The sequence below is a fragment of the Paenarthrobacter aromaticivorans genome (assembly GCF_019038615.1).
GTDB lineage: Bacteria > Actinomycetota > Actinomycetes > Actinomycetales > Micrococcaceae > Arthrobacter > Arthrobacter aromaticivorans.
Genome location: NZ_JAHOPC010000005.1, coordinates 112,100 through 169,770 on the forward strand (window position 1 = coordinate 112,100; position 57,671 = coordinate 169,770).

53 protein-coding genes and 1 riboswitch (2 of these 54 running past the window's edge) are annotated in these 57,671 nt (G+C 62.3%); of the genes, 33 read left to right on the top strand and 20 right to left on the bottom strand.

Features of this window, described 5'->3' with window-relative positions; genetic code table 11:
- A protein-coding gene (locus KSW38_RS10335) for an NADP-dependent isocitrate dehydrogenase (RefSeq protein WP_216924846.1) crosses the window boundary here: on the top strand, positions 1-990 show its final stretch. The gene continues 1,230 nt to the left of window position 1, outside the view; 990 of the gene's 2,220 nt are visible here — the last part of the coding sequence; the start codon falls outside the window, past its left edge; the stop codon is at positions 988-990.
- Between the two features lie 69 nt (positions 991-1,059).
- On the opposite strand, the gene KSW38_RS10340 is transcribed toward KSW38_RS10335, so the two are convergent.
- The gene (locus KSW38_RS10340; RefSeq protein WP_216924847.1) at positions 1,060-2,163 is read right to left on the bottom strand and encodes an FAD-dependent oxidoreductase; all 1,104 of its coding nucleotides are present in this window, start codon (positions 2,161-2,163) and stop codon (positions 1,060-1,062) included.
- Positions 2,164-2,319: 156 nt separating this feature from the next.
- Here KSW38_RS10340 and KSW38_RS10345 point away from each other — a divergent pair, with 156 nt between their 5' ends.
- Entirely contained in the window at positions 2,320-2,760 is a 441-nt protein-coding gene (locus KSW38_RS10345) for a DoxX family protein (protein WP_216924848.1), read from the top strand.
- A gap of 64 nt (positions 2,761-2,824) precedes the next feature.
- Here KSW38_RS10345 and KSW38_RS10350 read toward each other — a convergent pair whose 3' ends face one another.
- Positions 2,825-3,895, bottom strand: a complete 1,071-nt coding sequence (locus KSW38_RS10350) for a Gfo/Idh/MocA family protein (protein WP_216924849.1) — start codon at positions 3,893-3,895, stop codon at positions 2,825-2,827.
- Between the two features lie 49 nt (positions 3,896-3,944).
- Positions 3,945-4,526, bottom strand: coding sequence for a hypothetical protein (locus tag KSW38_RS10355; RefSeq protein ID WP_216924850.1), 582 nt, complete (start codon positions 4,524-4,526; stop codon positions 3,945-3,947).
- Positions 4,527-4,815: 289 nt separating this feature from the next.
- Between KSW38_RS10355 and KSW38_RS10360 the strand changes: the two genes are divergently transcribed.
- The 3 genes from KSW38_RS10360 to KSW38_RS10370 are packed head-to-tail and all read left to right on the top strand — an operon-like array spanning position 4,816 to position 7,828.
- Entirely contained in the window at positions 4,816-5,916 is a 1,101-nt protein-coding gene (locus KSW38_RS10360) for an efflux RND transporter periplasmic adaptor subunit (RefSeq protein ID WP_216924851.1), read from the top strand.
- A 32-nt stretch (positions 5,917-5,948) separates the two neighbouring features.
- Positions 5,949-6,650 (top strand): ABC transporter ATP-binding protein, encoded by a 702-nt coding sequence (locus KSW38_RS10365; protein WP_308169334.1) that lies wholly within the window; start codon positions 5,949-5,951, stop codon positions 6,648-6,650.
- Positions 6,647-7,828, top strand: coding sequence for an ABC transporter permease (locus KSW38_RS10370; RefSeq protein WP_216924853.1), 1,182 nt, complete (start codon positions 6,647-6,649; stop codon positions 7,826-7,828). The genes KSW38_RS10365 and KSW38_RS10370 overlap by 4 nt, the downstream gene beginning before the upstream one ends.
- Here KSW38_RS10370 and KSW38_RS10375 read toward each other — a convergent pair.
- Both KSW38_RS10375 and KSW38_RS10380 read right to left on the bottom strand, forming a co-directional pair.
- Positions 7,806-8,498 carry an ABC transporter ATP-binding protein gene (locus tag KSW38_RS10375; RefSeq protein WP_216924854.1) on the bottom strand — a complete coding sequence of 231 codons (693 nt, stop codon included), beginning with the start codon at positions 8,496-8,498 and terminating at the stop codon, positions 7,806-7,808. The two genes, KSW38_RS10370 and KSW38_RS10375, sit on opposite strands and share 23 nt — an antisense overlap.
- Positions 8,499-8,500: 2 nt before the next feature.
- The gene (locus tag KSW38_RS10380; protein WP_216924855.1) at positions 8,501-9,925 is read right to left on the bottom strand and encodes an ABC transporter permease; all 1,425 of its coding nucleotides are present in this window, start codon (positions 9,923-9,925) and stop codon (positions 8,501-8,503) included.
- 378 nt (positions 9,926-10,303) lie between these two features.
- Here KSW38_RS10380 and KSW38_RS10385 point away from each other — a divergent pair, with 378 nt between their 5' ends.
- Positions 10,304-11,755, top strand: coding sequence for a pectate lyase family protein (locus KSW38_RS10385; RefSeq protein WP_308169335.1), 1,452 nt, complete (start codon positions 10,304-10,306; stop codon positions 11,753-11,755).
- A 96-nt stretch (positions 11,756-11,851) separates the two neighbouring features.
- On the opposite strand, the gene KSW38_RS10390 is transcribed toward KSW38_RS10385, so the two are convergent.
- The 4 genes from KSW38_RS10390 to KSW38_RS10405 form a co-directional block, all read right to left on the bottom strand.
- Entirely contained in the window at positions 11,852-12,949 is a 1,098-nt protein-coding gene (locus KSW38_RS10390) for a substrate-binding domain-containing protein (RefSeq protein WP_216924857.1), read from the bottom strand.
- Between the two features lie 52 nt (positions 12,950-13,001).
- Complete coding sequence (gene mmsB / locus KSW38_RS10395; protein WP_216924858.1) at positions 13,002-14,270, bottom strand: multiple monosaccharide ABC transporter permease; 1,269 nt, start codon at positions 14,268-14,270, stop codon at positions 13,002-13,004.
- A 44-nt stretch (positions 14,271-14,314) separates the two neighbouring features.
- A complete protein-coding gene (mmsA, locus tag KSW38_RS10400) occupies positions 14,315-15,871 on the bottom strand; it encodes a multiple monosaccharide ABC transporter ATP-binding protein (RefSeq protein WP_216924859.1) in 1,557 nt (518 codons plus the stop codon).
- Positions 15,872-16,000: 129 nt separating this feature from the next.
- Positions 16,001-17,191: an ROK family transcriptional regulator gene (locus tag KSW38_RS10405; protein ID WP_216924860.1), complete on the bottom strand. Its 1,191-nt coding sequence runs from the start codon at positions 17,189-17,191 to the stop codon at positions 16,001-16,003.
- Between the two features lie 378 nt (positions 17,192-17,569).
- Between KSW38_RS10405 and KSW38_RS10410 the strand changes: the two genes are divergently transcribed.
- A complete protein-coding gene (locus tag KSW38_RS10410) occupies positions 17,570-18,376 on the top strand; it encodes a carbon-nitrogen hydrolase family protein (RefSeq protein WP_216924861.1) in 807 nt (268 codons plus the stop codon).
- Here KSW38_RS10410 and KSW38_RS10415 read toward each other — a convergent pair.
- Together KSW38_RS10415 and alr are read right to left on the bottom strand one after the other, a co-directional pair.
- Complete coding sequence (locus KSW38_RS10415; RefSeq protein ID WP_216924862.1) at positions 18,373-19,986, bottom strand: PucR family transcriptional regulator; 1,614 nt, start codon at positions 19,984-19,986, stop codon at positions 18,373-18,375. The two genes, KSW38_RS10410 and KSW38_RS10415, sit on opposite strands and share 4 nt — an antisense overlap.
- Positions 19,976-21,244: an alanine racemase gene (gene alr / locus KSW38_RS10420; protein ID WP_254186326.1), complete on the bottom strand. Its 1,269-nt coding sequence runs from the start codon at positions 21,242-21,244 to the stop codon at positions 19,976-19,978. The genes KSW38_RS10415 and alr overlap by 11 nt, the downstream gene beginning before the upstream one ends.
- Positions 21,245-21,384: 140 nt before the next feature.
- Between alr and KSW38_RS10425 the strand changes: the two genes are divergently transcribed.
- Both KSW38_RS10425 and KSW38_RS10430 read left to right on the top strand, forming a co-directional pair.
- Positions 21,385-22,866, top strand: a complete 1,482-nt coding sequence (locus KSW38_RS10425; protein ID WP_216924973.1) for an amino acid permease — start codon at positions 21,385-21,387, stop codon at positions 22,864-22,866.
- Complete coding sequence (locus KSW38_RS10430; protein WP_216924863.1) at positions 22,866-24,572, top strand: flavin monoamine oxidase family protein; 1,707 nt, start codon at positions 22,866-22,868, stop codon at positions 24,570-24,572. Before KSW38_RS10425 ends, KSW38_RS10430 begins: the two co-directional genes overlap by 1 nt.
- Positions 24,573-24,699: 127 nt before the next feature.
- On the opposite strand, the gene KSW38_RS10435 is transcribed toward KSW38_RS10430, so the two are convergent.
- From KSW38_RS10435 to purU, 3 genes are all read right to left on the bottom strand, one after another.
- Positions 24,700-25,221, bottom strand: a complete 522-nt coding sequence (locus KSW38_RS10435) for a gamma carbonic anhydrase family protein (RefSeq protein WP_216924864.1) — start codon at positions 25,219-25,221, stop codon at positions 24,700-24,702.
- Positions 25,222-25,293: 72 nt separating this feature from the next.
- The gene (locus KSW38_RS10440; RefSeq protein WP_216924865.1) at positions 25,294-25,944 is read right to left on the bottom strand and encodes a class I SAM-dependent methyltransferase; all 651 of its coding nucleotides are present in this window, start codon (positions 25,942-25,944) and stop codon (positions 25,294-25,296) included.
- Positions 25,945-26,018: 74 nt separating this feature from the next.
- Positions 26,019-26,870, bottom strand: a complete 852-nt coding sequence (gene purU / locus KSW38_RS10445; RefSeq protein WP_216924866.1) for a formyltetrahydrofolate deformylase — start codon at positions 26,868-26,870, stop codon at positions 26,019-26,021.
- A gap of 35 nt (positions 26,871-26,905) precedes the next feature.
- A riboswitch (ZMP/ZTP riboswitch) is annotated at positions 26,906-26,991 on the top strand.
- Between the two features lie 115 nt (positions 26,992-27,106).
- Between purU and glyA the strand changes: the two genes are divergently transcribed.
- The 14 genes from glyA to KSW38_RS10515 all read left to right on the top strand — a co-directional run bounded on the left by glyA (position 27,107) and on the right by KSW38_RS10515 (position 39,107).
- Positions 27,107-28,399, top strand: coding sequence for a serine hydroxymethyltransferase (glyA, locus tag KSW38_RS10450; RefSeq protein WP_216924867.1), 1,293 nt, complete (start codon positions 27,107-27,109; stop codon positions 28,397-28,399).
- A gap of 141 nt (positions 28,400-28,540) precedes the next feature.
- The gene (locus KSW38_RS10455; protein ID WP_216924868.1) at positions 28,541-29,434 is read left to right on the top strand and encodes a bifunctional methylenetetrahydrofolate dehydrogenase/methenyltetrahydrofolate cyclohydrolase; all 894 of its coding nucleotides are present in this window, start codon (positions 28,541-28,543) and stop codon (positions 29,432-29,434) included.
- A gap of 105 nt (positions 29,435-29,539) precedes the next feature.
- On the top strand, positions 29,540-30,688 hold the full coding sequence (locus tag KSW38_RS10460; RefSeq protein ID WP_216924869.1) for a sensor histidine kinase: 1,149 nt from the start codon (positions 29,540-29,542) through the stop codon (positions 30,686-30,688).
- Positions 30,685-31,350 carry a response regulator transcription factor gene (locus KSW38_RS10465; protein ID WP_216924870.1) on the top strand — a complete coding sequence of 222 codons (666 nt, stop codon included), beginning with the start codon at positions 30,685-30,687 and terminating at the stop codon, positions 31,348-31,350. Before KSW38_RS10460 ends, KSW38_RS10465 begins: the two co-directional genes overlap by 4 nt.
- A 150-nt stretch (positions 31,351-31,500) precedes the next feature.
- Entirely contained in the window at positions 31,501-31,821 is a 321-nt protein-coding gene (locus KSW38_RS10470) for an SHOCT domain-containing protein (RefSeq protein WP_216924871.1), read from the top strand.
- Between the two features lie 149 nt (positions 31,822-31,970).
- Entirely contained in the window at positions 31,971-32,900 is a 930-nt protein-coding gene (locus KSW38_RS10475) for an ABC transporter ATP-binding protein (protein WP_216924974.1), read from the top strand.
- Between the two features lie 46 nt (positions 32,901-32,946).
- Positions 32,947-33,786 carry an ABC transporter permease gene (locus KSW38_RS10480; RefSeq protein WP_216924975.1) on the top strand — a complete coding sequence of 280 codons (840 nt, stop codon included), beginning with the start codon at positions 32,947-32,949 and terminating at the stop codon, positions 33,784-33,786.
- Positions 33,783-34,616 (top strand): ABC transporter permease, encoded by an 834-nt coding sequence (locus KSW38_RS10485; protein ID WP_216924872.1) that lies wholly within the window; start codon positions 33,783-33,785, stop codon positions 34,614-34,616. Before KSW38_RS10480 ends, KSW38_RS10485 begins: the two co-directional genes overlap by 4 nt.
- 62 nt (positions 34,617-34,678) lie before the next feature.
- A complete protein-coding gene (locus tag KSW38_RS10490) occupies positions 34,679-35,245 on the top strand; it encodes a hypothetical protein (protein WP_216924873.1) in 567 nt (188 codons plus the stop codon).
- A 10-nt stretch (positions 35,246-35,255) separates the two neighbouring features.
- Complete coding sequence (locus KSW38_RS10495; protein ID WP_216924874.1) at positions 35,256-36,089, top strand: exodeoxyribonuclease III; 834 nt, start codon at positions 35,256-35,258, stop codon at positions 36,087-36,089.
- A gap of 21 nt (positions 36,090-36,110) precedes the next feature.
- A complete protein-coding gene (gene trpS, locus KSW38_RS10500; RefSeq protein ID WP_216924875.1) occupies positions 36,111-37,235 on the top strand; it encodes a tryptophan--tRNA ligase in 1,125 nt (374 codons plus the stop codon).
- Positions 37,236-37,239: 4 nt separating this feature from the next.
- Positions 37,240-37,917, top strand: coding sequence for a 2'-5' RNA ligase family protein (locus KSW38_RS10505; RefSeq protein WP_216924876.1), 678 nt, complete (start codon positions 37,240-37,242; stop codon positions 37,915-37,917).
- Entirely contained in the window at positions 37,844-38,929 is a 1,086-nt protein-coding gene (locus tag KSW38_RS10510; RefSeq protein ID WP_216924877.1) for a YihY/virulence factor BrkB family protein, read from the top strand. Before KSW38_RS10505 ends, KSW38_RS10510 begins: the two co-directional genes overlap by 74 nt.
- 25 nt (positions 38,930-38,954) lie before the next feature.
- Complete coding sequence (locus tag KSW38_RS10515; protein ID WP_216924878.1) at positions 38,955-39,107, top strand: hypothetical protein; 153 nt, start codon at positions 38,955-38,957, stop codon at positions 39,105-39,107.
- A 76-nt stretch (positions 39,108-39,183) separates the two neighbouring features.
- On the opposite strand, the gene KSW38_RS10520 is transcribed toward KSW38_RS10515, so the two are convergent.
- A complete protein-coding gene (locus KSW38_RS10520; protein WP_254186355.1) occupies positions 39,184-41,274 on the bottom strand; it encodes a hypothetical protein in 2,091 nt (696 codons plus the stop codon).
- Positions 41,275-41,568: 294 nt separating this feature from the next.
- On the opposite strand from KSW38_RS10520, the gene KSW38_RS10525 reads away from it, so the two are divergent.
- Positions 41,569-42,870 carry an ABC transporter substrate-binding protein gene (locus KSW38_RS10525; protein ID WP_216924879.1) on the top strand — a complete coding sequence of 434 codons (1,302 nt, stop codon included), beginning with the start codon at positions 41,569-41,571 and terminating at the stop codon, positions 42,868-42,870.
- Between the two features lie 77 nt (positions 42,871-42,947).
- Here the strand turns inward: KSW38_RS10525 and KSW38_RS10530 are convergent, their stop codons facing one another.
- From KSW38_RS10530 to sdhC, 5 genes are all read right to left on the bottom strand, one after another.
- A complete protein-coding gene (locus tag KSW38_RS10530) occupies positions 42,948-43,724 on the bottom strand; it encodes an alpha/beta hydrolase (RefSeq protein ID WP_216924880.1) in 777 nt (258 codons plus the stop codon).
- Positions 43,725-43,859: 135 nt separating this feature from the next.
- Positions 43,860-44,642 carry a succinate dehydrogenase iron-sulfur subunit gene (locus tag KSW38_RS10535; protein ID WP_011773975.1) on the bottom strand — a complete coding sequence of 261 codons (783 nt, stop codon included), beginning with the start codon at positions 44,640-44,642 and terminating at the stop codon, positions 43,860-43,862.
- Positions 44,642-46,441, bottom strand: coding sequence for a succinate dehydrogenase flavoprotein subunit (sdhA, locus tag KSW38_RS10540; RefSeq protein ID WP_216924881.1), 1,800 nt, complete (start codon positions 46,439-46,441; stop codon positions 44,642-44,644). Before sdhA ends, KSW38_RS10535 begins: the two co-directional genes overlap by 1 nt.
- A gap of 106 nt (positions 46,442-46,547) precedes the next feature.
- Positions 46,548-47,024, bottom strand: coding sequence for a succinate dehydrogenase hydrophobic membrane anchor subunit (locus KSW38_RS10545; protein ID WP_216924882.1), 477 nt, complete (start codon positions 47,022-47,024; stop codon positions 46,548-46,550).
- 3 nt (positions 47,025-47,027) lie between these two features.
- A complete protein-coding gene (gene sdhC, locus KSW38_RS10550) occupies positions 47,028-47,408 on the bottom strand; it encodes a succinate dehydrogenase, cytochrome b556 subunit (protein ID WP_089594138.1) in 381 nt (126 codons plus the stop codon).
- A 264-nt stretch (positions 47,409-47,672) separates the two neighbouring features.
- Between sdhC and KSW38_RS10555 the strand changes: the two genes are divergently transcribed.
- From KSW38_RS10555 to KSW38_RS10595, 9 genes are all read left to right on the top strand, one after another.
- Positions 47,673-48,806: a mannose-1-phosphate guanylyltransferase gene (locus tag KSW38_RS10555; protein WP_216924883.1), complete on the top strand. Its 1,134-nt coding sequence runs from the start codon at positions 47,673-47,675 to the stop codon at positions 48,804-48,806.
- A gap of 108 nt (positions 48,807-48,914) precedes the next feature.
- Entirely contained in the window at positions 48,915-50,120 is a 1,206-nt protein-coding gene (locus KSW38_RS10560; RefSeq protein ID WP_216924884.1) for an amidohydrolase, read from the top strand.
- Between the two features lie 123 nt (positions 50,121-50,243).
- Positions 50,244-50,678, top strand: a complete 435-nt coding sequence (locus KSW38_RS10565; RefSeq protein ID WP_216924885.1) for a MarR family winged helix-turn-helix transcriptional regulator — start codon at positions 50,244-50,246, stop codon at positions 50,676-50,678.
- 55 nt (positions 50,679-50,733) lie between these two features.
- On the top strand, positions 50,734-51,165 hold the full coding sequence (locus KSW38_RS10570; protein WP_216924886.1) for an organic hydroperoxide resistance protein: 432 nt from the start codon (positions 50,734-50,736) through the stop codon (positions 51,163-51,165).
- Complete coding sequence (locus KSW38_RS10575; protein WP_216924887.1) at positions 51,162-52,187, top strand: NADP-dependent oxidoreductase; 1,026 nt, start codon at positions 51,162-51,164, stop codon at positions 52,185-52,187. The genes KSW38_RS10570 and KSW38_RS10575 overlap by 4 nt, the downstream gene beginning before the upstream one ends.
- Positions 52,188-52,434: 247 nt before the next feature.
- Positions 52,435-53,541 carry a BMP family lipoprotein gene (locus KSW38_RS10580; protein WP_428982380.1) on the top strand — a complete coding sequence of 369 codons (1,107 nt, stop codon included), beginning with the start codon at positions 52,435-52,437 and terminating at the stop codon, positions 53,539-53,541.
- A gap of 165 nt (positions 53,542-53,706) precedes the next feature.
- The gene (locus tag KSW38_RS10585; protein WP_216924888.1) at positions 53,707-55,227 is read left to right on the top strand and encodes an ABC transporter ATP-binding protein; all 1,521 of its coding nucleotides are present in this window, start codon (positions 53,707-53,709) and stop codon (positions 55,225-55,227) included.
- On the top strand, positions 55,217-56,578 hold the full coding sequence (locus tag KSW38_RS10590; protein WP_216924889.1) for an ABC transporter permease: 1,362 nt from the start codon (positions 55,217-55,219) through the stop codon (positions 56,576-56,578). Before KSW38_RS10585 ends, KSW38_RS10590 begins: the two co-directional genes overlap by 11 nt.
- Positions 56,575-57,671, top strand: the 5' portion of a protein-coding gene (locus KSW38_RS10595; protein ID WP_216924890.1) for an ABC transporter permease. 193 nt of this gene lie beyond the right edge of the window; the window shows 1,097 of its 1,290 coding nt (coding positions 1-1,097); its start codon is at positions 56,575-56,577; the stop codon falls past the right edge of the window. Before KSW38_RS10590 ends, KSW38_RS10595 begins: the two co-directional genes overlap by 4 nt.

The window sequence follows — 57,671 nt, forward strand, 5'->3', positions numbered from 1 at the left end:
ATGGCACAGGCAGCCGAAGAATACGGAAGCCACGACAAAACCTTCGAAGTCCCGGCAGCCGGCACCATGCAGCTGGTGGACAGCCAGGGCAACGTCCTCGTCGAGCACCAGGTATCCCCGGGTGACATCTGGCGCGCATGCCAGACCAAGGATGTCCCGATCCGCGACTGGGTCAAGCTTGCCGTTACCCGCGCCCGCGCTTCCCAGACCCCGGCCGTTTTCTGGCTGGACAAGGGCCGTGCGCACGACGCCAACCTCATCGCCAAGGTCAACGAGTACCTTAAGGACCACGACACCGAGGGCCTTCAGATCGAGATCATGTCCCCGGAGGAGGCAACGGCCTTCACCCTGGAACGCATCCGTAAGGGCGAGGACACCATCTCCGTCACCGGTAACGTCCTCCGCGATTACCTCACGGACCTGTTCCCGATCCTTGAGCTCGGCACCAGCGCCAAGATGCTTTCCGTCGTTCCGTTGATCAACGGTGGTGGCCTCTTCGAGACCGGCGCCGGCGGATCTGCCCCCAAGCACGTGCAGCAGCTGGTCAAGGAAAACCACCTTCGCTGGGACAGCTTGGGTGAATTCCTCGCTTTGGCTGTCAGCTTCGAGCACCTCGCCACCACCACGGGCAACGCCCGCGCGCAGGTCCTGGCCGACACTCTGGACCGCGCCACGGGTACGTTCCTGCTGGAAAACAAGTCCCCGCGCCGCAGCGTTGGCGAGCTGGACAACCGCGGAAGCCACTTCTACTTGTCCATGTACTGGGCACAGGAACTGGCCAAGCAGACTGAGGATGCAGAGCTGGCGAAGGACTTCGCTGCCATCGCCGAGGCCCTGACCTCCAACGAGGAAGTCATCGTTGGCGAGCTGAACGCAGTCCAGGGTCCCGGCGTCGATCTGGGCGGCTACTACCGTCCGGACGCTGCCAAGGCTGCTGAGATCATGCGTCCGTCGGCTACCTTCAACAAGGTCCTCGCGACGCTTCGTTAATTCCCAACTGACTCGCAGTTGTGGTTGCTTAGAGAGCTCATGGCAACCACAACTGCGAGTCAGTTGCCGTTAACGGTCGGCCAGGAAGCGTTGAGGTGCCACACCGCCGTCGACGATGTCCTTCAACACCCGGCCAATGGCTGGCGTGAACTTGAAACCGTGCCCTGAGAACCCGGCGCCCACCACCAACGGTCCAAAGCGGTCCAGCACAAAGTCCTCAGTGGGCGTGGTGGTGTAGGTGCAGCTGATGGGAACCGCTGTGGAAGGGTCGACGCCGGGAAGCCACTCCTGCGCGTAACGCACCAAGGCGTCGAGCTGCTCGGGGATCGGCTGGAACGTGCGCTCGTCGGGGTCCATGACGGGGCCCACGCCGTGCCAACCGGCTTTGACGCCTTCACCGGGTGTGAGCATCCCGTAGACAGGGCTGTACCAGTACTCGTACGCAGGATCGTCCATATCTGGGGTGTGGTTGAAGCTCGGCCATACCAGCGTGTTGTCCACCGGCGTGAAGTGGGCGGGCTGCTCCTGGGTAACGACCAGCGGCGGCAGCTTGGCGTGCTCGCCGAGGACCTTGTTCGTCCAAGCGCCGGCGGTGACTACCACGCGACTGGCAGTGTATTCGGTCTCGTCTGTCACCACCACCACGGTTTCGGCACCGTCTACACGGATGCCGCGGACCGGCGTCGAGAATTTGAAGATCGCTCCACGGGACTCAGCTACCTTCCGAAGCGCCTCGAGTGCGTTGGCCGAACGGATCCTTCCGGACCCCGGTACGAAGAGTACGTCGGTGACAAAGTTCATTCCTTGCCACCGGTCCATGGCCTCGTCTGCGGAGATGAAGTAGCTTTCGATGCCACGTTCCTGATGGGCCTCCTGGATGGTCCGGAGACGCTCCACGTTGCCGTGGTTCGCAAGACCCACCAGGTCCAGTAGCGGCGCCCCGGTTTCTGCAGCGAGTTCGTCCCACAGGGTCTTGGCCTCGGCGAGGAGGTCCAGGTAGTCGGCTTCGGCGTAGGCGGTGTTGAAGTTGCGGGTGGCGCCGTGCGAGGCGCCGATGTGGTGACCGGCCTCGAATTGCTCAAGGAGAATCACGGACTTCCCGCTGCGGGAAAGCTGCCAGGCGGCCGCCGATCCCATTGCTCCTCCGCCAACAACTACGACGTCAACCTGCATGCCAGCTCCATCCACCCTTGACCCACTATCAGGTTCCATTCTGCCCCCACCCGCCCAACTAGGTCGCAGCTGATGCCCTTTTGAGCGCTCAAAAGGGCATCTGCTGCTACTTACTTGGGTTGGCGCTCGTCCCAAAGGCATGGAAGATTGGAACCCGTGAAATTCCTTCACCCCTCTCCCAAGTCCTCTGCCCGCGGCGTCACTGTCCTGCGTGTGGTGTTCGGCGCACTGGTCATGGTGCACGGCATCCAGAAGCTCATGGCCGGGCACGCCGCCTTCGCCGCGTCGGTTGCTGCCATGGGGGTGCAGAAGCCCGAGATAGTAGCCTGGCTGGTCATTGCCGGTGAGCTTGGTTTGGGCTTGCTCCTGGTACTCGGAGCGCTAACCAGGGTGGCTGGCTTCCTCGCAGCGATTCTGTTCGCCGGTATCTGGTTCGTGACGGAAGCGGGCAAGCCCCTGCTCACGGACAAGGCGGGCGTAACTGCCGAGCTCCTGATCATCTATTTCGCCATTTCGGTAGCCTTTGTGTTCCTCGGTCCTGGTGCATTCTCGCTGGACCGGAAACTGGCAAGGCAGCCAGCACGCCAAGGGCGTTAATACAGCTGGGTTAACTCCCGACGCCGGCACCCACCACGCGCGGTCGGCTCACCAAAAACGGCAGTCACCGAGCGTCGTTCGGGTACCTGATCCCCAACTGGGACCGGACGCCATCGAACAAGCGCATGACGTTGATGGAGTCTTCCAGCGGCATCACCGGGCTCTCCAGCAGTCCCTGTTGAATGCACCGTGTCACTTCACGGAGTTCGTAGGTGTACCCGACGCCCACCACGTCGAAGCGTTCGTGCCGTGGCTCGTCCCAGCCAACCCGGATCAGAATCTCGCGCGGATTGTTGACCGAGCCCACCGTCTGCAGGTACCCAAGTCCGCCAGCCACGGTGGCCGTTCGCGGTCCGTGGGCCGTCAGGGACGACGTCAATTGTGCCTGGGCCCCGCTGGCATAACCGAGCGTCAGCGCATTCTGGGTGTCCACGCCGTCGTCGTTTAGGGTGCCGATCGCGGTAACGGACTGTGGGAAGCCCAATGTTCCCAGGGCCCAGAGCAACGGGTAGACGGTAATGTCCAGCAGTGCACCGCCACCGTCATTGAGTGCCCAGATGCGGGCGGAGGGATCGTACGGTGCAGGGAAGCCGAGGTCTGCGCTGACCCACTGGGTGTGCCCGATTTCCCCCGATGCGGCAATGGAAAAGGCACGCTGCATGCTCGGTAGGAACCGGCTCCACACGGCCTCCATGAAGAACACGTTGTTCTCCCGGGCCAGCTTCACCAGCTCGGTGGCCTCACGGGCGTTGATGGTGAGGGCCTTCTCGCACAGGACATGCTTGCCGGCGCGCAGGGCGGCGGCGGCGATCTGGAAATGCTGTGCGTGGGGTGTGGCCACATACACCACATCGACGGCGGGATCCTCGAACAGCCGCTGGTAGCCGGGGACACCGCCGTCGTTCCCGTAGGCCTTGGCGAAACCGAGCGTGTGCGCAAACGCGTCCGCGGCTGCCTGGGTCCTGGAGCTCACGGCGTAGAGTTCTGCATCCTCCAGGAGGGAAAGGTCCTGGGAAACACTATTGGCGATGTTGCCCGTGGATACGACTCCCCAGCGCAAGCGGCGGCCGGTGGCAGCCCGGGGATCCTGATTGGTCTGGCTAGAAAGCCACGGTCTGGCGATAGGGAGCGTCATGCCTGCCATCCTCTCATTCCGGCAACAGCTCCCGGGGAACGTCTGGCCACTAGGACCAAAAAGAGTCCCCAAACAGCCGTATCCCGTATACAACAGCGCCGACTGAAAGGACGAGGACCCCTGTCCACCATAAATAGGGAGTTTTTTCGATCCGACGAGGAACGACAGTAACTAGTACCCAAGCTAAGGATGCGCTCCAGATACCGGCAAAAAGGGTATAGACAGCCCATATGCCTGTAAAACCCGGATTCAAATTGAATGCAATGTCGGCAATCGCGACAGGAATGGCAGTAGCCGCGCCGCAAACCATCATTACCGGAAATTGCAGCGCCAATCGCATCTTCTTTGAAATGTGTCTATAGGTCGGAAACCACATTAGGACTGCCGCCACGGTGGCAATCATCGACCCTTGGAATCCCGCAACGGCCACTGCCGTTAGGATCTCGTTCCCAGTTGTAGACATCGCCCTCGAATTGGAAGAGCCGGTGACGACGACCACGGCACCGAGGAAGGTCGCAAGAATTACCGCGCCCAAGAATGACAGCCTGCTCGCAGGATCTCTGCGGGTTTTCACCTGCTTTGTGGTCGTCACCAAGATTTTCCCCCAAATGTGGTGAATCACGATGCTCATGGCACGCAGCCATCTGGGGAATATACCACCAATTTTGGTTACGACGTTTGTCGCGTCGCGATCACCCCTTCCGGACGCCGGGAGACTGACCATCAGCGCGGATGCCGCCCTTGTTCACGATTTTTTTCGTTGTCCGTGAGGTTGACGGAACAAGCACATGTTCGTCCGGGAACGTCGGGAACCGAGTTCCCGAGTCACGCGAATGTCCATCGTAATGAGAAACCTCGCCTAGGCTGAGGTAGTCATCCCTCGCAGAGGTTCTGTGGGGAGTTACCGAAATGGAGCAGGGATGGGTATTTTTCGGCGTGTCATTTTGCCGGTTGCCTGGCTAGTGGTTTTCGCAGTGATTGCTGTGGCTTTGGTCAAGATCGCTTTCATAGATGGCCTCAAGCCTTCGGATTCCGGGCCAGCACCGTTGGCGCAGGTGGACATCCCGGTGGTCCCGGCAACGCGCGCAACAGTCACCAATACCGTTGAAATCAAGGGCACCGTTCAGAGCGACGCCGCTGAAGCCATACGGAGCACATCGGCTGGCAAGGTCATCAAGGTCTTCGTGGAGCAAGGCGCCACTGTGGCCAGGGGCGACGCCCTGTTCCAAGTCAAAGCAGAACGCGCTGTGACATCCGCGCAGCCATCGAAGGACGGAATGTCCTCGGCGCCGAAGCCCGTGTATGACTACTTCGATATCCTCGCCCCTACCGGCGGTACCCTGCAGTCTCTGACCACGCTGATCGACCAACAAGTCAGCGTCGGGGAAAGCGTCGGCAAGATCGATCCCGGAACGTACACCGTCGCCGGCTCGGTCACGGCTGCCCAGCAGTACCGCCTGCTCGGCAAGCCCGGCCCGGCCGAGATCGCTTTGGTTGGCGGGCCGGCGCCGTTCCAGTGCACCGAGGTGACGCTCAAGAACAACGCGTCCGACGACGGCGGCAGCACCTCGGGCGGTTTGTCGTCCACTGGCGGAGGTGCTGGCATGGGTGTCGGCGGGGCCGTCGCGATCCCGGGTGGCGGGGGAGGCCAGTCGCAGGATGGTGGCAGCACGCCAACAGGAACGCTCAGCTGCGCAATCCCGGCCGGGCACGAGGTCTTTGCCGGACTTGGCGCGACCATGACGGTAAGCGCCGGGGTGGCCTCTGATGTGGTGACAGTTCCGCTGACCTCGGTGAAAGGCAGCGTGAAGGACGGCATCGTCTGGATTGCGGGCGCAGGAGGGAGCGGGGCTGCTCCGGAGGAGCGCACCGTACAGCTTGGTTTGAATGATGGCAACGTAGTTGAAGTGACGTCCGGCTTGACCGAGGGCGAGCAGGTCCTAGAGTTCGTGCCCGGCGCCCCGGCTGCCCCGAACCCCATGATGGGCCCTGGCCAGGGCACCTACATTCCGGCGGGTTAAGCGTGGAGGCGACAAGCACCAACGAAACTCTTGTGAGCCTCCGGTCGGTCACGCGTTCAGTGATCTTGCCGGACCAGCAGCAGCTCCACATCCTCCGAGGCATCGACCTCGAGGTTCAGAGCGGCGACCACACAGCCATTGTCGGCCGTTCAGGGTGCGGAAAATCGACACTGCTCAACCTCCTGGGGCTCCTCGATGTCCCCACCTCCGGTGACCTGGAATTCCTTGGCCAACCGGCGGACCGGTTGAGCAGCAACGCCCGCGCCCGCTTGCGCGGTTCCACAGTGGGCTTCGTGTTCCAGCAATTCAACCTGCTCCCAGGCCGCAGCGCCCTGGACAACGTCATCACGCCCCTGTTTTACGCCCACGGCAGGGAGTTTTGGCGCCGCCGGGAACTTGCCATGGACATGCTGGACCGCGTCGGGCTGGCCGAGCGCGCCCACACCATGCCGAATATGCTCTCCGGTGGTGAGCAGCAGCGTGTGGCGATCGCCCGGGCGCTGGTCCGCAGGCCGAGGCTCATCCTTGCCGATGAACCGACGGGTGCCCTGGACGTGGAAACCGGGCAGGCTGTCATGGCCTTGCTGGACACCGTGGCCACGGAAACTGCAGCCGCACTTGTCACGATCACGCACGATACCAATGTGGCAGCGCTGGCACGAGCCTGCTACCGCCTCGACTCCGGTGTGCTCAGCCCGCTGGCAGTTGCCGAAACAGCAGGAGTCAGCGCATGACCGGCTTCATTTCCACGCTCGTGGAAGCGTGGCAGGAACTCAGGATTAACAAGGTCCGAATCCTCCTGGCCCTCCTTGGCGTCGCCCTGTCTGTGGCTGCGCTGACATCGGTGGTAGGAATCGGCGGTCTGGTCCGTGAAGGGATCAAGGTGCAGTCCGAGCGCAACGGCGGCCGGGTTGCCACCTTGTCACTGAGCGTCAACGGCCCTTCCACGCCTGATCCTGCGAAACTGGAGAAGGTCTACGAAGGCATCCAACAGCGCTTCGGCATCACCACGTCCACCCACGTTGGCAGGACCCAGGCTGGCTTCCAGTTTCCGCGTGGCGTGACCAATGTGGACGTGACGATCGTGGACATCGGGTACGGCATCATCCACCGCGTACCGCTCACCCAAGGAACCTGGTTCGCTGCCGACGACGAGCAAAGGCTCGCACCCGCCGTCGTGGTCTCCGAAGCGTTCTACAACCAAGCAGGCATGCCCAACCTGACCACCAGTCCGACTGTGACCATCCCGGGTGAGCACCCCGCCACGGCGGTGATTATCGGCGTCGTACCTGATGCCTATCCGCAGCAACCTCCGGCCGCTTTCATCCTCACCGGCGGAGCCGCGATGACGGGAATGCAATCCCAGATGTCCGAGTTCAAAGTGTGGGTGGGGGAGGAACAGGCCGATTCCCTGGCCGCAGCCATTTCCACGGACCTCCAGGGGCAATTTCCCGGGTACTACGCGCAGGCAAGCCGGATGGACTTCGCCGCGTATGGGGATCCGCTGGGGCCCGCGCAATGGATCGTGGGCGGGGTAGCCGGACTGGTTCTCCTGCTCGGCGCCGTGGGAATGCTCAACATCTCCATGGTCACCGTGCGGTACCGGGTCCGGGAAATCGGCATCCGCCGCAGCTTCGGCGCGACGTCCGGCCGGATCTTCTTCGGAGTCATGATGGAATCCGTGGTTGCCACCGCAGTCGCCGGCCTGGCAGGAGTCATGCTGGCCGTCGCGGTGGTGAAAAACCCCTGGATCGAGTCAAAGGTGGCGCCGGGATTGACTGAATATCCGTCCTTCCCCATTGACGCTGCCCTCCTGGGCTTCGGGGCAGCTGTCCTTGTGGGCGCACTCGCCGGAGCCGTTCCGGCGCTCGTGGCGGTGCGCGTCAAGGTCATCGATGCAATCCGGTTTTGATCTCCTCCGTAAGCCGGCCCTGCTGAAGGCGGAAGCAGCGTTCCGTTTTTTGCGCCAGGCTGCGGTCGTGGGTGACAACCAGGATGGTGGTGTTGTGGTCGCGGCTCAGTGAGCTCAACAGTTCGATGATATGCTCACCGGTTTGCTCGTCCAGGTTTCCCGTGGGCTCGTCGGCAAGGATGAGCTTGGGTTCGTTGGCGAGTGCCCGTGCGATCGCGACGCGCTGCTGCTCGCCACCGGACAATCGATTGATCCGGCGGGACTGCTTCTCCGGATCCAGCTGCACCTGTTCCAGCAGTTCTTTGGCGCGCTTCAGCCGCGCAGCCTTCCGGACCCCGGCGAACTCCATCGGCAGCATGACGTTGTCCACGGCGCTAAGGTTCGGGATCAGGTTGAACTGTTGGAACACGAAACCGATGTCCCGCCGGCGGTACTCGGTCAGTTTGCTGTCCGGAAGCCCCGCCAAACTGACGCCATCCACGACGACGTCTCCACTGGTTGGCTTATCAAGCGCACCCAGCAGGGACAACAGCGTGCTCTTGCCACTGCCGCTCTTACCGACGATGGAAGCCAGCGAACCCTTGTCGAGTTCGAAACTGACGCCGTTGACCGGCTTGATGGTTCGGTCCCCGGACTTGAACTGTCGGACCAGATCTTTGACAACAATCACGGCTATTCTCCTCGGAGTACTTCGATGGGACGGATGCGCGCGGTCAGCAAGGCCGGGACCAATGCGCCGATGATGGCGACCGCGAAGACCGCGGCGATGCCTGCAGCAATGACACCGGGGGAGGCGCTCGCCGAGACAGACGTGAGCAGTTGAGAGGCCCCACCGAAGGGACCGCCCTGGCCTCCACCGGCAAAACCGCCACCGGCAAAACCGCCCCCGCCAAAGCCGCCGCCGCGCTGGGTGCTGCCTGCCGCCGTCGTGCTGGTGTTTGAACTGATGAGGGCTGATGCGATACCGCCGCTGGCGAGCGATGCAATGGCGGCGCCCACCACGCTGCCCAAAGCCACGAGTACCAGCGATTCAAGGACGAATTGCAGGCCGATGGTGCGATTCCTGGCACCGATGGCCTTCAACACACCAATTTCGCGGCGGCGTTCACGGACCAACATGACCATGATCAGCAGGATGATGAGCCCGGCTGTAGCGAGTGCGGCAATGAACGCGACCAGGGAGATGTTCTTGACGCTATCCAGCGAGCTGACGGCAGTTTCGAGGTTGCGTTGGCCCTGGGTGACGTCGGCTTTGCTGGTTCCCAACGCGGACTGGACGGCCGTTTTGGTGCTGTCGACGTTTTCCATACTGTTGACCGTGACGATCATCGTGGAGAGTTCGTCAGGAGTCGCTGCCAGCGTTTGGGCTTCTGGAAGGGTGACGTAGACGGCGTTGTTTCCGAAGGCGGTTCCGGCGTCGAAGATGCCTGCGACCGTGAACGTCTTGTCCTGGATGGTGAAAGTGGAACCCGCTGTGAGGTTATTCTTTTGCGCCAGCGTCGTCCCCACCAGCGCCTTTGCCTGAGCCGTAGTGTAGTCGCCCAGTCCGGTGCCACTCGTGATGTCCAAGGCCTTGCCGGCGCTGTCAACTTCGGCGCCGATGCCTGTGGCCGCAATGGGAAGGGTGCGTACTCGTTGGGTAGTGCCTGTACCTCCGGTGTTGCTGGTGGAGCCGTTCCGGTTGCCGAGGGTGCCGGCATCGATGGCTGCCGTGAGGTTGGTAGTGACGCTGGCCTGCTGCCCGCCGGGACCGAAACCGCCACCTTGCTGTGTGGTGCTTGTTTCTGCCGTCGCCGTCTGGAGGCGCAGCGCCTTGGTACCCACCACGGAGGTCACGTTGGTGACCGAGGCTACAGTCTGCGCTTGAGCAGCCGTGAGCGGTTCGCCGCCACCTTCGAAGCCCTGCCCACCAGCCGGATTCACCGTCAGGGTGGTGCCCACGGAAGCATTGAGCTCCTGGACCTTGGCACCCACGGCCTGGTTGGCCACAAGCATGGCCAACGCCAGGCCGATCGCTACGGCCAGCACAGCGACTACCGCGGCCGTTCTGATTTTGTTGCGGAAGGCATTGCCTACGCTTCGGGCAAGGACGCTCACGTTTCTCCTTTGGACCTGCTGAGTTCCGCAGACCGCTGGCTCGCGGGCTGCAGGTCCAACAATGCTGAGCGCTGCTGTGCAGGAAGCCTGTCGAAGCTATGCGTGCGCTGTGAAAATCCGGGACGTCAGGCAGGTCCGGATTCCGAACGACCTCTTGACAGCGTGGCGAGCTGCACAGGCATAATAGGACAGCCCCGCGAGAAAGCGCTTTCTCGCAGTGAGGGCAAGGAAAAGCAGTTAGTCGAATCGCCCATTCCCGCTATCAGGCATGTGCTCTTTGGCATGCCGGAAAACAGGCCAATGACGTCCACAACATCCCCGAACAATCGCATTCACTCCCGATTCCTGAAACGCACTTCACGGCGACGCCCAGCCACGGTGGCAGCCGTAGCAAGCATCGCGCTGGCGGCTACGCTGGCAAGCGCGCCGGCCAGCAGCGCCGATCCGGTTGATCTGCACGGTTCGCCCACAGTCTCAATACACGATTCAGCTCCCACGGGTTGGGCATCCGTTGGAAGCACCCCGGCCGGCCCGGGGACCAACGGTGGTTCCGACGCCCCACCGGCGAACGTTCACGTGGTCAGCACCTTGGCAGAACTCAAGACGGCCACGCTGAATAACGGCGACCCCAAGGCACCCAAAATCATCTACATCCGGGGGACCATTAACGGCAACGAAGCCCCTGACGGAAAGATCCTTGGCGAGCAGGACTACGCTCCTGGCTACGACATCCAGAAGTACATGAGCTGCTTCCTGGACAACGGAAAGACCTGGAGCGACCAAGCGTTCCCGTACTGCAAGCAAATGAGGCAACTGCGCCAACAGGGCAGCAATGCCATGAAGCGTCAGATTGAGGTGAATCTTCCGAGCAACACCACGCTCCTGGGACTGGATGATGACTCCGGGCTGGTGGGAGCCAACATCATCATGAACGTGGCCAGCAACGTGGTTATCCGGAACTTGAGCATCGAATCACCCGTGGACTGGTTCACCACGTGGTCTCCCGATGACGGCGACGGCGCATGGAACGCCCGCTTCGACTGCGTGTCCGCCGTAACCTCGGACCACATCTGGATTGACCATGTCCTGGTGACAGACGGCCGCTATCCTGACAGCAAGGCGCCCAAGGATTTCAAGAACGAGCCCGTCATCCGCCACGACGGCCTTCTGGATTTGAAGGACGGAACAGACTTCGTCACCATCTCCAACAGCCAACTCAAGGACCATGACAAGACGAGCCTTCTGGGATCCGGCGACGAGCATGTAGATAAAGACGGCGGAAAGCTGCGCGTCAGCTTCATCTCGAACCTCTTCGAAAACACCCAACAGCGTGGTCCCCGGGTCCGCTTCGGCCAAGTGCACGTCCTGAACAACTACTTCGTCGGCAGTAGCGAGGACCCTGACTATCCCATGATTAGTGAGGCGCAGGGCGGCACCAGCTACTTCATTGGTGCGGGCTACGATTCCCGGATCTTCTCCGAGTACAACGCCTTTGACTACTCCGGGCCGAACGCCGATGAATCCATTACAGTCACCAGTTACAACGGCAATATGTTCAGCGATACCGGTTCCTGGTTCAACGGTGAACCCGTCAATCTGGAAGCCGTTGCCCAAGGCTCCTTTGAGGAACGCAAGGCGGAGGCGGTAGCCGCTGCGGCTGAGTCAGGCACCGAGGTTCCTGAATGGGCGCAGCGTGACTTTACGTCCGACGTCGGCTGGTCACCTTCGGATAACTACGGGTACCGGACCCTGAAATCGCCAGACGCAGTCCGCAATGCGGTGCTGCACTTTTCGGGACCCGGCGTGATCAAGGTCCAAGAGGGGAAGTAGCGCCTACAGTTGTGGGGAATAGCGAAAGCCCCGGCCCGCAAATTTTGCGGACCGGGGCAGTGCTTGTTAATTAGTGCTCAGCTAATACGTGCTCGACTACTTGGTGATCGGGCCGAGTACCGGATCGTCCACGTAAGCCGTCTTGACGTTGGCTGCCGTCACGATCTGCGGCGGGAGCAGGTAAGCCGGAACAGTCTTGACACCGTTCTTGTAGGAATCCTTGTCATTGATTTCCAGCTGCTTGCCGGCCTGCAGGTCCTTCACCATGGTGATGGCATGCTCAACCAGCTTGCGGGTGTCCTTGTTGATGGTGGAGTACTGCTCGCCAGCCATGATCGACTTGACGGACTCAACCTCGGAGTCCTGGCCGGTGATGACCGGCGTCGGCTTTCCGGCGGCCTTGACCGAGTTCAGGATGTAGCGTGCCAAAAGGTCGTTCGGGGAAAGTACGCCGTCCAGCGGGGCCGAGGTGTAGCTGCCTGCCAAGAGGGTGTCCGCACGCTTCTGCGCGTTTTCGCCCTTCCAACCCTGGGTAACAGCCTGCTCGAAAGTGGTCTGGCCGGAGAGTACCTTCAGGGTTCCGTCGTCGATCTTCGGCTTCAGGACGCTCATGGCTCCGTCGAAGAAGACCTTGGCGTTTGCATCATCCGGGGAACCGGCGAAGAGCTCGATGTTGTACGGGCCGGAAGGCTTCTTGGCCTTCAATCCGTCCAACAAGGCCTGGCCCTGGAGCACACCGACCTTGAAGTTGTCGTACGCCACGTAGTAGTCCACGTTCTCCGTGTTCAGGAGCAAACGGTCATAAGCAATGACCGTGGCGCCGGAGTCCTTGGCCTGCTTGAGCTGCGTGCCCAGCTGGGCGCCGTCGATTGCGCCAACGATGATGACCTTTGCACCCTTGGTGACCATGGCGCTGATCTGGTTCTGCTGCTCGGACACGCCGCCGTTGGCGAACTGGACGTCGGGCTTGAACCCGGCGCTGCTGAGGCCGTCGTTGAACAGCTTCTCCGCGAGGACCCAGTTTTCACTGGTCTTCTGCGGAAGGGCGACGCCGATCATCGAGTCCTTGGGGAACGCTTCCCCGCCAGCAGTGCTGCTGCTTGAGCCGCTGTCAGAGCGGCCGCAGGCTGTCAGCGCCAGTGCCGCGATGGCAGCGACTGCTGCTGCCTTTCCTGCTTTACCAAACATTCGCATATCTTGGTTCACTTTCTGTGTGGGTGGGGTGGAGCGAGTCGATGGAAACCGGTCAGGCTTCCTTGGAGATGACCTCTTTGGTGGACGTGGTCTCGTCCGGCTTGATGTCGTTGTTGCGCTGGAAGTTCTTCATCAACAGGCCGGTGATGGACCGCTTGCCTTGGATCTTGTTGTAGACGTCGAAGGCTACGGCGGCCAGGAGCACCAGGCCCTTGATGATCTGGGTGAGGTCGGCGCCTACGCCCAGAAGCTGGAGGCCGTTGTTCAGCACGGCCATCACCAAGCCACCGACGATCGAGCCGATCACGGTGCCAACGCCACCTGTAACGGCGGCGCCACCGATGAACACGGCTGCGATTGCGTCCAGTTCCCAACCGACGCCGTCAAAGGGGCCGGATGCGGTGGATCGGCCAACGAAGATCATGCCGGCGAGGCCTGCAAGGACGGACATGTTGAGCATGACCATGAAGTTGACCTTCTTGGACTGCACACCGGACAGTTCTGCTGCGTGCCGGTTACCACCCACGGCGTAGACGTGGCGGCCCAGCACGGTCTTGTCAGCGATGAAACCGTAGATCAGGACCAACACGGCCAGGATCAAACCGGGGATAGGGAAGGAGGTTCCGGGGCGGCCGGTGGCGAACAGGTACGTGGCGTAGAGGATGGCACCGCAGATCAGGACCAGCTTAGTGACCTCGACCCAAAGCTCGGGAACGTCGGCGCCAAGTGCCTTGTTTGTAGCCCGGGCCCGCAGGGACATGATGACAACGAACGCGGCGGCCAGGATACCCAACAGCAACGTGAGGTTGTTGAAGCCCGTGTTGGGGCCAATTTCAGGCAGGTAGCCGGAGCCCAGGTACTGGAAGTCGCTGGGGACGGGGATGGTGTTGGATTTGCCCACGAACTGGTTGAAACCGCGGAACAGGAGCATGCCTGCCAGCGTCACGATGAAGGCGGGGATGCCCACATACGCTGTCCAGAATCCTTGCCAGGCCCCGATCACGGCACCGAGCACCAGCCCGAAGAGCACACCCATGTACCAGGGGATACCCCAGTCCCGGATGGCGAGAGCCACGGAAACACCCACAAATGCGGCCACCGAGCCCACAGAGAGGTCGATGTGGCCGGCAATAATGACCAGGACCATACCGATGGCCAGGATCAGGATGTAGGAGTTGCCGTTGAACAGGTTGATCACGTTGCCCGGCGTCAGTGTCCGGCCCTCGGTGAAGATCTGGAAGAAGACGATAAGTGCCACCAGGGCGAAGATCATGCCGAACTGGCGGGTATTGCCACCAAATAGCTTCTTGAGCGCGTTCATTGTTTTGGTCCTTGTGTCAGGAAGGGGTGAGTCTGGGCCAACGGTCAGGCCGTCTTGCGGGCGGAGGTCATGAGTTTCATCAGGCTTTCCTGGCTGGCTTCGTTCTTGTCCAGGACACCGGTGATGGCGCCTTCAAAAATGGTGTAAATGCGGTCGGACAGGCCCAGGAGTTCCGGCAGCTCCGAGGAAATGACAATCACTCCCTTGCCCTGGTTCGCCAGCCTCTGGATGATGCCGTAGATCTCATACTTGGCGCCTACGTCGATTCCTCGCGTCGGTTCATCCAAAATCAGGAGATCCGGATCGGTGAACATCCATTTGGCCAGCACCACTTTCTGCTGGTTTCCGCCCGAGAGCTTGGCTACGCCTTCCTCCACTGACGGCGTCTTGGTGCGCAGGGATTTTCGGTACTCCTCTGCCACCGAGAACTCCTTGCGGTCGTCCACCACCGTGTACTTGCTGATTGCACGGAGATTCGCTGCAACCGTGGTGGTCTTGATGTCATCCAGCAGGTTCAGGCCGAGGGACTTCCGGTCTTCCGTGACGTAGCCCAGGCCGGCGTCGATAGCCGCCCGGACGCTGCGGAGGTTGACCGGCTTGCCGTCCTTGTAAACCTGTCCCTTGATGTAACGGCCGTAGGAGTGTCCGAACAGAGAGCGGGCAAGTTCCGTGCGGCCGGCACCCATGAGTCCTGCGAATCCTACGATTTCACCGCGGCGCACGTAGAAGTTGGAGCCCTTGCAGATCAGGCGATCCTGGATCTGCGGGTGACCCACCGTCCAATCCTTCACTTCGAAGAAGACCTCACCGATCTTCGGCTCGTGATCGGGGAAGCGGGACTCGAGGGTCCTGCCCACCATGCCTTTAATGATGCGGTCCTCGTCAACGCCATCCCGCTTGACGTTCAGCGTTTCAATGGACTTTCCATCACGGATGATGGTGATCTCGTCGGCGATCTGTTCGATCTCGTTGAGCTTGTGGGAAATGATGATCGAGGTGATTCCCTTGCCCTTCAGCCCCAGGATCAGGTCCAGCAGGTGCTGGGAGTCCGATTCGTTCAGGGCTGCTGTGGGCTCGTCCAGGATCAGCAGGCGGACCGACTTGTTCAGCGCCTTGGCGATTTCCACCAGCTGCTGCTTGCCGACGCCGATTTCCTTGATGGGGGTATCGGGGTCCTCACGGAGACCTACCCTGGCCAACAGCTCTACGGAGCGCTTCCGGGCTTCGGCCCAGTCGATGACACCCCATTTGGTTGGCTCGTTGCCCAGGAAGATGTTCTCCATGATGGACAATTCCGGGATCAACGCCAATTCCTGGTGGATGATGACGATGCCCGCAGCTTCACTTGCGCGGATGTCCTTGAATTGCTGCGTTTCGGCCATGTACACGATGTCCCCGGTGTAGCTGCCGTGGGGGTACACGCCGGAGAGAACTTTCATGAGGGTGGATTTTCCAGCACCGTTCTCGCCACAGATTGCGTGGATCTCGCCAGCCTTTACGCGCAGGCTCACATTCGACAAGGCCTTCACACCAGGGAATTCCTTCGTGATCGAGCGCATCTCCAAGAGAATGGGTTCGTCTTGCGTGTCAGGGGTTGTCATCAGCCCTTACGCCTCCAATGCATGACTTCGTTGTCGCTCCCCAAACGGCGGAGCTGTCTGATGAAAAAGTAAACTGGATCACGTGTCTTGTCGTCAAGACTTGAACACAAGAACCAGCTAACGATTTCGTTATCTACCCGTGATTCCGGCTTGTTGGAACACCAAGGCCGCTGCGCCAAGCGCTTCGGCACGTGCTCCCAAGGACGACATTGCGAGGTGCGTTGTTTCGCCCACCACGGGTACGGCGTGGCGAACAAGGCCCCTGCGAATGGGGTTGAGAAGGAGGTCGCCGAGGCCTGCCAGGGGCCCGCCGACGACGATCACTTCAGGGTTGATCAGGTTGGCGACGTTGCCCAGTGCTCGCCCCACGGCAAGGCCCGCATCATCCACCACGCGTTGGGTTGCGGAGTCGCCGGCAAGGCAATTCCGGACGATGTCCTGGGGCGTCAGCGATGTCTCTTTTCCCCTGCCTAGCAGCTCGATCATCGTGGTTGTGGAGGCGATGGTTTCGAGGCAGCCGCGGTTGCCGCACCGACACATCAGCCCGTGCTCGTGGATGGTTGCATGGCCGATTTCACCTGTGATGCCCACGTTCCCGTAGTACGGCACGCCGTTCAGAATCAGGCCCGAACCAATACCCGAACCGATCTTGAGGAACATCAGGTTGGACACCCCGCTGTGGGGTCCCCAAGTCACCTCCGATAACGCTCCAAGATTGGCGTCATTATCAACAAATACGGGACAATTCAGGGCTTCCTCGAGCCTATGAAGGATGTCGATTCCCACCCATTCGGGCAGGATCGCACCTTGGGCAACGGTCCCTGTCCTGCGGTCAATAGGGCCCGGGATGCCCGCACCGGCTCCCACTACCGCACTGGGATCGATGCCATTTTCTGCCAGCAATCGGCCAAGCAGCCGCACCGCCGCGGCGATCCCTTCCTCTGCGTGGTGGCCGAGCGGAAGTTCGATGAAATCCTCTGCGATGACGTGGTAGCCGAGGGATGCCAGAACCACCCGCAGGTGGCGTCGGCCAAAGTCGATTCCGACGGCGACTGCACCGTTGCTGTTCAACCTCACGTTGGTTGCCCGGCGTCCGGAGCTGGTGGTTGGCTCGGTGGAAACGAGGCCTGCGTCCTGCATGATTTTCACGATGTTGGACACCGTGGCGGTGGAGAGCCCGGTCTGCCTTGAAAGTTCGGCTTGCGTTGACGGCCCACTCAGCAAGCACTCGATAATCCGTTGCTGGTTCAGGTGCCGGAGCGCGGACTGCGAGCCGGGTTTTCGTGGTTGGCTCTTCGTTGAGCGCTGCGTAGCGGGCATGACAAGAAGATTGCCCCAAAAGCAACGTTGTAGTCAAGAAGTGAACACAACCAGTCAAGCTTTCCCGACATACTCCAACGCAAGAGGCGCTCCGTCCTCCCGTTGCGGGGCCTGCTTTGCATCCCCACCGCCTCCCTGACTTCGCAAGCTCAGCCAGGGAACCCGGGCGGCGTGGGCCCTGCGAATGGTTGGGGCGCAGAGTGGGCCTCGCAGGGTGTGGCCCGGAAGGTTGCGGGGCGGTGTGCGTGCAATGCGTCCCGTGTCGATCGCCTCCGGGTCTAAATGCCCCGCTCCACGTGTCAGACCCCGGGCCTACTCTGGAAACAAGAAGACTTCCGGCCCTCACCGGTCCGGCTACCCGGTGCAACCAAGGTGGTAATGATGCTGCTATCCGTCCTGCAGGCCAACGCTTCCGTCCTGGACGTTGAGGCGAACCTGCGCACGATCGACGACGCCGCCCGACGCGCCGCACAGGCAGGGGCAGGATTGCTCCTGACTCCGGAGCTCTTCCCGGTGGGTTACGCACCGCTGCGGCTTCACGCCGAATTGGATCCGGCAACGCTGCCGGGCATCCGCCAACGCCTTTCCGGCATCGCGCGCCAGCACAACATCGGACTCGTGTACAGCCTTCCGGCGCCGGCTCCCGCGGAGAACGCGTGGCACATCACCGCCACACTCATCGACGGCAACGGCGAGGAACTTCTCCATTACGCCAAAGTCCACCTCTTCGGTGCGGAGGAGCGCAAGGCGTTCGTGGGCGCCCAAGAACCTCCCGCCGTCGTGGATTTCAACGGGGTCCGAACATCGATGCTGATTTGCTACGACGTCGAGTTCCCGGAGGCAGTCCGGGCAGCGGCAACCCGCGGGGCTGAACTCCTGCTGGTGCCAACGGCTCTGTCCATGGGATTCGATAACGTGCCGCAGGTGCTCATCCGGGCCCGCGCGGTGGAGAGCCAGCTCAACGTTGCGTACGCCAACCACAGCGGGCACGAGGACATCTACAACTTCCTCGGCGGCAGCGTGGTTGCCGGCCCCGATGGCTCGTTGCTTGCGGCGGCGGGGGAGTCGGCAGCGCTCCTGTTCGCGGAAGTGGGTACGGAGACCGTGAAAGCCGCACGCGACGAAGTCCCTTATCTGCGCGAACGGCGGCCTGAGCTATACCGGGAGTGGGAGGCGGGCGCCTAAACGCCGGCGTCAGGCCCGGCAACCAACTCGTCCGCATACTGCAAGGCAATCCACAGTTCCGCCCGGACCTGTGCCTGGTTGAGGTCCATGTCCAGCAGCTCGCCGAGGACGCCTATTTGCCGTCGAACGCTGTTGCGGTGAAGGCCCAGCAGCTTGGCGGAACCGTCCCAGCTTCCGTTTTCGCTGAGCCAGCCGCGCAGTACGGACAGCAGTGGGTCACGGCGATCAGGTTCCAAAGACAAAACCGGGGCCAGGAGACGCTCGGCCAGCATGGTCCCCGCCTCGCGTCCAAGCAGACCGGTCACCGACCATTGCACTTCCTCCACGCGGACGCTCTTTCCGCTGGACAATACGCGGCTCCGCAGCGAACTCACCCGCTGGTAGGCCGCGGCAAGCCCGGTGAGTTCGGTCGGCTCGCCGATCGCCAGCCTCCAGCCAAGCTTCTCGACGTCGGCAAGCAGCGCGTCATCCACTTTCAACCGGGTGATGGCCGCGAAACCGTAGTCGGTTATTTCCACGAGCTTGGTATCGAACAGCCTGCGCCACTGCAGCAGCTCGCGGACCGGGCCGTCGCCAGCGGGCCAGTCAGGCGATTCGGCCTTGATGCCCTGCACTACGCGCATCTGTCCGGAGCGCGTCGAGGAAAGGCTCTGCGCCAGCAGGTCTTTGAGTCCGTTGACGTGCTTGGTGGCGCCGGTGGACAAGGTATCGGGATGCAGGAGCAATGCCGTGGCAAGCTGGCTCGGAGCAAGCGAACCGCTGGTTCGTTGACGGACCAACAACTCCAGCAAACCCACCGCCGACTGCACCACATTGTTCTGCGCAGGCGTCAGCGGAGCGTCCGAACCAAGAATCAGCGCCCCAAGGTTCGCGTCCTTGGTACTGCGCAGAGGATGACCGAACACCAGGGCAGACCCAGGCTGCTCGAAACCATCCATTTCCACGCGCGGCCCGCTGCCGGTCAGCAACCGTTCCAGCAGCGGCGCCAACAAGGAATGCTCGACGCCGGTGCTGCCGCCCGCATTGTGCCCGCGCGCCCGCACCCGTCCGTCCGCCCCGACCAGCAGCGCCCACACGGGCACACGCTGGACGAGGGCTGCAAGTAATTCGTGTTCCGGCCTGGGGGAGAGGACGGCCCGCATGAGTTGGCGGTTGGTTTCGGCCAATTGACGGAATACGCGTGCGTTGTCCGATTCCAGAAGCTGGGAGAACTCCAGGCCGATCGCGGCGAAGGGCACGGACTCCGGGACCTCGAACAGGGTGAGGTTGTGCCTGCGGCAGGCGTCGAGGAGGACGTCCGGGACGGCGTCGAAATACGGCCTGATACCAAAGCCGAGGGCGGCCACTTTCGCACCCACCAGTCGCCGGACATAGGCGTCCACGCTGGTCGCCGAGCCGCCCTCGCCAAGGAAAGGCAGCCCGGCGGTCAGCAGGAACTCGCCCTCCGGAAGATACGGGGTGGGATCTTCCAGTTCGCTCGGTTCCACCCACCGCAGCAGCGAGGCGCCGCTGCCGCCGTCGTGAAGCATTTTCAACTCGGGCGGCAGCTGCTCCAGGAACTGTTCCAGCGTGACGAAACTCAGGCGGGCGATGGCGGGCTCAGGCAACATTGTCTTGCCCGGCGGCGGCCGGCTCCTGGTAGTCGGGGCACTCGTAGGTGCCCTCCGAGGAAGCGCCGTCCAAGGAGGCGCGCTCTGACGAGGCGTATATGCGCGGCAATCGCGGGGCGATCCTGTTGATGATTTCATCCCCGTGGCTGCCGATCGCAGCGCCCCAATCGTCGGCGCTCGCCGCACCGGTGGCCGGGTCGCCGAACAACACCGCAGTATCGCCGACGTCGATCCCGGTCGCGTCGGGTCCGAGGTCCACCATGAATTGGTCCATGCAGACCTTACCGATGACCGGGACGCTGCGGCCTCCGATGTCCACCACCGAGCGGCCGCTGATGCCTTTAGGGATGCCGTCCGCGTAGCCAAGGGGAATGAGTCCCAGGTAGCGGGGTTCATACGTGATGGCTTGGTGCTCGTAGCTGACGCCGGTACCTGCTGGGACCTTCTTGACCATCACCAATGGGGCGGTGACGCTGAGCGCCGGCCGCAATCCGAAGTCGGTCGGGTTGAGGTGGTCTGCGGGAGCGAGGCCGTAAATTGCCAGTCCGGCCCGGACCATGTCGAAGTGGAATTCCGGGCGGTCCAGGATGTTGGCGGAGCTGGAAACGTGCCTCAGTTCAGGCGTGAGTCCGGCTTCGCGCGCCTCGCGGACGGCGTCTTCGAACTCCGCAACAGCGCTGGCGTTCCCAGGATGGGCGGGCACATCGGCCCAGGCCAAGTGGGTCCAAATGCCGCGGACCAGCACCGTGCCGTCCAGTTCCGCTTGCCGGGCATGAGCTACAAGTTCAGCCCAATCCTCTTTCCGCGCCCCGCCGCGGCTTAGCCCGCTGTCCAGTTCAAGGTGCACGACGGCGGGACGGCCAAGGCGTTGGGCGATGCCTGCCAGCACCTGGAGTTGGTGGACGCTTCCGAGGGAGACGTCGATGTTGTTTTCGAGTGCTTCAAGGATGGTGTCGCTCGTCTGGGATGCCAGATACAACCACGAAAGGATCGGTGCGGTAATGCCGGCGTTGCGCAGTGCGATGGCTTCGGTGAGCTGCGCGGTGCCGAGCCAATCGGCCCCGGAAGCAACGGCCGTGCGGGCTACTTCCACGAGGCCATGACCGTAGGCGTTGCCCTTCACCACGGCCATGAAGAAGGGCGCCTTTGTCCGGTCCTTCAGGGCCTTGATGTTGTCTGAAATCGCGGACAGGTCCACTCTGACCTGACCGGAGAGGGCGAGCGAGCCGTCCTCTTGGTACTGTGCAATACGTCTCATGGTTGAACACTATAGGTCATTTTGCACCATTGTGAGAGATGGCTCACATGCCAGTCTTGTGGAGGGGAAATCGAAACTACTTTGAAGGGACGTCAAGGGTGACTGTGCCTGTGAACACTCAAAACTCAACGGCGGCGAGCATGGCCAGGCCAAGCCTCGGTGCCCAACTCCTGCGCCGCAAGCCGATCGGGCAGATGGCCGACGAGGCCGGAACCGGCGAAGGCGGCACGCCGCTGGTACGCAGCTTCGGTGTCCTTCAGCTGACCATGATCAGCGTCGGCGCAACGCTGGGTACCGGCATCCTGGTGATCCTTGGTGAGTCCGTGCCGCTGGCAGGCCCGGCGATCTGGATCTCCTTCGTGATCGCTGGTTTGGCTGCCCTCTTCTCGGCAGTGTCCTACGCGGAGATGGCCGGGCTCGTCCCGGTTGCAGGTTCCAGCTACTCCTACTCTTACGCCACCATGGGTGAGGGCATGGCGTGGATCTGCGGTTGGTGCCTGGTACTGGAATATGCCGTGTCCGTGGCCGCTGTTGCCGTAGGTGCCGGACAGTACGTCAATGAGACACTGGCTGCGTTTGGGCAGGTCCTGCCCGATGCCATGAGCCAGCCACCAGGCGATGGCGGGGTGGTAAATGTTCCCGCCATGGTGATCGTGGTTCTTGCCATGATCCTGCTGGTCCGGGGCGCCCGTGAAAGTGCATGGATCAACACCGCGATCGTCATCATCAAAGTGGGCATCCTGATCTTCTTCTGCGCCGTTGCTTTCACCGCTTTCAACGCCGGGAACTTCGAGCCTCTCATGCCGATGGGTGCAGCAGGCGTCTCCGCTGCCGCGTCGAGTGTGTTCTTCTCCTACATCGGATTCGATGCCGCCTCCACCGCCGGCGAGGAAGCCAGGAACCCCAAGCGGGACCTGCCACGCGCCATCCTGCTCTCCATGGTGATTGTCACCAGCATCTACGTCCTGGTCTCCGTTGCCGCGATCGGTGCCCGTCCGTGGGGCTGGTTCGACGGCACGGAAGCTGCACTCGTCCAGATCCTGCATGAGATCACCGGGCAGCCGTGGATCGCCCTCGTCTTCTCTGCCGGTGCGGTGCTTGCCATCGCCAGTATCGTGCTGACCGTCCTTTACGGCCAGACCCGCATCCTGCTCTCGATGTCCCGTGATGGCATGGTGCCCAAGGTCTTCGGCCGCGTCTCCCGCCGCACCGGAACGCCAGTGGCCGGGACCCTGATAGTCGGAACCGCCGTCGCCCTCACCGCTGGCTTGGTCCCGCTGGGCGCCTTGGCTGACGCAACGAGCATCGGTACGCTCTTTGCCTTCGCGCTGGTCAACGTCGCAGTGATTTATCTCCGGCGCAACCGCCCGGATCTTGACCGCAGTTTCCGGGTTCCGCTGTACCCGATCACCCCAATCCTGGGCACGCTGATGTGTGCCTTCCTGATGCTCAACCTCGGCGCCGACACCTGGATCACGTTCGGTGTTTGGATGCTGGTGGGCATCGCCATCTACTTCGGCTACGGACGCCGGAATTCCAAGGTAGCCGCGCTCAGCGATGAGGACTACCGTGAACTGACCACCAGGGCCGTGAGCCCGGAAACTGTGAAAGCCGCAAACTGATGACCATCGCTACCGAACTTCCCACAGCCGACGTCGCCGCTTCTGCGGCGGACGCGGGCGAAGCCCCCATCACCATGCTGAACCCGGACTTCCCCTTCAGCTATGACCATTACCTGGCACACCCGGACGGACTCGGAAGCATTCCGGAAGAGCGCTACGGCACGGAAGTAGCCGTCATCGGCGCCGGCCTGTCAGGACTGGTCACCGCCTATGAGCTGATGAAGCTCGGCCTCAAGCCCGTCATCTACGAGGCCGACCAGATCGGCGGCCGTCTTCGCACGGCCAGCTTCCCGTCGGCGCCCGGCGTCGTAGCCGATCTTGGTGGCATGCGTTTCCCGGTTTCCGGCAAAGCCTTCTACCACTACGTGGACCTTCTTGGCTTGGAAACGCAGGACTTCCCCAACCCGATGGCCCCGGCGACGTCCAGCACAGTGATCGAACTTGCGGGCAAGAAGCACTACGCCACAACAGCAGCTGAGCTACCGGTATTTTTCCAAGAAGTGGCCGATGCCTGGAAAGCCGCAATCAACGATGGCGCTGCGTTCGCCGAAATGCAGGAAGCCATCAAAGCCCGCGATACCAAGCGGATCAAGGAACTCTGGAATGCACTCCTGCCCGAATTGGACGAGCAGACGTTCTACGGATTCATCGCAGCCAGCAAGTCCTTCAAGGAAGCCGGCTTCGCCCACCGCGAAGCCTTCGGCCAGGTGGGCTTCGGAACCGGCGGTTGGGACACCGATTTCCCCAACTCCATCCTCGAGATCCTCCGGGTTGTCTACACCGACGCAGACGACCAGCACCGGCTCATCTCGGGAGGAGCGCAAAGGCTCCCCGAGGCACTGTGGAACCACGCGCCGTCGGACCTTAAGCACTGGCCCGCCGGCACGTCACTGTCATCGCTGCACTCCGGCTCGCCGCGCGGAGCCGTGGACAACATCCGCCGCGCCGATAACGGTGATTTGGTAGTGCGCGAAAACTGGGGACGCGAAGCTACGTACCAAGCGGTGGTGACCACTTGCCAGTCGTGGTTGCTGTCCACGCGCATCCACACCGAGGAAGCGCTGTTCCCGGCCGAGCTGTGGACGGCGATCGAGCGCTCGCACTACATGCAGTCCTCGAAGACGTTCGTGATGGTGGACCGGCCCTTCTGGAAGGACATCGATCCGGAAACCGGACGCGAAGTTTTGTCCATGACGCTCACCGACCGCCTCAACCGGGCCACATACTTGCTCGACGACGGCCCTGACAAGCCCGCTGTGATCCTCTTGTCCTACACATGGAACGACGACGCCCTGAAGTGGCTTGCACTTACTGCCGAAGAGCGCGTCAAACTTATGTTGCACTCGCTGGAACAGATCTATCCGGGCGTGGACATTGCCAGCCACATTGTGGGGCAGCCGATCACTGTCTCCTGGGAAGCGGACCCCAACTTCATGGGTGCCTTCAAAGCCAACCTGCCGGGCCATTACCGGTACCAGCAGCGGCTCTTCACCCACTTCAAGCAAGACCAGTTGCCGGAAAGCCAACGTGGCATCTTCCTCGCCGGTGACGACGTGTCCTTTACCGCAGGTTGGGCCGAGGGTGCCGTGACCACAGGCCTCAACGCCGTGTGGGGCGTGGTGAACCACTTGGGAGGATCCTCTGTTGCCGGAAACCCCGGCCCGGGTGATCTGCTGGACGAATTCGGCCCGATCAGCCTGGACTAATTTCCAACGTTGCGGGGCCTGCCCTGCGTGCCAACCACTCGCAAGGCCCACGCCGCCCGGGTTCCCTGGCTGAGCTTGCGAAGTCAGGGAGGCGGTGGGGATGCAGTGCAGGCCCCGCATTCGTTGATTAGGCCCCGTGCATTTCCCTATGCGCGGCAGCGAGGTCCTTGTAGTGGGCGGCGTTGTGCTTGACGCCTTCGAATTCCTCGTCCGTCAATTCGCGGCGGACCTTGGCCGGCACACCCGCCACCAGGGAGCGTGGCGGAATGACCGTGCCTTCCAGGACCACGGCGCCAGCTGCAATCAGCGAGCCAGTGCCGATCACTGCACCATTGAGGATGGTGGCGCTCATGCCGATGAGGCAGTCGTCCTCCACAGTGCAGCCGTGGACCACTGCGCTGTGCCCAATGGAGACGCGCTCGCCAACGGTGCAGGGAAACCCGGGGTCTGCATGCAGGACCACGTTGTCCTGGAGGTTGGAGCCTGCGCCGACCCTGATGGCAGCCGTATCGGCACGGACCGAAACCCCGTAAAAGGCGCTGGAGTCCTCGGCCAGAGTCGCCTTGCCAATGATGGATGCGGTGGGCGCAACGAATGCAGATTCATGGATGGCCGGAGTGTCCCCGGCAAAGGTGTAAGAGGGAGCCATGGAGCCAGCTTAGTTCCCAACTGGGTCGCAGCAGCGCGCGTTATGAGCGCTCAAAACGCGCACAAATGCGACCTAGTTGGGTGAGGGGGTACGCAGGACCAGGAATTGGTAGTGCTGCGTCCAGTTCCCGGCGCCGGGTCCGGACTCCACACCCGTACCTTCCGGCCAGGTCCGGAAATGCTCGATCACGCCGTGCTCTCCGAAGATCCGCCGCACGGTGTCGTCGCTGCGGCGGCTGAAGAAGCGCCGCGGCTCTTCGACGTCCTCGGGGTTTAGAACTTCCACGTCCTCACCTGACCAAAGCCCGACGGCGATTGGCGCACCAGCCGCGCTGACCCGCACAAGTTCGCTGACGACGTCGTGAATCCTGCTGTTGGGGACATGCAGCAGGGTGCTCATGGTCCAAACGGCCGCGAACGCGCCATCAACAAAAGGCAGGCTGCGTCCGCTGGCCACTGAACAATCCAGCCCATGCGACCGCGCCAGGTGAATGCTCTCCTCTGAGAGGTCCACGCCGGTGTAATGCAGTCCTGCGCGGACAAATTCCAGGCCCTCGACGCCGGTCCCGCAGCCCAGCTCGAACACGGAGTGTCGGTGCTCGTCCTTCAAGAGCCGGACGAACCATTCCCGGCACTCAACACGATGCGGTGTCAGCGCACGGGTGTTCGGGACCGGGGCTTGGCGGTCGTAGAAAACGGCGAGGTCAGCCTCGTGGTCTTGCATACCCCCAGCGTAGATCGCCTAACTGACTGGCAGTAGTGGTTGCTACGAGCCCTTCCAACAACCACAAATGTCAGTCAGTTGAATACAACGGTCCGGGTGCCATCCAGGAGTACGCGGTGTTCGGCGTGCCACTGAACGGCCTGGGCAAGGGTGCGCCCCTCCACGTCGCGGCCCATCTGCACGAACTGGGCAGCCGTGCGGGCGTGGTCAACGCGGATGACTTCCTGCTCGATGATCGGGCCCTCATCGAGGTCGGCGGTCACATAGTGGGCCGTGGCACCGATGATCTTCACACCGCGGGCGTGGGCCTGGTGGTAGGGCTTGGCACCCTTGAAGGACGGCAGGAACGAGTGGTGGATGTTGATGGCCTTGCCGTTCAACTCCGTGCAGAGCTCGTTGGAGAGGACCTGCATGTAACGCGCCAGGACCGTGAGCTCGACGTCGTGGTCAGAAATGAGCTTGAGTAGCTCGGCCTCGGCCTGCGGCTTGGTCTCCGGTGTCACGTGAATGTGGTGGAACGGGATCCCGTAGAAACGGGCCAGCTCCTCAAGGTCGCGGTGGTTTGAAACAATCGCCGGAACCTCGATTGGCAGCGTACCCGTGCGCTGCTGGAACAGGAGGTCGTTGAGGCAGTGCGCATCCTTGGAACAGAGAATGATGGTGCGGACTTTCTGGCCCACCGGGTTGATCTGCCACGTCATGCCAAAGGACTCAGCTACCGGCCGCAAGGCGGCGGCCAGCTCTTCCTGGGAGGACGTCGTGGTTGCCTCCACCCGCATGAAGAAGTTGCCTGTGCTGGGGCTTCCGTACTGCTGGGAATCGGCGATGTTGCAACCGGCTTCGAGCAAGGCGCCGGCAACGGCGTGGACGATGCCTGGGCGGTCTGGGCAGGACAGTGTTACTACGAAAGCGGCGGAATCAGTCACACGGATAAGCCTACCTGTGCCGCCTTGTTGTACTGTTAACGGGTCGCAACTGGCGTTGGGTGGACTACCACCAGGGAGCGGCAATCACGAAGACCACGGATCGTACGCCTGGGCCGAGGGTCATGTCTTACCGCTGCACGCACGTGACCAATGCCTCCGTAATCAAGGGGACGCGGGAATGCTGCTGCCGGTAGCCTGACCTGTAGCACCACCCGTTGCCTAGCCAGGAGATCTCCGTGCCTACCACCACTTCCGCGACTGTCAGCAACCAGTCGCTCGCTGAGCTCGATCCCGAGATCGCAGCAGTCCTCGACCAGGAACTCGGCCGCCAGCGCGGCACCCTGGAAATGATCGCCTCCGAAAACTTCGCCCCGCGCGCCGTCATGGAAGCACAGGGCTCCGTCCTGACCAACAAGTACGCCGAGGGCTACCCGGGCAAGCGCTACTACGGCGGCTGTGAGTACGTCGACGTCGCGGAGCAGCTGGCGATCGACCGCGTCAAGGCCCTCTTCGGTGCGGAGTACGCCAACGTCCAGCCGCACTCCGGTGCCCAGGCCAACGCTGCCGCGCTGTCCGCCATGATCACCCCCGGCGACAAGATCCTTGGTCTTTCCTTGGCACACGGCGGCCACCTGACCCACGGCATGAAGCTAAACTTCTCCGGCAAGCTCTACCAGGTTGCTGCCTACCAGGTGGAAGAAGACACCTTCCGCGTGGACATGGACAAGCTGCGCGAGCAAGCCATCGCCGAGAAGCCGCAGGTCATCATCGCCGGCTGGTCCGCGTATCCCCGCCACCTGGATTTCGCTGCCTTCCGCTCCATCGCGGACGAGGTTGGCGCGCTCCTCTGGACGGACATGGCACACTTCGCCGGCCTGGTTGCAGCAGGCCTGCACCCGAGCCCGGTACCGCACTCCGACGTCGTCACCTCCACCGTGCACAAGACCCTCGCAGGCCCGCGTTCCGGCGTGATCCTGGCCAAGGAACAGTACGGCAGGAAGATCAACTCCAACGTCTTCCCCGGCCAGCAGGGCGGTCCGCTCATGCACGTCATCGCGGCCAAGGCTGTTGCCTTCAAGATCGCCGGCAGCGAGGAATTCAAGGAACGCCAGGAGCGCGTGCTTGAGGGCGCCAAGATCATTGCAGACCGTCTCAACCAGTCCGACGTTGCCGAGGCAGGCGTTTCGGTCCTCACCGGCGGCACCGACGTCCACCTGGTCCTCGTGGACCTGCGTAACTCGCAGCTGGACGGCCAGCAGGCTGAAGACCTCCTGCACTCGGTGGGCATCACCGTGAACCGCAACGCCGTTCCGTTCGACCCCCGCCCGCCGATGGTCACCTCCGGCCTCCGCATCGGTACGCCTGCACTGGCTACCCGCGGATTCGGTGCCACCGAGTTCACCGAGGTTGCCGAGATCATCGCCACCGCGCTGAAGGCAGGCTCCGCTGCCGACGTCGAGTCACTCCAGGCCCGCGTCGACAAGCTCGCCGCCGACTTCCCGCTGTACCCGCAGCACGAGCAGTGGTAACCCGCCGCTCCCTCGGCAAAAAGCGCACATAAGCACCGCCCGGGCATGGCCCGGAAACAACGGGATCCGCCGCCACATCACAGGCGGTGGGTCCCGTTGCATGAACCTTTGAATAGGTCACCACCAGAAAGAGCAGATGGAATGACACAGTCCACCGCACAGATCCTTGACGGCAAGGCCACCGCCGCAGCCATCAAGGCAGAACTGACCGAACGCGTTTCCGTCCTCGCGGCGAAGGGCATCGTCCCCGGCCTGGGCACCATTCTGGTGGGTTCGGACCCCGGCAGCACCTGGTACGTCGGCGGCAAGCACAAGGACTGCGCCGAGGTGGGCATCCAGTCCATCCGCCGGGACCTGCCCGAGGACATCACCCAGGAAGACCTCCTGAAGGTTGTCCGCGAACTCAACGAGAACCCGGAATGCACGGGCTACATCGTTCAGTTGCCGCTGCCCAAGCACATTGATCAGGACGTCATCCTGGAAGCCATGGATCCAAACAAGGACGCCGATGGCCTGCACCCCATGAACCTTGGCCGCCTGGTGGCCAACGTCAGTGGCGAAATGAAGTCCCCGCTTCCCTGCACACCCAAGGGCTGTGTGGAACTGATGCGCCGGCACGGCATCGAGCTCAACGGCAAGCGCGTCCTGGTAGTGGGCCGCGGCGTCACCATTGGCCGCCCGATCGGCCTCCTGCTCACCCGCAGGGAAGTCAACGCCACGGTCATCCTGGCGCACACGGGCACCGTTGACCTGCCCGCGGAACTCAAGCAGGCCGACGTCGTGATTGCCGCTGCAGGCGTGCCGCACATGATCAAGGCTGGAGACCTGAAGCCGGGCGCAGTAGTGCTCGACGTCGGTGTCAGCCGCGTGGAGGACAGTAACGGCAAGGCTGTGGTCACCGGAGACGTGGACCCGGCAGCTGCCGACGTCGCCGCCTGGCTGTCCCCGAACCCGGGCGGCGTGGGTCCGATGACCCGCGCCATGCTGCTCGCCAACGTTGTGGAGAGCGCCGAGCGCGCAGCGGGCATCGCCTGAGGCGTACCAGCAGTCGAAAACGCAGGGCGTCTACTCCTTCGGGAGTAGTCGCCCTGCTCCGTTAACCCGACGACGAACACCCGGGACCAAAGCTAGGCTCGGTGTATGCAACCCCGTTTCCCTGGTGGCCGCCGTTTTGCAGGCCCACCCACGAGCTTCATCGTCATCACGGTGGCCCTCATCCAGGTGGCGGGGACGCTTTTTTCCGCGGGCCATCAGGACGCCCCACGCCCGTTGGACGCGCTTGCGATCCTGTTGCTGCTGGCCGGGCCTGCGGGACTGGCGTTCCGGAGGCGGGCGCCTGCGGTTATGCTTCCCGTCGCCCTCGTGGCCACGGGGGCCTATGTTGGCCTGGGCTACCCCTGGGGTCCCATTCCGCTCTCCCTGGCGGTGGCCATAGTTCTCACGTCGTCGGCGGGTTTGCGCTGGCAGGCGTGGGTGGGGGCCGGAATCGCCGCTGCCGCAGTGGTGTTCGCGGCCGCACTCAGCGGCGATCCCAACTGGCCCCTCCGCGCTTCAGCCGGGGTGGGATGGGCTGCCATTTTGGTGCTGATAGGACAGGGATTCCGACGCCGGAGCGAGCGGTTCGCGGAATACCGACGCCGCCGGGAGGCCGCCCGGAAGGCCGAACGCGATGAATACCGGCTCACGCTCGCCCGCGATATCCACGATGTGGTGGCTCATTCCTTGTCCATGATCAACGTGCAGGCATCTGTGGCCTTGCACGTGGGCTCGGACGATCCCGCGAAACTCAGGCCTGCTCTGGAGGCCATCAAGGCAGCCAGCAAGGAATCCCTCACGGAAGTCCGGCAACTCCTGGGCGTGTTGCGGGAGGACGTCCCGCTTGCCCCGGCGGCCCGCCCTACGCTTGCCAGGATCCCCGAACTTGTGAAGATCGCGGAGCTGGGGGGCCTGCAGGTGCGCTTCGAGGACCAGTCGAACCATGATCTCGTCGGCCTGGCCCAGCAGGAAGCGGCGTACCGGATCATCCAGGAAGCCCTGACCAACGTCGGCAGGCACTCAGGTGCCCAATCCGCCGTCGTACATCTTTCCCATGCGGAAGAGGCCCTGACTGTCCGGATAGACGACGACGGCGCGGGCATGGGCGGGGCGCTCCCGGGCAACGGCCTCACGGGGATGCGCGAGAGGGCGGTCGCCTTGGGCGGGACGCTCACGCTGCACGAACTCCAGCCCGGGCTCCGCGTAGAGGCGCTGCTGCCCACAACAGACCAGGCGGAAGGAAACCACCCATGATCCGCATCCTCCTCGCCGATGACCAGACCCTCATCCGGGCGGGCTTCCGTGCCCTCCTGGACGCTGAACCGGACATGGAAGTGGTGTCCGAGGCCGGCACGGGCAGGGAGGCAGTGAGGCTGGCGGCGCGCGACAAACCGGACGTCATCCTCATGGACATCCGGATGCCCGACGACGACGGCCTCACCGCCACCCGCAGGATTCTTGCCGACCCAACCCTGTCCGGCACACGCATCATCATCCTGACAACCTTCGAGCTCGACGAGTACATCGCCGAGGCCGTCCGCGCGGGCGCAGCTGGTTTCCTGGTCAAGGACACCGAACCTACGGAGCTCATCCGCGCCGTCCGGGTGGTCCACGATGGCGATGCGTTGCTCTCGCCCTCGGTCACCCGGCGGATCATGGCACAAATGGCGTCCCAGAGCCGGGCGGCAGGAAAAGTGATTCCCCTCGAACAGGTGACGGAACGCGAACGCGAAGTCTTGGCCTTGGTGGGCGAGGGCCTAAACAATGCAGAGATCGCCGAACGCCTGTTCATCACCCCGCTGACTGCGAAGACCCACGTATCGCGCATCATGACCAAGCTGATGGTCCGCGACCGCTCCCAACTGGTGGTGCTCGCGTATGAATCAGGGCTGGTGAGGCCAGGCTGGAGCAGCTGACGGGCTACCACCGCCTCCCAAGGGAGTATGGCAGCGCCTTCAGGTGACTCCCGACGGCGGACGTCCCGCCGACCGTCCGCGGGCAGACTCGAACCAGAGCCGAAAGACGGTTCACGCCGGGAAACGGCGGAGAGAGTTTGGATCACTGACATGTTCACCGCATTGACTTCAATCGTCGGGGAGACCACCACGCTCGGGGGAGCGCTGGCACAGCTGCCGGCCACCGTCGCCGCGCACGGTCCCTGGGGTGACGGTACGTTTTGGCCGTTCTTCCTCCTATTCCCGCTGTTCTGGATCCTCGTGATTTTCCTATTCATTTTCGTCGGCCGGCGGGCTTGGCGCCGCAACCATCACTGGGCAGCAACCCAGGGCGCTGAGGGCGTGCTGCGCGAACGCTATGCCCGGGGCGAAATTGATGAGACCGAGTTCCGGCAGCGGCTGGAGGTACTGCGCTCGCAGCCACCGTCCTGACCTGGACGGAAGCGAAAATGAGAGGGCTCTTGCAAAAATATCTGCAAGAGCCCTTTCACATATTCGTTGGCGCTACTAGTCTGCTGAGGGTGCACAATGAAGCAACCGGCTCTGCAACACACTCCGAATCGTGGCAAACCAGCTTCGACATGAACCCACCCACCGTCATCAGCGCGCGGAACCTCACCAAGACCTATGGCGAGCTCACAGCCGTGGACAACATCTCCTTCGATGTTCCGGCGGGGGAGTCCTTTGGTCTGCTCGGCCCCAACGGCGCGGGCAAATCCACCACCATGAAAATGATCGGCGGCGTCTCGCAGCGCACTTCAGGAACGCTGAACATCATGGGCCTGGACCCGGAATCACATGGTCCCGAAGTCCGGGCACACCTGGGGGTCGTTCCGCAGCAGGACAACCTTGACGAAGAACTGAAGGTCCGCGAGAACCTGATCGTCTATGGCCGTTACTTCGGTCTGCCGCTGAGCTACTTGCGGCCCAAAGCGGACGAGCTCCTGGAATTCGCGCAGCTCACGGACAAGGCCAACTCCAAAGTGGATGCGCTGTCCGGTGGCATGAAACGGCGGCTCACCATCGCGCGGTCGCTCATCAACGAACCCCGTATCCTCCTCCTCGATGAGCCCACCACGGGCCTTGACCCGCAAGCCCGGCACATCCTCTGGGACCGACTTTTCCGGCTCAAGGAAAACGGCGTCACACTGATCCTGACCACCCACTACATGGACGAGGCAGAGCAGCTCTGCGACCGCCTGATCGTGGTGGACAAGGGCAAGATCATGGCCGAGGGTTCGCCGGCCAGCTTGATCCGCGAGCACTCCTCCCGCGAAGTACTTGAACTCAGGTTCGGGTCCGAGCGGAACTCGCGTATCGGCGTCGAACTTCAGGGCATCGGCGAGCGGCTCGAGACACTTCCTGACAGGGTGCTCATCTACGCGAACGACGGCGAGGCCGCCCTGGAGCAGGTTTCGGCGCGCGGGCTGCGCCCGATGACGTCCCTGGTGCGCCGTTCCTCCCTGGAGGACGTGTTCCTGCGGCTCACCGGCAGGAGCCTCGTTGACTAGGGATCCGTTGACTAGCCGCCCTCCCGGAGATGGAGCCGCCAAACCAATCACGACGGCGGAGCAGCCGTTGCGGGCACACCCGCCTGCCGTCTCGGCCGCCAAGGCGCGGCGTTGGGGTTCCTTTTTCTACGCGGAACAAGTGCTCCGGGTCATGCGCAATTACGGCTGGTCCGTGGTGCTCTACAGCGTGGGGCAGCCCGTGGCCTACTTGTTCGCCATGGGAGTGGGGCTGGCAAGCCTTGTTGATGCGAACAGCGAATCCGTGTTCGGTGGCGTCAGCTATCTGGAATTCGTGGCACCTGCGCTGCTGGTGTCAGCGGCAGTCATGACGGCTTCCGGCGAATTCTCCTACCCCATCATGGACGGCTTCAAATGGCGGCGGGTGTTCTATGGGCCGCATGCCTCGCCCCTGGTACCGCAGCAAATAGCGAGCGGCCACATCATGGCAAGCACGCTCAGGTTCCTGCTGCAGTCGGTGGTCTACTTAGCGGTGGTGGCCATGTTCGGGGCTTCGCCGAGTCCGTGGGGATGGGTGTCCGCAGTGGTCGCGACCGTGGCGGCGTTGTCCTTCGGCCTGCCACTCATGGCCTATGCCGCCAGCATCACCCAGGACAAGGGGCAGTTTGCTTTGGTGCAGCGGTTCATCGTCATGCCACTGTTTCTGTTCTCGGGGACGTTCTTTCCCCTGGACACGCTGCCGTGGGCTGTCCGCTGGATCGGCTGGATATCGCCTGTGTGGCACGGAACAGAGCTGGGGCGGGTCTTCACTTATGGCATGGACGAGAACCCCTTGCTGACAATTACGCATGTGGTGTACCTCCTGGCGACCGCCACGGCTGGCTGGCTACTGGTCCGGCGCCAGTTCGTGAAAAGGATGGGCTCATGAGTATCCTGACCGGCGGCCACAGCGCCACGGATATCGCCAGGGAACGCAAGTTCGGACCGCTCTATTCTCGAAACGCCAAGGCCGTGGTAGCCCGTGGCCTCATGGCTGCGAAGTCCAGTACCTGGCTGGTGTTGCTGTCAGGGTTCTTCGAGCCCGTTCTCTTCCTGTTGGCCATGGGTGTTGGGATGGGCTCGATCGTGGGCACAGTCCAGGGACCCGGAGGCGAAGACATCAGCTATGCGGCCTACATAGCGCCCGCACTCCTGGCAGTCTCAGCCATGAACGGCGCCATCTACGATTCCACCTGGAACGTCTTCTTCAAGATGAATTTCGCCAAGCTGTACCAAGGCATGTTCTACACATCCCTCGGGCCGCTGGACGTGGCCATGGGGGAGATCTTCCTGGCCCTCCTGCGCGGGCTTCTGTATGCCACGGGTTTCACGGCGGTGATGGGGGTTATGGGCCTTATCACTACCTGGTGGGCCATCCTCGTCGTCCCTGCATCAGTGCTGATTGCCTTCGGCTTCGCGAGCTTCGGCATGGGCATCACCAGCTTCATGAAGACATTCCAGCAAATGGACTGGATCAACTTCATCCTCTTGCCCATGTTCCTGTTCAGCGCCACGTTCTACCCGCTCAGCGTCTATCCCCAGGTCATCCAGTGGTTCATCCAAGCCATGCCCCTATGGCACGGGGTTGAACTGCTGCGGCAGATCAGCGTGGGCTCCTTCAGCCCGGCAACAGCCATCCACGTTGGCTACTACCTGGTGATGATCGCGCTTGGCATTATGCTGACCACCGGACGGCTGCGACAGCTGTTCCTGAAGTGATGAAATGTTCGCCGTCCGTGGAAGCGGCGCAGGCACCTTCGGGGGTTTGCGACAATTGACTCATGCAATCTCTCGGCGACCCGCACCCGTCCACGTCCTCGTCCGGTAGAAGCCTTTTCAAAGGCTTCCGTATCGGCGGCCTGGGGATGACCGTAGTCATCATCGCTTTCGTGGTGGCCGTTATTTTCGCGGCCAACCAGAACGACTTTGTGGGTTGGGTAGTTGCGGTGGTCGCCTTCGGTTGGCTCGCGCTCGCCGCCTTCGTGGTGTTCAGCATTCGAAGGGCCGCGAAGCGCGCCGGAGCTAAATTGAGCGAAGCGCAAGCCGCATTCAACTCGGCAACCGGCCGCGCGCCGTCGTCGTCCTCGGCTGACAGCGGCGGCACCCGCGTTGTCGCGGAACGCAGCCAGGCCGATGAGGTACGGGACCTCAAGCTGGACCACTCCTTCAAGATTGTCCAGGTGCAGGTGCGCGTTGTGGACGAGGAACGTGCCAAGGGTGCAGCGGCAAACCAGGACACCATCAACCGCGCGCTGGAAACCATCGCGATCACCGCAACCAATGCCCGGGACATGATCAAGTCCTCAGGTGGCTCGGACGAGCCCGTGGCCGGCACCATCATCGACTAGAGTAGACCGGGTGAGTACGGCATTGAAGAAGGACTTCCTTCGCATCGCATCGGTCAACGTCAATGGCCTTCGGGCTGCCTACAAGAACGGCATGGCGGAATGGCTGGAGCCACGCGAAGTGGACATCCTCTGCCTGCAGGAAGTGCGCGCTCCTGATGCCATCGTCAACACGCTGATCGGCGAAGGCTGGTACATCCTCCACGCTGAGGCTGAGGCAAAGGGCCGCGCAGGGGTTGCCATTGCTTCCCGCGAGGAGCCCACGGCCACCCGGATCGGGATCGGCGATGACTACTTCGCCACCGCGGGCCGCTGGGTTGAAGCGGACTTCTCCGTCAAGAACACCGCAGGCGAATACTCCACGTTGTCCGTGGTCAGCGCTTACGTTCACTCCGGTGAGGCAGGCACGCCTAAGCAGGATGACAAGTTCCGATTCCTGGACGCCATGATCACCCGTCTCCCCGAGCTCGCCAAGCACAGCGATCACGCGCTGGTAGTTGGCGACCTCAACGTCGGGCACACCGAACTGGACATCAAGAACTGGAAGGGCAACGTCAAGCGTGCCGGCTTCCTGCCAGAGGAGCGCGCTTATTTTGACCGCTTCCTGGGTGAAGAAATCGGATGGAGGGATGTCCACAGGGGCCTGGCAGGAAATGTCGCCGGCCCCTACACCTGGTGGTCCCAGCGCGGAAAGGCCTTTGACACTGACACAGGCTGGCGCATCGACTACCACCTGGCTACTCCCGGACTTGCAGCAGCCGCGTTCTCGGCTGTCGTGGACCGGGCGCCTTCGTGGGACACCCGCTTCTCCGATCATGCACCGCTGGTAGTGGACTACCGGCTCTAAGCTTCACGAAAGTATTGCTCAATGACTAGCTCCATCACGACTGATACCGGCACACCAGCCGCCACACTGCCCAGCGGGAGTACCGTGACCTCCACCAAGCTTGCCGTTGGCGCCAAGCAGCGCGTCCTTTCAGGCATGCAGCCCTCGGCTGACTCCCTGCACCTTGGCAACTACCTTGGCGCTTTGGTCAACTGGGTTCGTATGCAGGACGAGTACGATGCTGTCTTCTTCATTCCGGATTTGCACGCCATCACCGTTCCGCAGGATCCTGCCGAGCTCGCCCGCCGCACCAGGGTCACTGCCGCCCAGTACATTGCCGGTGGCGTGGACGTGCAGAAGTGCACACTGTTCGTGCAATCTCAGGTCCCCGAGCACGCCCAGCTTGCCTGGGTACTGAACTGCATCACGGGCATGGGTGAAGCCGGCCGCATGACGCAGTTCAAGGACAAGGCACAGAAGCAAGGCTCGGACCACGCAAGCGTCGGCCTGTTCACCTACCCCATCCTGCAGGCTGCAGACATCCTGCTCTATCAGCCGCACGGCGTACCCGTGGGCGAAGACCAGCGCCAGCACGTGGAGCTCAGCCGGGACCTCGCCAACCGCTTCAACAGCCGTTTCGGCGAGACCTTCCAGGTGCCCGAACCCTTCATCCAGAAGGAATCGGCAAAGATCTACGATCTCCAGAACCCCACGGCCAAGATGTCCAAGTCTGCTGAATCGCCCGCGGGCCTCATCAACTTGCTGGATGACCCCAAGACGGTGGCAAAGCGCATCAAATCCGCCGTCACGGACACTGAGACCGAGATCCGCTACGACCGCGAGACCAAGCCCGGGGTCTCCAACTTGCTCACCATCTACTCGGCTATCAGCGGCACTCCGGTGGAGAAGATCGTGGCCGATTACCAAGGCAAGATGTATGGGCACCTGAAGGTAGACCTCGCCGAGCTCGTCTCCGGACACCTCGCACCCATTCGTGAGCGCGCCAACGAACTCCTGGCAGACCCTGCCGAACTCGACCGGTTGCTGGCTCACGGTGCGGATAAAGCGCGTGAGATCGCCTCGGCGACGCTCGCCGATGTCTACTCCAAGGTAGGCTTCCTGCCGTACCGCGGGGATGCCTACCGCAGCGAGCAAGGAGTCCGCTAAGTTCATGTGCGCAGCTGGCCAGCTCAACGTCAAGACCGATACCCTTCAAGGCGTCGGTCGGGACGAATCGCGCCAGCCCGCTGTCACCGGCACCGACTGCGGTGCCGGTGACACCATGTGCGTTGGCGTGATCCTCGGCTTCCCGCCGGAGGTTGCGCGGGAACTGCAGGCCTGGCGGGCATCCTTTGGCGATCCCATGGCCGAGGTCATCCCTGCCCACATCACGCTCATCACCACAACGCCAACGCAGGACTGGGAAGCCACAAGGGACCACGTGCGCGAGGTTGCCCGCTCACAGGAACCATTCACCATCACCATCTCCGGGACCGGTTCGTTCAGACCCGTTTCGCCCGTGGTTTTCGTCAACGTCGAAGAAGGCTTTGAAGAGTGCGTGCAACTGCACGAAAAGCTCCAGACGGGTCCGCTTGAGCGTTTGCTTCCCTTCCCGTACCACCCGCATGTCACAGTGGCCCATGATGTCGCCAAGGAAAATCTGGACGAGGCCGAAACGGTCCTGAGAGATTACCGGGCAACCTTCCCAGTGGTTAGCATGGGACTTTACGAGCACGACACCAATGGAATTTGGCAGCTACGGGAAGAGCTCGACTTTGGCGGCGACACTGACGAAACGCAGCAGGCGGAATCAACATCCACCGGCGGGAAGTCCTCCGCTGCCAACTGAGCTGGCAAAGCTAAAGCTTCAACTTCTTCACAAGCGGCAGGACTGGGGCCATGCCAAGCGTGCCGGAGAAGGCCTGCCGAAGAGGGCCGGAGCCCTTCTCGCCCTCCTGCTCGCAAGGCTGAACACTAACAGGGCCATGCGCTCCTTCCAGAACTACACCCGGCAGCATGGGCCTCTCCTAAGTGCCGGCATCGGCTTCAATATGTTCTTCTCCGTCACAGGTCTCCTCACCACGGGTTTCGCCATCGCCGGAATCGTCCTGGGAGGCAACCCGGTTCTCGAAGACGCCGTCATTCGCAGCGTGGCCTCTGCAGCTCCGGGACTCCTCCAGGTAAATGGCGGCGAGGGACTGGTTGATCCGCAAACGCTACTCAATCCCTCGGGGCTTGGATGGACGGCGGTCATCGCGGCTGCGGTAACCATCTTCACGTCCCTTGGGTGGATTGCCAGTGTCAGGGAAGGCCTGCGGGGCGTGATGGATGCTGATCCGCTCAAGCGCAGCCCCATCCTGCAGAAACTTGTTGACGCCGGCACCCTCCTGCTCCTTGGCGTGATCCTCGTGGTCAGTGCTGGCGCATCCCTGATCTTTGGCACGGCCGCTGCCTGGATCTTCGATCTCCTTCGATTGGACGAAGCAGTTGCGGGGCCTGTGGCGGCCGTGGTCAAGGTCGTCGTCCCCCTCCTGCTGAACTGCGCGACGGCGGCCGTGTTGTTCCATATCGCCGGTGGCCTCAAGCTGGGGCGCCGGGCATTCATCGAAGGCGTTGCGCTGGCCGGTATCGGGACCACCGTGCTTCAGCTATTCAGCACCGAACTCCTCGCCCGGGCGGGACAGAACCCTGTCCTCGCCTCGTTCGCCATCATCATCGGCCTTCTGATCTGGTTCAACCTGGTAAGCCAGGTGTATCTTGTTTCGGCTTCGTGGGCCGCTATCCGCGAGGCTGACCTGCAGGCAGGGGAGACCCCGCACAAGAAGATCCTCGGTTCACGCCGCACGACGCCCCAGACGTAAGAGTGGCTTTCTTCCAGGAGGTTTCATGAACAACCAGTTGTGGATCGCTTGCCTCCTGGGAACCGCTGCAGGGCTGGTGGTTGGCCAGCTCGTTTTCAACTCTCCCTTTGTGGGGATCCTGGTTGGCCTCGGCTTGGGCGCCTTGGTTGGAGCGGCCCTAGGACCCCGCCGCGAATAAGCAACGCGGGGTCACTTACGGCCCATCCTGTTGCGGATTATGGGCCGTAAGTGACCCCGGGTTGCTATCAGTCTAGCTAGGGTGCCCGGACGAGACCTTCCCACGCAACGGTCCAGTCAGCTGGGAATCCTGGTGCGTGGCGGGCCGGTCCGTTGTCCCAGCCAGCTGCCATAAGCGCCACGGCGGCCAGGAGCCCACCATTCCCGGGCAAGTAGAGCGGCAACGAGTCCGTTTGGCGGTTGTGTCCATTAGGCAGGACGGTGTTTTTCCCGGCGTCCAGCAGCAGGGCATCGACTGCGGCCTCAGGATCCTCGAGCCGGGCGGCGGTCATTGCCATTACGGGATAGTCCCAACCCCAGGTGCTGCCCCAATCCCAGTCCGTCAGGACATCCGACAGGGTAGCGCGCATGATGTCCGCATCAATCAAGTCCGTCAGAGGCAGGACGCCAAGCGCGCACAGCATCGAAGGGTGGTCCGTGCGGATAGTGAAGGGCTCCACGTCGATGGCGGCGTAGACGCCATTCACCACACGTGGCTTCACCAAAGCGTCCGCAACGTCAGTCCACGCTTCCACGGGTTCCAGACCGAGACGTTCCCGCCACGCAGCCGCCTTACGAAGAGCCCACTGCCAGTAGGCCAACTCAAACGTGGGATTGGTGACCTTGGCGCGGATAGAGCCGTAGCTTTCCTGTGCCGGAATCAATGGAGGCCCCAGTTCGAACCCGCGCGAAGTGGGATGTGCAAAGTCGGCCATGAACGCCGCTGACTCAAACACGATCTCCGAAAATTCTTCCAGCACTTCACGGCTGGGATTTGCCCGGTACACAAGCTCGGCCAAGTGAATGGGGTGTGGCTGCTGCCAGATCAGGAAGGTTCCGATGGGACTTGGGCTTTCCCGGCCGTCCGGTCCGACCTGCTTGGGCCAGCGGACGCCGTCGAATCCCTGCGTGTTTGCAGTTTGACGGGATGCCTCCAGGACTGTGGAGTACCACCGTAGCGATGGCAGCAAGAGTTCCGTGCGGTTCCAGTGCGCGAAGTGGGCGGCGTGCCACCAGTGCATTTCCAAATGGAAGCGGCCTCGCCAGGAGTTGCACACGAGTCCGGTTTCCTGGGGTGGTAACGAGCCCGAGCAGTTGACGGCGGTCAGGTATTGCGAGAGGACAATACGGCGTTCCAGCTCCTTGGCCCGGGGATCATCGGTCGAGTGGAGCTCGATCGCCCCTCCGGAGGACCAGAACTCGGGCCAATAGGCCTCGGAAGCTGCGGCCACGCTACGGGCAGGTGAAAGCTCGACGCCGGGGCCTGGTTCTGGAGCGCTGCCCACCGCCGTTGCCACCTGGCCTCGAATGGAGTCGCCTCGCTGGATACAGCCGCCATCTCCTGCGGAAACGAAGGCAACGGAGAAGTCGAGAACGAGGGGGTTTGCCTGTCCGCGGCGGGGCGCAATGCGGAGGTCGTGTGTTCCGGTTTGCTCCACGTCAAGGTCATGCCCCGTAACCACCACCTGATAGCGGGAGTCGTCCAGTTCCCGTTGTGCACTCCACTGGGTGGAACCCTTGTGCCGGTCTGATGGCGTTGGTTGTCCGAGCGAGGTGGTGTGGGCTACAGGGTTGTTCCAGTCCGCGGCGTCGTGCCACGCCTGTGAACCGTAGGGGAAACTGATGCCGACAATCAGGCCGGCCCCTAATGCTGGCGACTCGACGCGGAAGCCGAGCTCGTCGCGGTCGGGATGGCACGCCGTCGTGACCTTGACGGGGTGTCCGGCCAAGGTGAAGCGGCTGGTGACTACTCCCGACCACAAATCGAGTGTTTGTTCGGTGTCGGTGATCTCAGCCTCAAGGATGGAGCGCGCCGTGCCATGCTCCAGCCAGCGGAAGCCGATGCGCCCCAAGTCCAGGCGATGCGGGTTTGCCCGCAACCACGTTTCGGCCAAGGACGTGTCAGTTTCGCGGTCGTTGACGATGTCACCCACCATGTCCACGTAGGGCACGGGTCCTCTGGGTGAGTCGTATAGGACTGTAGAGCCTGCGAGGTCGAAGGGTTGGGCGGGCGGTGTGGAGTGCCACCCCCATTGGGCCTGGGTGCCGAGGAGTGTTCCAGGGGGCAGATCGTCCCGGGCTCCCACGGGGTAGGCCTCCGGCATGGTTTGAAGGCCAGTGAGGTCCATGGTGAACGCGAACTCGCCGTTGCCCACGGTCACTGGACTCCTGGGGTCAAGGCGGCTCTGATGCACGTTGTGCCGCTGGGCGAGAGCCTTACGGTCAATTTTTTCGGTGTTGGTCACTGTTGTCCGGGTTGGGGATGCCGGCTCTGGTGGGATTGCGTTTTGGCTCTGCACTCCGCGCCTTTCTGGGGGTGTCTCACGTCCACTGAAATAGTTCATGCTCATAACTATTGACGAGCATAGACCGTCTTGATACGTTTCAGGAACCGTTTTCTGAGAATGAAAGAAGCTTACCCAATGGCGCGTAAATCTCTTCGAACCATCCAAAAGTCACTAGCCTTCGTGGCCGCTGTGGGCATGCTTGGCCTCACCGCGGCGTGTTCCGCTCCTGCATCCGACAAACCCGACGACGGACCGGTGGAGATCCGGTTTTCCTGGTGGGGCAACGCAGGCAGGGCGGAGCTGACCACCAAAGCCATCAAGGAGTTCGAGGCGGCCAACCCCAATATCAAGGTGAAGCCTGAATATGGGGACATCGGTGGCTACTTCGACAAGCTGGCTACCCAGGTGGCGGCCAATGACGCCCCGGACGTCATCACCATGGGCGGGGCATACCCGGCCGAGTATGCAAACCGCGGGGCACTGCTAGACCTGTCAAAGGTCAAGGGCTCACTGGATCTGTCCGCCATGGATCAAGGTGCCCTGGAGAATGGCCAAGTCCAAGGTAAGCAGTACGGGGTCTCCACGGGAGCCAATGCCTTGGCAATCGTCGTGAACCCGGCCGTCTTCCAAGCTGCCGGCGTCGCGCTTCCGGACGATAGTAAATGGTCCTGGGAGGACTTCGCCAGGATCGCAGGCGACATCACGGCCAAGAGCCCTAAAGGCACTTATGGAACAGCGACTGTCCTCACGCACGATTCCCTGGACGCCTTTGCCCGCCAGCGCGGCAAGTCCCTTTACACCCCGGACGGCCAGCTCGGCCTGGATAAGGACACGGTGCAGGCCTACTTCGACTACTCCCTGAAGCTCAGCGAGTCAGGAGCTGCACCCAGTGCTTCCGAGACGGTGGAGAAGCTTAACGTCAGCACTGAGCAGACACTCATGGGTATGGGCCAGGCGGGCATGATGCTCACGTGGAGCAACTCGCTATCCGCGCTGAGCAAGGCCTCCGGAGCAGACCTAAAACTACTCAAGCTCCCCGGCGAGACTCCCACGCCGGGCATTTGGCTTCAGTCCTCGCAGTTCTACACCATCTCTGCCCGCAGCAAACACACCGATGCCGCTGCCAAGCTGGTCAGCTTCCTCGTGAACAATGAGTCCGCAGCCAAGATCATCCAGAGCGACCGCGGGGTCCCCAGCAATGCAGGAATGCGCACGGCCATCCAGGACCTGTTGACGCCCCAGGGCAAGGTTGAGGCCGCCTATATCGACCAGATCGGCAAGATGGATTTCGCCCCCACCTACATTGGCCCCACGGGCTCCACGGCAGTCTCCGAGATTACGGCGCGCATCAACACGGATGTCCTCTTCAAGCGACTGACGCCGGAGAAGGCCGCCGAGCAGTGGCTTAGTGAGAGCAAAGCGGCCATCGGGAAATAGGCGAACGCCAACGCGGGGTCACTTAGGGCCCTTACCAAGGGGAAACATGGGCCCTAAGTGACCCCGCGTTGCTTTAGTCAGTGGGCGTCGCGGACCTCCAGATACGGATCGGCCCAGGCGCTGATGATCCGTGCCACCCGTGCGGCTTGTCCCTTGCCCGTCAGGAGGTGCTCACTGCCCTCCAGCGAAATGAAGCTACGGGGATGCCGCGCGGTACGGAAGATTTCGCTGGCGTTGTCGATGCCCACGGTGTTGTCGGTGGGGGAGTGCATCACCATCAACGGCTTGTGGAGGGTGCGGATGCAGTCGCGCAGGTCAGCGCGTTCCACGTCCTCCACAAAGTGCCGGCGGATTTCCATGGGCCTGCCGCCCAGGTCAACCACGGCGCTGCCCTCGCGCAGGATGGAGTCGATTTCGGCGTCGAACATGTGCTCAACGTGCTTTGGCTCGTAAGGCGCGCCCACGGTTACCACGGCATTGAGTCCGGGGATGTCGCGCGCAGCAGCCAACACGGCAGCTCCACCAAACGAGTGGCCCACCAGCAAGGAGATCTCCCTGCCCTGCTCCCGCATGAACTCCGCAGCGAGGATTGTGTCAGCCACCTTGACGCTGAATGAACCTGCGGACCATTCCCCGGCAGAGCCGCCCAGGCCAAGGTTGTCGAACCGGAGCATGCCCACACCCTGCTCCGCGAGCCCTTTGCAGATCCGTGAAGCAGCGGGGCTGTCTTTGCCCAGGGTCAGGCCGTGCGAGTACACGCCCCAGCCACGGACAGGGCCCTCAGGCACGTCTACGATGCCGGCCAAGGCGTCGCCTGTACTTCCGGTGAAAGTGATCTTCTCAGGGCGTGACACGTTGGTCTCCTTGTATTTACGAGGCCCGGTTCAGGGAACGGTGCCGAAGATTAACGACGACGGCGCCACTCACCAACAGTGGTGAGCGGCGCCGTCGTCGTGCTGTCCTTGAGTACCTCAGTGATCCTGGGTGAACTAGATCTTGCGGGCCAGGATGGCCTGCTTGACCTCGGCGATTGCCTGGGTCACCTGGATGCCGCGGGGGCATGCTTCCGAGCAGTTGAAGGTGGTGCGGCAACGCCACACTCCTTCTTTGTCGTTCAGGATTTCCAAGCGCATGTCGCCGGCGTCATCACGGGAATCGAAGATGAAGCGGTGTGCATTGACGATTGCGGCCGGACCAAAGTACTGGCCGTCGGTCCAGAAGACCGGGCATGACGAGGTGCAGGCTGCGCACAGGATGCACTTGGTGGTGTCGTCGAAGCGCTCACGGTCCTCAACGGACTGCAGGCGTTCCTTGGTGGGCTCGTGGCCCTTGTTGATCAGGAACGGCATGACTTCGCGGAAGGACTGGAAGAAGGGTTCCATGTCCACGATCAGGTCCTTCTCCACGGGGAGGCCCTTGATCGGCTCGACTGTGATGGGCTTGGTGGTGTCCAGGTCCTTCAGCAGCGTCTTGCAGGCGAGGCGGTTGCGGCCGTTGATGCGCATGGCATCCGAACCACAGACACCGTGTGCGCAGGAGCGGCGGAAGGAAACGCTGCCGTCGATCTCCCACTTGACCTTGTGGAGGGCATCCAGGACGCGGTCCGTGCCGTACATGGTCAGCTTGTAGTCGTCCCAGCGTGCTTCGTCCGAGATCTCGGGGTCGTAGCGGCGAACGCGGAGCGTGATGTGGAAGGTGGGAATTTCACCGTCGCCCGCAACGCTTGCCGGGAGCTCGATTTTGGAAGCGGGCTCTGCCATTTCGGTCGTCATTAGTACTTACGCTCCATCGGCTCGTAACGGGTGAAGATGACGGGCTTCGTCTCGAGACGGATGCCCGCAACAGATTCCGCCGAGGAGTCGACGGTGACGGAGTTGTCCAGGTAAGCCATGGAGTGCTTCATGAACTTTTCGTCATTGCGGTCCGGGAAGTCCTCGCGGTAGTGGCCACCACGCGACTCTTCACGGTGCAGCGCACCGACTGTCATGACCTTGGCCATGTCCAGCAGGAAGCCGAGCTCCACGGCTTCCAGGAGGTCCAGGTTGAAGCGCTTGCCCTTGTCCTGGACCGTGACGTTCTTATAGCGCTCTTCGAAGGAAGCGATGTCGCTAAGAACCTGCTCCAGGGACTCCTTGGTACGGAACACCTGCATGTTCGCATCCATGGTGTCCTGGAGTTCCTTGCGGATTTGGGCAACACGCTCGGTGCCGTTGCCGTTGAGCAGGCCCTCCAGGATGCCGCGGGTCATTGCTTCCGGGTCCTCCGGCAGCTCGACGAAGTCGGCTGTCTTGGAGTACTCCGCAGCGGCGATGCCGGCACGCTTGCCGAAGACGTTGATGTCCAGGAGCGAGTTGGTGCCGAGTCGGTTCGAGCCGTGCACGGAAACACAGGCAACTTCACCGGCTGCGTAGAGGCCCGGCACGATCGTGTCGTTGTCCTGCAGCACCTCGGTGGTGATGTTGGTGGGGATGCCGCCCATGGCGTAGTGCGCGGTGGGGAACACGGGGACAGGATCGGTGAACGGCTCAACACCCAGGTAGGTGCGTGCGAACTCCGTGATGTCCGGAAGCTTGGCCTCGATGTGGGCCGGTTCAAGGTGGGTGAGGTCCAGGAGGACATAATCCTTGTTTGGACCACAACCACGGCCTTCACGCACTTCGTTTGCCATGGCACGGGCCACGATGTCACGGGGTGCAAGGTCCTTGATGGTGGGGGCGTAACGCTCCATGAAGCGCTCACCCTCGGAGTTACGAAGGATGGCACCCTCACCACGTGCGCCCTCGGTGAGGAGGATGCCGAGGCCTGCGAGGCCGGTCGGGTGGAACTGGAAGAATTCCATGTCTTCCAGGGGGATGCCGCGGCGGAAGGCGATGCCCATGCCGTCGCCCGTGAGGGTGTGGGCGTTGGAGGTCGTCTTGAAGACCTTGCCGGCACCACCGGAAGCGAACACTACGGACTTGGCCTGGAAAACGTGCAGTTCGCCGGAAGCAAGATCGTAGGAGACCACGCCTGCGACACGCTTCTGCTTGTACGGGGTACCGTCTTCGCGTACTGCGTCTTCTTCGACGATCAGCAGGTCAAGGACGTAGTACTCGTTGTAGAACTCAACGTTGTGCTTGACGCAGTTTTGGTACAGCGTCTGCAGGATCATGTGGCCAGTGCGGTCGGCAGCGTAGCAAGCACGGCGGACAGGAGCCTTGCCGTGGTCGCGGGTGTGGCCACCAAAGCGGCGCTGGTCGATCCGGCCTTCGGGCGTGCGGTTGAACGGCAGACCCATCTTCTCCAGGTCCAGCACGGCGTCGATGGCTTCCTTCGCCATGACCTCGGCTGCGTCCTGGTCAACCAGGTAGTCGCCACCCTTGATCGTGTCAAAGGTGTGCCACTCCCAGTTGTCTTCTTCGACGTTGGCCAGTGCTGCACACATGCCACCCTGGGCTGCACCAGTGTGCGAGCGGGTGGGGTAGAGCTTGGTCAGTACCGCTGTGCGTGCGCGCTGACCGGATTCGATCGCGGCGCGCATGCCGGCGCCACCTGCACCGACAATGACGACGTCGTACTTATGGACCTGCATACCAGATGCTCTCTCTTTCAAAAATTCAGATGGTCGGCGGAGGCTGTTCCGCTAAGTCAGGCGCAACCGGTTCCCTGCAGGGCCGGCCGGCTGCGCCAGGAAGCCGCTACGGGGCCGGGCAGAAGCCGCCAGGCAGCTGAACGCCGTCGACGACGGGGCACGGGTTGAACGTGAAGATCACCAGTGTGCCGAGAATGATGATGACAGCCGTGGCTGCATAGAGGACTACCTTGAGCCAGAAGCGCGTGGAGTCCTTTTCCGCGTAGTCGTTGATGATGGTGCGGACGCCGTTGGTTCCGTGCAACATGGCAAGCCAGAGCATGGCGAGGTCCCAGAACTGCCAGAAGGGATCTGCCCACTTACCGGCAACGAAACCGAAGTCGATGGCGTGGATACCCTCACCCACCAGCAGGTTCACGAAGAGGTGGCCGAAGATCAGCACCACCAGGACGATGCCGGAGAGGCGCATGAAGAGCCAGGCGATCATCTCGAAGTTGCCACGGCTGGAGCCGGTGCGGTTGTACTTCGGAGCAATCTTGCCCGAACCGATTTTTCCGCTGCGGGGGGATTCGATCGTCGTCATGGTCTAGTGGCCTCCCAGCGCGAGGGAAAGGTGGCGGATAGCGAAGCCGGCGAACGTGACCAGCCACAGCGCAAGCACGATCCACAGCATTTGGCGCTGGTACTTCGCGCCCTTCTTCCAGAAGTCGATGGCGATCACACGAAGGCCGTTGAAGGCGTGGAAGATGATCGCAGCGACCAGGCCCGTTTCACCCAGGGCCATGAGGGGGTTCTTGTAAGCACCAATGACGGCCGTGTAGGCCTCAGGGGACACGCGCACCAATGAGGTGTCCAACACATGGACCAACAAGAAGAAAAAGATCACTACACCGGTAATACGGTGTCCAACCCAGGACCACATGCCTTCACGGCCGCGGTACAAGGTGCCAGCTGGTTTTGTCGGCACTGATTAAACCTTCCTGCAACACAGCGGCGCTGGCATGGGATCCATGCGGGGGGAACGCCTGCTGCGAGAGCACTCGTAGCTCACGCCTAAATCTAGGCTTCGCTACCAGCTTATTCAATTTAGGACGCGCTTCTCTGGTTGTTAATTCCATGTTTCCTGCCCCTATTTAGGCGATATTTCGGCGATTTTCCGTGCTTCGTGAGACGAAGGCCACATGCGCGGCGGCCTGCGGGGCTTCGCCGCCGCGTCGGATAAAGTGTTGCGGTGAGTACAGAAGACGCGACATTCCCGGAATCTCCCTTGAACCGCTTCCACGCGGTTATTCCGGCGGGCGGTGTGGGGACCCGGCTGTGGCCACTCTCGCGTGCCGCTGCGCCCAAGTTCCTCCACGACCTGACCGGCTCCGGCAGCACGTTGTTGAGGGCCACGTATGACCGCCTTGAGCCGCTGGCCGGCGAGCGGGTGCTCGTTGTGACCGGCGAGGCACACCGCGCCGCTGTATGCCGACAGCTCCCCGAGGTGGGCGATGACGAGTTGGTGCTCGAGAGCGAGCCCAAGGATTCCGGTGCTGCCATCGGATTGGCCGCCGCGATTCTCCACCGCCGCGACCCGGAGACCATCATGGGTTCGTTCGCAGCGGACCAGGTGATCAGCCCTGACGACCTCTTCCAGGACACCGTGCGCGAGGCAATTTACACTGCTGCCACGGGCAAGATCGTCACGATCGGCATCAAGCCGACGCACCCGTCCACCGGCTTCGGCTACATCCGCTCCGGTGAAGCGCTGAACGTGGAAGGCGCTCCGAACGCGCTTGCCGTGGCTGAGTTTGTTGAGAAGCCCAGCCAGGAAGTTGCCAACAAATATGTAGAAGCAGGGGACTACGTCTGGAACGCAGGCATGTTCGTGGCTCCCGTAGCGCTCATGCTCCAGCACCTCGAAGCGAACCAGCCGGAGTTGTTCAAGGGCCTTCAGGAAATCGCCGAAGCATGGGACACCCCCCAGCGCGCTGAAGTTACCGCGCGTGTTTGGCCGACACTGCCCAAGATTGCGATCGACTACGCAGTTGCCGAGCCGGCAGCGGCAGCCGGCGATGTCGCCGTCGTGCCTGGTACTTTCCGTTGGGACGACGTTGGCGACTTTGCCGCAATCGGCCGCCTGAACAACGCAGGCGACGTCGATGAAGTTACCGTTCTTGGCGAAGGTGCCCGCGTGTTTGCCGAGAATGCGAGCGGCGTAGTGGTGTCCGATACCAAGCGCGTTATTGCCCTGATCGGCATCAAGGACGTGGTCATCGTGGACACGCCCGACGCCCTCCTGGTGACTACCAAGGAACATGCCCAGTTGGTCAAGGGCACTGTTGACGCCCTGAAAGCCAGCGGCGATACGGACGTCCTGTAGCAATCGCTTATACCGTGAGCCACCTCTTTGGTTGTCCTGCGCCTGAACGCAGCGTAACCAAGAGGTGGCTTTCGTTCTTCGGAGGCCGTGGATGGCTAGAGTTGTGACGTGCGCAATTACACGACTGAAACCGAGCCGACACCCGTTGTAAGCCCGTGGGTGGATGAGCTGCTGCCTGGACTCATCGATTTCAGGCGGGACCTGCACGCGCACCCTGAACTCTCCTTCAAGGAATTCCGCACCACCGACAAACTCGTGGAGCGGCTCGAAGCTGCCGGCTTGCAGCCGCGCCGCCTTGAAGGAACCGGACTTACGGTTGACGTGGGGGAAGGTCCTATTGCCACTGCTCTGCGTGGTGACATCGACGCCTTGCCCATCATCGAGGAAACGGGTCTGCCGTTTGCTTCGAAGAACCACGGCGTCACCCATGCCTGCGGGCATGACGTCCACACCACCACCATGCTCGGCATTGCTTTGGTGCTGCAGCGGATGCACAAGAACACCCCGCTGGGCGGGACTGTCCGCATCATCTTCCAGCCGGCTGAGGAGACCATGCCCGGCGGTGCTTTGTCCTGCATTGAGCAGGGTGTGCTGGAGGGCGTTCCCCGGATCCTTGCGTTGCACTGCGATCCCAGGATCAACGTCGGCAAGATCGGCACCCGCATCGGGGCCATCACCTCGGCGTCGGACACCATCAAGATCGAGCTCACGGGCCGCGGAGGCCACACGTCCAGGCCGCACCTGACGGAAGACCTGGTCTTTGCCCTGGCACAAATTGCGGTCAACGTACCCGCAGTGCTCTCCCGTCGCGTGGATGTCCGCAGCGGAGTGTCAGTGGTGTGGGGCCAGATCTCGGCAGGTTCTGCACCCAACGCCATCCCGGGCACTGGCTACATGGCGGGCACCATGCGTTGCCTTGACCGCGATGCCTGGCACAGTGCCGGGGAGTTGCTGGACGACGTCGTGAAGCAGGTTGCCGCTCCTTACGGCGTGGACGTGCACTTGGAGCACACCCGCGGCGTTCCTCCCGTGGTCAACTCGGAGCACGAGACGGCCCTCATTGAAGCGGCGGCGCGGGCCGAACTCGGTGAGCACGCCGTCGTCCTGACGCCCCAGTCCATGGGTGGCGAAGACTTTGCATGGTTCCTCGCCGACCTCCCGGGCGCCATGATGCGGCTCGGCACACACACGCCCGGCGGCGAGGAATATGATCTCCATCGTGGCGACTTCATTGTGGACGAACGCGCCCTTGGCTACGCCATTCGTGTCCTGACAGCGGCCGCGCTCCGCACCATCCGGGACCTCCAGGAGTAAACCCAACTGAGTCGCAGTTAAGCGCGTTTTGAGCTCTCAAAACGCGCTTAACTGCGACTTACTTGGATGCCAGTACGGCTAGATGAGTTGTGCACAATTGAATTGTGCACTATCGTTTTATTCATGAGTGATGCACCCCGCCTCCGCCATCAGGTCTGCTTTGCGTTGTATTCAGCGTCCAAGGCCGCGACGGCGGTCTACCGCCCCGTGCTGGACGAGTTGGGCCTTACCTATCCGCAGTACCTCGTGATGCTGGTCCTGTGGGAGCAGGAACCGCGCAGCGTCCGGGAACTTGGCGCCGAACTCGGGCTCGACTCCGGCACGTTGTCGCCTCTCCTGAAGCGCCTTGAGGCGCTGGGTCTCGTAGAGCGCCACCGTTCCGTCGAGGACGAACGTCGGGTGGATGTTGTCCTGACCGACGCCGGCAGGGAGTTGAGCACGCGCGCCCAGGCTGTCCCCAAGCGCCTCGCGGAGGCCGCCGGCCTGTCCCCGGATGAGATTGGGCAACTGCATGCGACGCTCGGCAAACTCACGGCGGCACTGCAGAAGTCACTCTGAGAATTTTTCCAAGCCACACACAAGCCCGCTGATTTCCAAGAGAAAAGGAAGATTCGTGAAGACTCTGTACACTGCCGAGGCTTTGGCCTCCGGCGAAGGCCGCGATGGCAACGCCCGCACCAACGACGGCAAGCTCGACGTCGCCCTCGCCAGCCCGGTCGAGCTTGGCGGCAACGGCCAGGGCACCAATCCCGAGCAGTTGTTCGCCGCTGGCTACGCGGCATGCTTCCACTCCGCCCTGCGCTTGGTTGGACGCAAGGAACGCGTTGACCTCAGCGATTCCGCCGTTGCCGCCAAGGTCCACTTCGGTGCACTCACTGATCGCGAGGGTTACGGCCTGGCCGCCGAGCTGGAGATCGCCCTGCCGGCCTTGGATCGCGATACCGCGGAGGAACTGATGGCCAAAGCACACCAGATCTGCCCCTATTCCAACGCCACCCGCGGCAACATGGCCGTTGACCTCAAGCTTGTGGAGTTTGCAGCATGAGCAATACAACAACCGTCCTGCCAGTGGAAACCCGGGAAATTCAGCTCTCCTCGCGTCCTGTCGGCCGCCCAACGTCGGAGAACTTCCGTCTAGCGGCCTCCGTGCTGCCGGACCTTCAGGACGGGCAGATCCTGGTCCGGAACCAGTTCATGTCCGTAGACCCCTATATGCGCGGACGGATGAATGACGTCAAGTCCTACTCGGCACCTTTCCGCCTGGATGCAGCGCTCGACGGCGGTGCGGTAGGTGAGGTGATCGCGTCCAGGTCCGACGCGCACAAGGTGGGTGACGTCGTCGTGCATCAACTGGGGTGGCGTGAGCACGCGGTGGTCGACGCGGCTGCGACAACCCCGGTTCCAAGCGGCTTGGCACCGACGTCGGCGTTCCTTGGTGCTTTGGGAATGACGGGTCTGACGGCATATGCGGGCCTGCTCAAGGTGGCCGAGTTCAAAGAAGGCGACGTCGTCTTCGTGTCCGGGGCGGCCGGCGCTGTGGGATCCATGGTGGGCCAGATTGCCAAGGCGTCCGGAGCCAGCAAGGTGATCGGCAGCGCCGGATCGGCGGACAAGGTTGCCAGGCTCCTGGAACTCGGATTTGACGCAGCCTTCAACTACAACGATGGTCCCGTACTGGAGCAGTTGCGTGAAGCTGCGGGGGAGCGCGGCATCGATGTGTACTTCGACAACGTCGGCGGCGAACACCTTGAAGCCGCCCTGGCTACGCTGACTGTGGGCGGCCGCGTTGCCATGTGTGGTGCCATTGCCCAGTACAACTCCACCGAACCGCCCGTTGCGCCCAGGAACCTCGCGCTGGCGATCGGCAAGCAGCTGACCTTGCGTGGATTCCTGGTGGGCGGGCAGCGGCAGCACGCCGCAGAGTTCGCTGGGAAGATGGCCGGTTGGCTCGCGGACGGAACGATTCGCTACGACGAGACGATCGTGGATGGGCTGGAGAATGCGCCGCAGGCGTTCATTGACCTGCTGGATGGAGCCAACACCGGAAAGATGCTTGTCCGACTGTGATGCAGGCGTGGGCCGGGTGTGACTTGCACACCCGGCTACTGCTTGGTAACAAAAAGTCAACGATCTGCCCTTGAGGACTGAATTGTGCTACCTGCGTGTGGTCCACGCCACTAGTGTTGGGGGTATCAAGGCGCTTCGGCGCAGTGCTGCGAACTTCAGTGAAAACAGAATTTCTGCCTCGGGTATTCGAAACGGACACTCATTGACCATCCGTCGTAGCGCGACTCACTTTCTTCCTGGAGGAAAATTGAAGAACCCACTGCGTGCCACCCTAAAGCGCGGTTCAATGGCCGGCATTGCAACTGCAGGTGCGGCCGCCCTCATGCTCAGCGGTTGCGGACAAGCTCCCAGCACTGGTTCCGGCGCTCCCACCAAGAGCGACTACATCGGCTGCATCGTGTCCGACTCCGGTGGATTCGATGACCAGTCCTTCAACCAGTCCTCGTTCGAAGGCCTGCAGAAGTCCGAAAAGGACCTCGGCATCACCATGAAGTCGGCTGAGTCCAAGGCCAACAGCGACTACGAGACCAACCTCAATGGCATGATCTCCGCAGGCTGCAATATGACCTTCACGGTGGGCTTCCTCCTCGGCGATGCCACCAAGGCTGCCGCGGAGAAGAACCCGGACAAGCACTTCGCAATCATCGACTACTCGTACCCGACCCCCGTCGCGAACGTGAAGCCCGTGGTCTACGACACCGCACAGGCCGCTTACCTGGCTGGCTACGCGGCTGCATCAGCAACCAAGACCGGCAAGGTCGGAACCTTCGGCGGCATCAAGCTCCCCACGGTCACCATCTTCATGGACGGTTTCTATGACGGCGTCCAGGCCTACAACAAGGCCAAGGGCAAGTCCGTCCAGGTGGTCGGCTGGGACAAGACCACCCAGGATGGCTCGTTCACGGGCGACTTCGAGAAGCAGGACACCGGCAAGCAGATCACCAAGAACCTCCTGGACCAGGGCGCGGACATCGTCATGCCCGTAGCGGGCCCGGTGGGCAAGGGTGCAGGTGCAGCATTGAAGGAAGCCAAGGCAGCCGGCAAGGACGTCAAGCTCATCTGGGTTGACTCCGATGGCTACCTCACCGCCCCTGAGTACAAGGACCTCATGCTGACCTCCGTGGTCAAGCAGATGGGTCAAGCGGTGGAAAACGTGGTGAAGGACGACAAGGATGGCAAGTTCAGCAACGAAGCCTACGTTGGCACCCTGGCCAATGAGGGCGTAGCCATCGCCCCGTTCCACGATCTCGATTCGGCAATTTCCGCGGACACCAAATCCGAGCTCGACAAGCTGAAGGCGGACATCGTGTCCGGCAAGCTGGTTGTTGAATCGGCGGCAAGCCCTAAGAAGTAAAACAATTCCTGGACGCGCCGCCAGTACCGAGTGCCGGTACTGGCGGCTCGTTTTTTGCCCTGGCCAGCGCCTATCTTGCGGGCCCTCCCAAGAATAGGCTTCTGCTCAAAGCCAATGGCTTGGAGCAGTACGGCCGTCCCTCGGACTCAAAGAACGGTGGGAGTTGTGAAACTCGAATTGAAGGGGATCTCGAAAGCCTTCGGGACCTTCTACGCCAACCAAGACATCGACCTCGTGGTCGAACCGGGCCAGATCCATTGCCTCCTCGGCGAAAATGGCGCCGGAAAATCAACCCTCATGAACGTGCTGTACGGACTCTACGAACCGACGGCCGGGCAAATCCTTGTTGATGACAAGCTCGTTAACTTCCGCGGCCCCGGCGACGCCATGGCCGCCGGTATCGGCATGGTGCACCAGCACTTCATGCTGGTTCCTGTCTTCACAGTGGCCGAAAATGTGGCCCTCGGGGCTGAGCCAACGTCCTTCGGCGGGGTCCTCAGCATTGACGAAACCCGAAAGAAAATCCGGGACATATCGCAGAAGTACGGCTTCCACGTCGACCCCGACGCCCTGGTGGAGGACCTGCCAGTCGGCGTCCAGCAGCGCGTCGAGATCATCAAGGCCCTGGTCCGCGAGGCCAAAGTGCTCATCCTGGATGAACCCACGGCAGTCCTCACGCCCCAGGAAACCGATGAACTCCTGGATATCATGCGCCAGCTCAAGGCAGGCGGCACATCCATCGTGTTCATTTCACACAAGCTGCGCGAAGTGAAGGCAGTCTCTGACGTCATCACGGTAATCCGCCGCGGCAGAGTAGTAGGGGATGCCCCTCCCACCGCACTGGCCTCCGAACTTGCCTCCATGATGGTGGGCCGTCCGGTCAGCCTGACCTTGGACAAGGCAACCGCTCAGCCCAAGGAAACAACGTTCGTAGTGAAGGACCTGACAGTCCGGGCCCCCAATGGCACCAACGTGGTGGACGGCATCAGCTTCGACATCGCCCAAGGCGAGATCCTCGCCGTCGCAGGCGTCCAAGGCAACGGCCAGACCGAGCTGACGGAAGCCATCCTCGGTATCCAGCCGCACGTCACGGGATCCGTGACGCTGGATGGCAAGCAGCTCCTGGGCCTGCCGGTCAAGGACGTGCTCCGCTCCGGCGTCGGCTTTGTCCCGGAAGACCGCACAGTGGACGGCCTGGTGGGTCCCTTCTCTGTTGCCGAGAACCTGGTGCTGGACCTTTACGACCAAGCACCGTTTGCCAGCGGCATCAGCATGAAGCCCTCCAAGGTTGCAGAAAATGCCGAAGCCAAGATCCAGGAGTTCGATATCAGGACGCCCTCCGCGGGAGCTGCGGCCGGAACCCTCTCCGGCGGCAACCAGCAAAAAGTGGTCATGGCGCGTGAGCTCTCCAGGCCCTTGCGGCTGTTCATCGCAAGCCAGCCCACGCGTGGCGTGGACGTCGGCTCCATCGAATTCCTGCACAAACGCATCGTTGCCGAACGGGACGTGGGAACGCCGGTGATGATCATCTCCACGGAACTCGATGAAGTGATCGAACTCGCGGACAGGATCGCCGTGCTTTACAAGGGGAAGCTCGTGGGTATTGTCCCTGCGGGGACTCCCCGAGACACCCTTGGCCTGATGATGGCCGGCGTCGGCCCGGAAGGAGGCTCCCATGACGAGTAAGGACCAGACCCCCAGCAAGGACCAGACCCCCAGTAAGGACCAGACTCCCGAAGAATCCGCCGCGGAAGTGCGCGCGGCGGACGTCGCACTGGACACGGCCGGCGGCACGCTGGAGCCGTCAATCGTTCCTGTGTCCTCGCAGAGCGGGGACACCGGCCACCACGAAGGCAGCACGATGCGCAGGATCGTCATGGGCAACGGCTTCGTGTCCGTCCTGGCGGTCATCGTGGCACTGTTCCTGGGCGGTTTGCTGATTGCAAGTACGGACAAGACGGTTGCCGAGACCGCGGGCTATTTCTTCGCACGGCCTACCGATTTCCTGCTGGCGCTCTGGAATGCCATGACCAAGAGCTACGTCGCATTGTTCCAGGGCTCGGTATTCAACCCCCGCCAAGGACTCATGCCGCTGCTTGAAACGATGACGGTAGCCACGCCCCTGATTTGCGCTGGCCTGGGAGTTGCCCTGGCCTTCCGCGCCGGCCTGTTCAACATCGGTGCCCAGGGGCAGATCATCATCAGCGCCACGTTGGCTGCCTATGTGGGCTTTACCTGGCATTTGCCGTTCGGGCTCCACCTGCTGCTCGTCATCATCATGGGCGTGCTCGGCGGCGCCGCATGGGGTGCGATCGTTGGGGTCCTCAAAGCCAGGACCGGTGCGCACGAGGTCATCGTGACCATCATGCTCAACTACGTCGCGCTGTTCCTCCTGGACTTCCTGTTGAACACCGCTGCCTTCCGGCGCCCTGGGGATAACAGCCCCATCTCGCCGCGGCTGGACGATACTGCTGCCTACCCGGTGATCATTCCAGGTTCCCGGCTCCACCTGGGCTTCCTGGTGGCGGTGTTACTGACTTACGGCGTGTGGTGGATGTTGAACCGGTCCACCATTGGCTTTGAGTTCCGGGCTGTCGGAGCCAACCCTGTGGCCGCACGAACAGCAGGGGTCAAGGTACCCCGGGCCACCATCCTTGTGATGGCCTTTGCCGGCGCGCTCGCAGCCTTTGGCGGAGTTGCCCAGGTAGCGGGTACGGAAAAGGTGCTGACCGGCGGCATTGCAGCGCAGATCGGCTTCGACGCCATCACGGTTGCGCTGCTTGGCCGAAGCACTCCTTGGGGCACGTTCTTCGCGGGCCTCCTGTTTGGTGCTTTCCGGGCTGGTGCAGTCCAGATGCAGATCCAAACGGGCACGCCGATCGACATCGTGTTGGTGGTCCAATCACTGATCGTCCTGTTCATCGCAGCACCGCCACTGATCAGGTCGATCTTCCGGCTTGAACCCAAGAAGAAGAACAGGACACCGAAGGCCGCCCGGAAAGCTGCCCTTGCCAACGCCGCTGGAGGTGCCAAGTGAGCGCAACATCCACCGCCCCCATGGCGGGAGCAACAGCACTGCCTGGACTTCGCCCATCGTTGAAGGTCCCTGTTTCGCTTGGCGTCCTGGCACTCATAGCGCTCATCTTCTTCGGCCTCATGGGTCCGGATCAGACTGCGGAGATGAAGATCAGTGATCCCGGCGACGCTTTCGCGGTACCGGCGCTGATGATTCCCGGGCAAGTAGGTGGCATTGTCCTGGCCATCCTGCTCCTGGCCATGGCGGGTTACTCCATCTTCCTGTGGACACGGGGGGAGCGCTCGCCGAAGTGGTTGCCCATCGCCTTCGCCGTGGTGTTCGTCTTCGCCCTGCTGGTTTGGATTGTTGCCGGTGCACGCCAGCCGTCCATCTCCCTCGCCGGCCTGGTTGCGGGTTCTGTGACGTTGGCAGTTCCCCTGGTGTTTGGTTCCCTCTCCGGCGTCTTGTGTGAGCGCGTGGGCGTTGTGAACATCGCCATCGAAGGCCAGCTGCTCGGAGGTGCCTTCACCGCCGCTTTGGTTGCCACGGTGACTGGCAGCCCCTATGTCGGCCTGATCGCTGCCGCAGCAGCTGGTGCCGTAGTGTCCATGGTTTTGGCGGTCTTCAGCATCAAATACCTCGTCAACCAGATCATTGTGGGCGTTGTCTTGAATGTGCTGGTCTCCGGCCTCACGGGCTTCCTGTTCGGCACCGTCATGGTTCCGAACAAGGAGCAGTTCAACACCCCTGGCCGCCTGGATATCCTGCCGATTCCATTCCTTTCGGATATTCCCATCATTGGGCCGATCCTGTTTGAGCAATCCATCGCGGGCTACCTCATGTACGTGGCCGTCGCCATAGTCTGGTTCGGCCTGTTCAAGACCCGTTGGGGCTTGCGCGTCCGCGCTGTCGGCGAGCACCCGCAGGCTGCGGACACCCTTGGCATCAACGTCAACGCCACCCGTTTCTGGAACGTGACACTTGGTGGTGCGATCGCCGGCATCGGTGGTGCCGTGTTCACGCTGGTGACCATCGACTCCTTCACCAAGGAAATCTCCGGCGGCCGTGGCTTCATCGCCCTGGCGGCCCTGATCTTTGGGCGATGGAATCCGAT

Excerpts from the sequence above, each read along its gene's own strand:
- KSW38_RS10340 (WP_216924847.1), bottom strand. The coding sequence starts at position 2,163 with ATGCAGGTTGACGTCGTAGTTGTTGGCGGAGGAGCAATGGGATCGGCG.
- KSW38_RS10350 (WP_216924849.1), bottom strand. The coding sequence starts at position 3,895 with ATGACGCTCCCTATCGCCAGACCGTGGCTTTCTAGCCAGACCAATCAG.
- KSW38_RS10355 (WP_216924850.1), bottom strand. The coding sequence starts at position 4,526 with ATGAGCATCGTGATTCACCACATTTGGGGGAAAATCTTGGTGACGACC.
- KSW38_RS10360 (WP_216924851.1), top strand. The coding sequence starts at position 4,816 with ATGGGTATTTTTCGGCGTGTCATTTTGCCGGTTGCCTGGCTAGTGGTT.
- KSW38_RS10370 (WP_216924853.1), top strand. The coding sequence starts at position 6,647 with ATGACCGGCTTCATTTCCACGCTCGTGGAAGCGTGGCAGGAACTCAGG.
- KSW38_RS10390 (WP_216924857.1), bottom strand. The coding sequence starts at position 12,949 with ATGCGAATGTTTGGTAAAGCAGGAAAGGCAGCAGCAGTCGCTGCCATC.
- mmsB (WP_216924858.1), bottom strand. The coding sequence starts at position 14,270 with ATGAACGCGCTCAAGAAGCTATTTGGTGGCAATACCCGCCAGTTCGGC.
- mmsA (WP_216924859.1), bottom strand. The coding sequence starts at position 15,871 with ATGACAACCCCTGACACGCAAGACGAACCCATTCTCTTGGAGATGCGC.
- KSW38_RS10405 (WP_216924860.1), bottom strand. The coding sequence starts at position 17,191 with ATGCCCGCTACGCAGCGCTCAACGAAGAGCCAACCACGAAAACCCGGC.
- KSW38_RS10410 (WP_216924861.1), top strand. The coding sequence starts at position 17,570 with ATGATGCTGCTATCCGTCCTGCAGGCCAACGCTTCCGTCCTGGACGTT.
- KSW38_RS10415 (WP_216924862.1), bottom strand. The coding sequence starts at position 19,986 with ATGTTGCCTGAGCCCGCCATCGCCCGCCTGAGTTTCGTCACGCTGGAA.
- alr (WP_254186326.1), bottom strand. The coding sequence starts at position 21,244 with ATGAGACGTATTGCACAGTACCAAGAGGACGGCTCGCTCGCCCTCTCC.
- KSW38_RS10425 (WP_216924973.1), top strand. The coding sequence starts at position 21,385 with ATGGCCAGGCCAAGCCTCGGTGCCCAACTCCTGCGCCGCAAGCCGATC.
- KSW38_RS10430 (WP_216924863.1), top strand. The coding sequence starts at position 22,866 with ATGACCATCGCTACCGAACTTCCCACAGCCGACGTCGCCGCTTCTGCG.
- KSW38_RS10435 (WP_216924864.1), bottom strand. The coding sequence starts at position 25,221 with ATGGCTCCCTCTTACACCTTTGCCGGGGACACTCCGGCCATCCATGAA.
- KSW38_RS10440 (WP_216924865.1), bottom strand. The coding sequence starts at position 25,944 with ATGCAAGACCACGAGGCTGACCTCGCCGTTTTCTACGACCGCCAAGCC.
- KSW38_RS10455 (WP_216924868.1), top strand. The coding sequence starts at position 28,541 with ATGACACAGTCCACCGCACAGATCCTTGACGGCAAGGCCACCGCCGCA.
- KSW38_RS10460 (WP_216924869.1), top strand. The coding sequence starts at position 29,540 with ATGCAACCCCGTTTCCCTGGTGGCCGCCGTTTTGCAGGCCCACCCACG.
- KSW38_RS10465 (WP_216924870.1), top strand. The coding sequence starts at position 30,685 with ATGATCCGCATCCTCCTCGCCGATGACCAGACCCTCATCCGGGCGGGC.
- KSW38_RS10470 (WP_216924871.1), top strand. The coding sequence starts at position 31,501 with ATGTTCACCGCATTGACTTCAATCGTCGGGGAGACCACCACGCTCGGG.
- KSW38_RS10475 (WP_216924974.1), top strand. The coding sequence starts at position 31,971 with ATGAACCCACCCACCGTCATCAGCGCGCGGAACCTCACCAAGACCTAT.
- KSW38_RS10485 (WP_216924872.1), top strand. The coding sequence starts at position 33,783 with ATGAGTATCCTGACCGGCGGCCACAGCGCCACGGATATCGCCAGGGAA.
- KSW38_RS10490 (WP_216924873.1), top strand. The coding sequence starts at position 34,679 with ATGCAATCTCTCGGCGACCCGCACCCGTCCACGTCCTCGTCCGGTAGA.
- trpS (WP_216924875.1), top strand. The coding sequence starts at position 36,111 with ATGACTAGCTCCATCACGACTGATACCGGCACACCAGCCGCCACACTG.
- KSW38_RS10505 (WP_216924876.1), top strand. The coding sequence starts at position 37,240 with ATGTGCGCAGCTGGCCAGCTCAACGTCAAGACCGATACCCTTCAAGGC.
- KSW38_RS10515 (WP_216924878.1), top strand. The coding sequence starts at position 38,955 with ATGAACAACCAGTTGTGGATCGCTTGCCTCCTGGGAACCGCTGCAGGG.
- KSW38_RS10520 (WP_254186355.1), bottom strand. The coding sequence starts at position 41,274 with ATGGACCTCACTGGCCTTCAAACCATGCCGGAGGCCTACCCCGTGGGA.
- KSW38_RS10525 (WP_216924879.1), top strand. The coding sequence starts at position 41,569 with ATGGCGCGTAAATCTCTTCGAACCATCCAAAAGTCACTAGCCTTCGTG.
- KSW38_RS10535 (WP_011773975.1), bottom strand. The coding sequence starts at position 44,642 with ATGACGACCGAAATGGCAGAGCCCGCTTCCAAAATCGAGCTCCCGGCA.
- sdhA (WP_216924881.1), bottom strand. The coding sequence starts at position 46,441 with ATGCAGGTCCATAAGTACGACGTCGTCATTGTCGGTGCAGGTGGCGCC.
- KSW38_RS10545 (WP_216924882.1), bottom strand. The coding sequence starts at position 47,024 with ATGACGACGATCGAATCCCCCCGCAGCGGAAAAATCGGTTCGGGCAAG.
- KSW38_RS10565 (WP_216924885.1), top strand. The coding sequence starts at position 50,244 with ATGAGTGATGCACCCCGCCTCCGCCATCAGGTCTGCTTTGCGTTGTAT.
- KSW38_RS10575 (WP_216924887.1), top strand. The coding sequence starts at position 51,162 with ATGAGCAATACAACAACCGTCCTGCCAGTGGAAACCCGGGAAATTCAG.
- KSW38_RS10590 (WP_216924889.1), top strand. The coding sequence starts at position 55,217 with ATGACGAGTAAGGACCAGACCCCCAGCAAGGACCAGACCCCCAGTAAG.